Origin of the sequence: Achromobacter pestifer, assembly GCF_902859625.1 — a bacterium.
Taxonomy (GTDB): domain Bacteria; phylum Pseudomonadota; class Gammaproteobacteria; order Burkholderiales; family Burkholderiaceae_B; genus Achromobacter; species Achromobacter pestifer.
This window is the reverse complement of sequence record NZ_CADIJX010000002.1, coordinates 115,344-173,014: the sequence shown is the minus strand read 5'-3', so window position 1 is coordinate 173,014 and position 57,671 is coordinate 115,344. Positions and strand designations below refer to the sequence as shown.

Here is a 57,671-nt window from a genome sequence, read left to right as displayed (position 1 = left end):
AAGGGCGGCAGCGTGTTGACGAAAGCCTGTGGCAGCACGACGTAGCGCAAGCGCTGCTGATAGTTCATGCCGCAAGCCTTGGCGCCTTCGATCTGGCCGCGCGGCACGGATTCAATGCCCACGCGGATGATCTCGCTCATGTAGGCGGCGTGGTGCAGGGTCATGGCAAGAATGCCCAGCACCATCTCGCTCCAGCCTTTGGCGCCCGGAATCAGCATGGGCACCGCGTAATAGACCAGATAGATCTGCACCAGCAACGGTGTGGAGCGGATGAATTGCACGTAGCCGGCCACGGGACGCCAGACGGCGGCGCGGCGCGACATGTGCAGCAAGGCCAGCGGCACGCCGGCCAGCACGGACAGCACCAGGCTTGCGCCCGCCGCGATCAGCGTGTTGGCCAGGCCGGTGGCGAATTGGCCCGTGTACTGGCTGACGATGCGCCAGTTGTAGTAATCGATCAGCCAGTCCATGGGCGGTCCCGTCTTCGCTTAGTGGTCTTTCTTCCAATCGGTGGAATACCAGTACTTCACCTGTTCGGGCAGCGTGTTGTCGGCCGTCTTCAGGGTCTGCCAGTTATCCAGCCAGAACTTCAGGCGGAAGGCGTTGGGGCCGACGGCAAACGCCAGCGGCTCGCGCACCATCACACCGTCCAACACGCGCAGGTTGCCGAAGTCCACCAGGAACTGGTTGGCGGTGGACATGGACATGATGCCGGCGTCCAGACGGCCGCTGGACAGCGCCTGCCCAACCGGGGCGCTACCGCCCGAGAACTCTTTCATCGTGGCCTTGGGCAACATCTTCTTGCCCACTTCCGCGTAGGTGCTGGCGCCAAGCACGCCGACGTTGACACCTGCCTTGTCCAGTTCTTCGTACGACTTGTACGGCGAATCCTTGGGCACGACCGCCACGGTTTCGGCGTAGAACATCGGGGCCGAGAACAGGACCTGCGCCGCGCGTTGCGGCGTGGGTGTCATGTCGGCGGCCACCATGTCCGCCTTGCCCGACAGCAGCGCCGGCAGCAAACCCTTCCATTCATAGTCCTGCAAGACCAGCTTCACGCCCAGGTCGTCGGCCATGCGTTTGGCCACTTCCACGGCCAGGCCGGTGCGATTGCCGGTCTTGTCCATGAAGCTCATCAGCGGGCCGGAAGTCTGCACCGCCACGCGCAATTCCCCGCGCTTGATGATGTCGCCCAATTCGTCGGCTTGCGCGGGCAACGCCACGGTGGCGGCCGCCAGGGCAACGCCCGCCACGCCTAGCCATTGTTTGATTTTCAGCATTTCAATATCCCCTAGAGGTGGATGAAACCTTTTCATTCCGGGCATCGTGTTGCGTCATGGCCGGCAGCGCCCGGATTAGCGGGACCGGCCTCCTTACCGCCTGGCGCCGCGCACGCGCGAACGCCCTTCCTGTTGCTGCGTGGTGGTGCATGGTGCTGCGTGGTGCTTCTGATACCTACTACTGCTTGGACTACAGAATCTTGTCCAGGAACGCGCGGGTGCGCGCTTCCTTGGGGTGCACGAATACCTCGTCGGGCGTGCCCATTTCGACGATGCGGCCCGCATCCATGAACAAGGCCCGATCGCCGACATCGCGCGCGAAACCCATTTCGTGGGTGACGACCGCCATGGTCATGCCGTCGCGGGCCAGCCCGCGCATCAGTTCCAGGATGCCGCCGACGGTTTCCGGATCCAGCGCGGACGTGGCTTCGTCGAACAGCATCAATTTGGGGTCCATCGCCAGCGCGCGGGCGATGGCCACGCGCTGCTGCTGGCCGCCGGATAATTGACTGGGATAGCGTTGGCCGAAATCCGCCATGCCCACGCGGCCCAGCAGGTCGCGGGCATAGCGTTCGGCATCGGCGCGGCTGCGGCCACGGACCACACGTTGGGGTAGCGCGACGTTGTCCAGCGCAGTACGGTGTTGGAACAGGTTGAAGTGCTGGAACACCATGCCGATTTCGGTGCGCCAGCGGTTGACGTCGGTGGCGGGGTCCGTGAGTGACACGCCGTCCACGCGGATCGTGCCGCTGTCGATGCTTTCCAGGCCGTTCAGCGTGCGCAGCAAGGTGCTCTTGCCCGAACCAGACGGCCCGACCACCACCATGACTTCACCCCGGTTCAACTGGCAGTCGACACCATCCAGCGCCCGATGCGGCGGCTGCCCGTCGCGCTGGTAGGTCTTGGTGACTGCCTGGACATCCAGTAAAGCGTCTGCCACTGATGCACCCCGAAAGAGGTTTTCCGTGCCGGCCAGGGGCGCTTCGGGAAAGGAAGCGGAGCTTAAGCCGGTTTAGAAAAAAAGTTTCGCAATTCACGCTGGAGTTTCGTATAGTAAATTTTTTTCCAGAATCGCCACTTAGGCATAACCCTTAAGCGAAGACACGGCTTCGCTGGCAATCCAAGGAACCGGCATGGACACCCCCCAAGACATCCTGCGCGCGCTCGGCCTGAACCCCGACACGCTTACCGGCGGCACGTTGACCGCACGCAGCCCGATCGACGGCGCTGAACTGGCCCAGGTGCATGAACACACGGTGGCGCAGGCCCATTCGGCCATCACCCGCGCCCGCCAGGCCAGCCTGGCCTGGCGCGATGTGCCGGCCCCGCGCCGGGGGGAGCTGATCCGTCTGCTGGGCGAGACGCTGCGCGAGAACAAGACCGCGCTCGGCCGTCTGGTCAGCCTTGAAGCCGGCAAGATCGTGGCGGAAGGCGAAGGCGAAGTGCAGGAAATGATCGACATCTGCGACTTCGCCGTCGGCCTGTCGCGCCAGTTGTACGGTCTGACCATCGCTTCCGAACGCCCCGGCCACCGCATGATGGAAACCTGGCACCCGCTGGGCGTCATCGGCATCATCAGCGCCTTCAACTTCCCCGTGGCCGTGTGGTCGTGGAATGCGGCGCTGGCGATCGTCTGCGGCAACGCCGTGGTGTGGAAGCCGTCCGAGAAAACCCCGTTGACGGCGTTGGCCTGCCAAGCCCTGTTCGCTCAGGCCGTGCAACGTTTCGGCGACGCGCCTGCCGGCCTGTCCGAAGTGCTGATCGGCGGCCGTGAAGTCGGCGAAGCATTGGTGGATTCGCATGCAGTGGCGCTGGTGTCGGCCACGGGTTCGACCCGCATGGGCCGCCAGGTCGGCCCGCGCGTGGCGCAACGCTTTGGTCGCGTGCTGCTGGAACTGGGCGGCAACAACGCCATCATCGTCGGCCCCACCGCCGACCTGGACATGGCCGCGCGCGGCATCGTGTTCGGCGCCATCGGCACGGCCGGCCAGCGCTGCACCACCACGCGCCGCCTGATCGTGCACGAAAGCGTGGCGGACGCGCTGGTCCAGCGCCTGCACAAGGCCTACGCCAGCGCGCCGATCGGCAACCCGCTGGACAGCGGCAACCTCGTCGGCCCGCTGATTGACCGCGTGTCCTTCGACGCCATGCAAGAGGCCCTGAAAGCCGCGCGCGAACAAGGCGGCAAGGTCACGGGCGGCGAACGGGTCCTGGCCGATGACTACCCCAACGCCTGGTACGTGCGCCCGGCGATTGCCGAAATGCCCGGCCAGACCGACGTGGTCTGCCATGAAACCTTCGCGCCCATCCTGTACGTGATGCGCTACAAGGAGTTCGGCGACGCACTTGCCCTGCAAAATGGCGTGCCGCAAGGCCTGTCATCAGCCATCTTCACCAATGATCTGCGTGAAGCCGAGACCTTCCTGTCGGCCTCGGGTTCGGACTGCGGCATCGCCAACGTCAACATCGGCACCTCGGGCGCGGAAATCGGCGGCGCCTTCGGTGGCGAAAAGGAAACCGGCGGCGGCCGCGAGTCGGGTTCGGACGCCTGGCGCAATTACATGCGCCGCGCGACCAACACCATCAATTACTCGCGCAACCTGCCGCTGGCGCAAGGCATCAAGTTCGGCGAGTAAGCACCTAAGCCCGTACCCAAGCCCGCGCCAGCCCGGTCGGGCACGCAGGCCTCCAAGGCCCCGCGCATTGTCGACAATGCGCGGGGCCTTGTCGCAAGAACGCTGCGCAACAGGCAACGCCGCGCCGTTCCGACATCCTGAGTAACACCTATTTATTACACGTCCTACATCCGATAAGCCTGCCTTACAAACAGTTTCGGCGCGCGATGCTACATTGCCTCGTCACAAAAAAACATCGCGCGCCATGCCCCTACACCGTCACACACCGTCCCTTTTCGCCATGCGCGCCCTTGTGGCCGTGATTGCCCTGGGTGCAGCCGGCTCCGCCGCCGCAGGCGTGTCGTATCGCCTGGACCGCCCGTCCGCCGCCCCCGGCGAAACGGTCACGATCGAAGCGGTGTATTTCAACGAAGACAGCGCGCGCGCCAACTGGCAAGCGCCGCCCGAACTGGTGCTGCAATGGCGCAGCCAGGACGGCCAGATCGTGCGTAGCCTGGCCAAGCTGGTCGGCGACCGGGCCAGCTACAGCGTGCCCGTCAACAACTTCGCGCGCATGGCGTGGACTGCCGTCGTGCCCAGCACGGCGCGCGGCCTGCAAGCCGTATCCATCGAAGGGCAACCTTCGATGATGGCGCTGGACGCCACCGGCCGTGACAGCGGCACGCTGGCCAGCACGCCCGCCCAAGGCCCCGTGGTGGACGCACGCAGCGGCGAACCCGTGCCCGTGGCCGCCGTCACCGCCGTCGGCGCATCGCCCGAAGGCGGCCCCTCGCCCGATTCGGCCGTCGTGCCCACGGTGGCCCAGCAAACGGCGTTCGACCGCTTCCGCAGTTCGATCTCGGAGTACAAGCCCGTGTACTTCGACATTGGCACTCGCGGCCAAACCACCGCCCGCTTCCAGATCAGCGCCAAGTACCGGCTCTTCAGCCCCAGCGGCGGCCGCCCGGCAACCTGGGGCGAGAACTTCTACCTGGCCTACACCCAAACTTCGTTGTGGGACTTGCAGGGCGACTCCATGCCCTTCATCGACACCACCTTCAACCCCAGCGCCTTCTGGCTATCGGACAGTATCTGGCAGTCCGCCAACCAGAACTGGCGCTTTGGCATGAACACGGGCGTCGAACACAATTCCAACGGCAAGGACGGCGAAGATTCCCGGTCGGTGAACGACGGCTACATCGAGCCGCGCTTTCACTACCGTCTGGACAGCGGCAGCACGTTGACCTTCGCCCCCAAGGTCAAGGCCTACTTCGGCGTCGCTGACGAAAACCGCGACTACGCCGACTACGCTGGCCACGTCGACTGGCAATTGCGCTGGGCCCAGGACAACGGCGCGGTCGTCTCGGCCATGTACCGCCAGGGCGACCAAAAGCGCCGCACGACTCAGCTGGACTTCGCGTGGCCCTTGCAGCGCACGTGGCTGAACATGAACGGGTATTTGCACTTGCAGTACTTCAATGGGTATGGGGAAACGCTGCTGGGATATAACCAGCGCAATGAATCACAGTTCCGCGTGGGGTTGTCGCTGGTGCCGTAGGGGGCGCGTGGGTGACTTGGCGGCATGATGGGTTGCGCGCGCTTGGTTATGGATTGCTTGGGACGATAGTGCCGCGCTTCACCCATCCTACGTGCTGTCCCCGCAACGATATCGCCAACGAGGAGTGAATTCCATCATGATGTCCCGCGCTGAAGTCACCGAACTGATCGTTACCCGCAAGTTGGAAAAGAAACTGACCTGGACCGCCATCGCGGAAGCGGTTGGCCAAAGCAAGGAATGGACCACGGCCGCGCTGCTGGGCCAGATGACGCTGACTGAAGCGCAGGCACAGGCCGCCGCGCGCGTGCTGGATCTGCCCGACGACGCCGTTGTGCAGCTGCAAGTCGTGCCCTACAAAGGGTCCCTGCCCACCTCCGTGCCCACCGATCCGCTGATCTACCGCTTCTATGAATTGATCAATGTCTACGGCACCACGTTCAAAGCGCTGATCAACGAAGAGTTCGGTGACGGCATCATGAGCGCCATCGACTTCAAGATGGATTTGTCGCGCGAAGCGGACCCCAAGGGCGACCGCGTGCAGATCGTGATGAGCGGAAAGTTCCTGCCGTACAAGACGTACTGATCGGGCATGCCATGGGCGGGCCTGGCAGCCCGATCAGTGCCCCGCCTAGTCTTCCACCGCCAGTTCTTCCCAGGCCAGTTCGCGCGTGCGCTCCAGGGTCGCCGTCACTTGGGCGGCGGCCTCGCGCACGGCTTCAGGCAGGTCTTGCCCCGTCAGCAGCCGGGCCGTCACGCTGGCCATGAACACGTCGCCGGTGCCATGCACCGAGGGTGGGATGGCGATCTCGGGGTGGGTCACCACGCTGGCCTTGTCACCCGTCACCACGACCAGTTGCAAGGTGCCGGGCGCGGCGGCCATCGGCGCGGCGCTGGTCACGACGATCCAATCCGGCCCCTGTGCGATCAGCTCGCGTGCCGCCGCCACCACGTCATCAATGGACGTCAACGGGCGGCCCACCAGCAGTTCCAGTTCAAAGTGGTTCGGCGTCATGCCGTCGGCCAGCGGCACCAGCAGATCGCGGTATTGAGCCACCAGGCCAGCGTCCACGTACAGACCGTCGTTGCGATCGCCCATCACCGGATCAATGTGCACGCGCAAGTCCGGACGGGCGGCGCGCAACGCCGGCAGCCAGCGCGCCAGCAGATCCGCCTGGCCAGGCTGGCCCAGGTAGCCGCAGACGACGGCCCGCGCCACCTTGGTCACCCCGCGTTCATCCAACCCGCGTAGCAGGCCTTCAAACCAATCCAGCGGCACGGCACCGCCATGCAGCGTCGGGTAGTGCGGCGTATTGCTCAGAATGACGGTGGGTACCGCGATGGCGCGCAAACCCGCGCGACGGAAAATCGGCATGGCGGCGTTGTTGCCCACATAGCCATAGACGACTTGGGACTGAATGGAAACGATGTCCACCTGCACGGTGTAGGCGGGCAACGCTGCGCCCGGCACGGGGGCAGCGGAGATGGCAGTCATACGGCGGGCTCCTGACAGGAACTAGGGTTGCACTCCGGCGCAGCGCCGGATGGGCATCATTCTAGTCCCGCGCGCCCTCGCCTCCCGCGGCGACCAGCCACCCCGCGCCGTCCAGCACCGCATCGGAGATCCCCGCCAGGTGCGGCGCGTAGGGATAGGCCACGGACGACACGATCTGGCATTGCGACAATTGCGGGTGAGCGGCGTTCAGCAGGTACTGAAAACCGCCCGCGGCCGACGGCACCCGCAGCAACAGCGTGTCGCCGCGAGCCAGCCAGGCATTGCCGATCCCCCGGGTGGCGGGCAGATCGGTTTCCCAATGCAAGGGCGGGTCGGCGTCGCTGACGGTGTGATCCGGCGCCATCACCTCCAGCAGGAAGTAATGGCTAGGCAAGGCCCGCGGATGCGCCACTTCCGACAAGGCCAGCCGCGCGAACACGGCCGCAGTCGGATTCGCGTCCAGCACCACCACCGGCGCACCCGCGCCATGCCAGCGGCCCGCGGGCCGGGCGCGCGGTTGCAGATCCTGGCTGTTGCTCAAGCGCCAGAGCGCAATCATGGACCATTTCCTTCATCGATGTTGACCAGCCATTGTTCGATCATCGCGGCATATCGTCCGTGCTGGCACAGCAGCAAAGGCACCCGTCCATGCAGCCGCCGCTTGGGGCTGCGCAGCCATTGATGCGCCTGTTCGCGGTCGCCGAACACCTGTTCGGCCAACCACGTCACCCGCAGCGCCCGGTACAGCACGCGCAAGTCGGACAAGTCCAACCCCAGGTCGCGCGACGGATCCCTGGCGCGGGCCGGCGCCTGTTCGGGCACCAGCGGAAACCAGCGCCCCAACTCGTCGGGATAGGTCTGGCGCAGGGCTTGCAGCAATGCCGCCGTGCATTGCAGGCTGGCGGGCGGCTGGGCATTGCCCAACGCCCCCTTCAGGCGCGCATCCAGCGCCCGGTTGATGGCACTTGCCGCCTGCGGCGCCGTAGTGTCACGGTGCGCGGGCGACGGCCGGCTTGGCCGCTTGGTTGGCTGCGCTTTGTTCAAACGCGGCATTGAGGGCCGCGCCATCGATGCTGACGGTACCGGCATTCAATAAGCCCTCCAGATAGGCCCGCGCGGCCAATTCCTGACGTTGGGAGCGTAGCGCGGCGCGCAGCTCTTCCTTCACCTGATCAAACGGCGTGACGCTGGCCGGATGAAAGCCGGACAGCTTCAGAATGTGGAATCCCGCCGCCGACTGCACCGGGGCCGATACGTCACCTTCCTTCATCTGCTCGATCACCGGGCGCATTTCCGGCATCAGCTGCGCCAGCGGCACAAAGCCGATGTCGCCGCCTTGTGCGCGCGTGGTGTCATCGCGCGAGAAATTCTGCGCCAGTGCGGCGAAATCAGCTTTGGGCGCTTGCGCCCGCTTGACCAGATCTTGCGCCTGCTTGCGGGCCGCCGCCACGGCATCGGCATCCCCCAATGCGGCCGGCAGATAGATCTGGCTGACCCGGTACTGCGCGGCAACCGCCAACTGCGGCTTGGCGCGTTCATAGGCGGCTTGCAGATCGGCCTGCGCCGGATAGTCATCGGGCGCCCGGCTGACGGATTCCAGATAGCTTTGCAGCACGATCCTTTCCTGCGCCGCCTGGAACGCGCGTTTGAGCTCCGGCTTGTCCTGCCAACCCTGCGCGCGCGCCTGCTCGATCAGCGCCTTCTCGGCCAATCTGGCACGCAGCCATTGGTCGATTCCCGCCCGGTTGTCCTTCAACTGTTCACGCGCCTGCGGCGGCATTGCCTGCAACTGGCGCAGCAGTTCATCGCGGTCGACTTGCACGGCGCCCAGCGTGGCAATGGCGGGAGGCCGGCTGGCCGGCGCCGTGGCGGGCGTACCTGCGGTCGTCGTGACGCCCGTGCTGGCGGGAGCCGCGGAAGCCACCGTTTTGGCGGTGGTGGTTTCACTGCTTTGGGCATCTTTGCCGCGCATCAGCGCGACGGCGCCAGCCAGTACGGCAATCAGCAGAACCGCCGCGGTCAGGCGCAGCCGGTTGGAGGAGGTCAGGGTCTTGGTCATGGTGGAACCTCTGCATGGCATCAGGGCGCCGCCGCACGCGCAAGCATCCGGCGGCACCCTGCGGGGCACGTTACGCGGTAGCCGTCGTCTCGGCGGTTTCAGTGATTTCAGTGTCGGCGTCCTGCGCGTCCTGCGCGTCCGGGGCGGCCTCGGCGGCGTCCTGGGCCGACGCATTGGCGCGCAGGAACAGCAGGAATTCCTGCAACAGGCGGTCCCACAACTCGGTGGTGGCGCGCAGATAGTTCTCCGACACGCCGCCAGCCACGATCACGTCCAGCTCCAGCACCAGGAACACGCCTTGCACCGACAGGCGGGCGAAACGCTTTTCCACGTTCCAGCGATCCGCCAGGCCGGCCGGCAGTTCGCCTTGCACGCGCAGCGCGCAACTCAATGTGTAGTCCAGATAGTGGCCTTCCTGCTGAGCCGGATTGCCCATGCGCGCGGCAAAGCCCACGCCCTGGCTGGCGCTCAACAGCTGGACCATGCCGTTCTGTTCGGACAGGGTCACGCGGTAGCCCACGGATTGCAGCAGCGTTTGCAGGCGCTCGGCGTTCACGTCAAGAATCAGGCTGGTTTCGGTCATTTCGGTATTTCCTGGATAAAGAAAAGGGGCAATCAGGGACAGATTACGGATTGGACGTTGCAGCAGCTTGACTCCGGGGCACCTGGGCGTCGTACAGCTTGTCGCCATACGCTTGCGCCTGTTCCTCGAACTTCACGCGCGCCTTGCCCGCGAAAGGCTGCTTCAACGCCAGAACGTCACCCGTGCTGATGCGTTCATAGGCGTTGAGAATTTCCTTGCCGGCCTCGTACATGTCACGGTTCTTGGCCACGCACACTTTGACTTCCTCATCGCGCTGGGCCAGGTTGCGGGCCAGCGTCTGGCGTTCCGCCTCCTTGGCGCGCGACAGGGTCAAGAGCTCGTCATAGGCGCCCTTGAACTTGCCCAGTTGCGCATGGGTGGCGGCGACCTGCGCCTGGGCGCTTTCCATCACCGCGCCCTGCTGCTCGGCCAATTTCTCGGCCTGCCCACGGCTCTTGGCCAGTTGTGCGCGCAGCGACTCCAGCTCTTTCTGCGCGGCATCGCGTTGCGCTTCGGCCGCCGCCTTGGCGGCGTTGACCTGCGCCTGCTCGCTTTGCAATTGCTGCAACTGCTGCGTGGTGCTGCGCAACTGGGCGCGCAGGCGCTCTTCCATGCTTTCGGCCTGCGCGCCGCCGGTCAGGCTCAGCCCGGCCGCGCACAAGGCCACGGCGGCGGCGAACCGCCGGCCGCGTCCCATGGCGGGCGAGTGGCGGGATTCATCCCATACGATGTGCATGTCCATGACCTCAGAACCTGGCGTTGATTTCAAACTGCATCGTGTCGATGGCCAAGGGAGGGCCGTAGATCTCCTTGGTGCTCATCCACCGGAAGACGCCGTAGACGTTCTTCTCGAAGGCGTAGCTGGCGCCGATGTAGTAGCCGCGCGCATTGGTGCCGCCCTGGTGGAACGACGAATCATTGAACGCATCGGGCAGCGCATCCGGCTGGATGTACTTGTAGCCAACGAAGGCCAGCCAGTCGCCCTTTTCCTTCAGGTCGAAAGAACGGCCCAGCGTGGCTTGCAACATCCAGGCGTTGGGGCCGCTTTCGATGTCGCCATTGCCGTCAAAGTTGTTGACGATGTAGCCCTGCGAACGGCTTGCCATCTTGCTCTTGCTGTAAGCCAGGTTGCGGATGTAGTTACCGTTCAGGCGCAGGCCCAGGCCGTCGAACACGCGGGTGTCCCAGCGCAGGTTCAGGTCCAGCAGATCGAACTTGGACGCCAGGCCTACATACTGCGGCTGCGGCGTGTCCGCCGGATTGAGCGGATTGGGCGCGATGTTGCGCAACAGGAACAGCGTGTTGCCCTTCTGCATGAAGGCCGGACGCGACCAGTCGGTGTCGCAGTTTTCGTCGCCCGCCCACGGCGAGCAGGAGCTGGAGCGCTTGCCCGCGATGTTGTCGAAGTGGTAGTAGGCCAGCGCGCCGCGCAGGCTGTTCTGGTTGTTGACCTTCCAGTCGGCGCCAATCTGCGCGCCCAGCAGCCATTTGTTCTCGCTGCCGCCTTCGCTCATCGACGACGAGTTCCAACCGTTGTTCGCGTACTCGGTCGCGAATGCGCCCAGCGTGCCGAACAAGGTAACGTCGCGGCCTTCCAAGGGCTGCTTGAAGATCGCGGCGATACCGTCGAAGTTCAGATCGTTGGAGAACAGCGTATCGGTGGACTCGAACGGATTGCCAATACGGCCGCCGGTGACGGTGGCCCATTTGGCGGGGCGGTAGGTCAGGTAGGCCTGGTCCAGCCAGATGTCCTTCTTGCCCATGCCGCCGCCCAGGGTCTGAGACGTGGACACCGGGCTGTCGTCGCTGCCCGTTGCCAGGCGAATGCCGGCCGACCAGGCTTCCGAAATCTCGGCACGCACACCCAGACGGGCACGGATGCGCAACTGGTTGCGACGGTCTTCGCGCGTGTTCAGCATCGGCGGGAAGCCGCCGTTGGTGTTCGTGTTGACGTCGTAAGGACCCTTGGCGTTGAGCTTGGCGAAATCCGTGATTTCGTTGCTGTTGCCGCCGTTGTAGAAGCGCGATTCGTCGCGCACGCGGACGTCGCCTTCCACCGTGATGCGCGACACCCACTCGGGAAAGGTGTTGGGCTGCGCCCAGTTCTCTTCCTTGGCCTGCACCATGACTTCGGCCTTGACCTCGTCACGAATCTGATCGCGCACGGTCTGCGGGATGTAGGGCACGCGCACGTCGCCCGTCTGCGCCACGACAGCGCCGCGATCAGGCGTTGCCTGACGGGCGGACTTGGCTTCGGCTTCGGCCTGGGCGACCAGCGCCTCGGCTTGTTCGGGCTTGAGCACGCCTTGCTGCACCAGCAGGCGGATCAGGTTGATGGTGGCGTTCTCGGACGGGGCGGGCGCGCTATGGGCCGGCAACGCGACGGCGCCCGCCGCGGCCAGCGCCAGCGATGCCGCCAACCGGTTTAGTTCGAACTTCATTCTGTAGTCACTCCGGGATCAGGTCTGTTCGGAAATTCAAGAAGGCCGGCGGCCAGTCAGCGACGCGCGGATGGGCATGTTGGCCGAGGCCGGCGGGCGTTCATCCAGGCCCGGTACGGCGCGCAAGGCAGCGACCACGCGAGCATCGACATCGGCGTCGCCGCTGCCTCGAGTCAGCTCCACCCGCGTGATCTGGCCGGCCGCCGTCAGCCAGATGTTGGCTTGCAGGCGGAAAGTCAGATTGCGGGTGCGCTCGTCTTCGCGCAGGATCTTTTGCAGCGCATAGGCCAGGTACTGGCTATAGGTCGCGTTGCCCGCACGACCGCCACCACCGCCCGCCATGCCCTTGCCCTGCCCCGCGCCGATGTTGAATGCGTCGCTGCCAGCCTGCGCATCGCCATCGATCTGCATCGGGTTGGCCAAGTCGTCGGCCGGACGCGGAGGCGCTTCGTCCTGCGGCTTGGGCGGTTCGGGCGTGGGTTGCGGCTCGGGTTCAGGCGTGGCCACGGGTTCTTCCTTGGGCTGCTCGGGCTCCGGCGGCTTCTCGGGTTCAGGCGGGGGCGGCGGAGGCGGCGGCAGCGGGATGATGGCCGTGACCTTGGGCGCATCGCGCCGGACCCCGGACATATCGTTGGCCCAGCGCCAGAGCGCGTAGGCGGCCACGGCCACCGCCACCGCCACGGCCGCCAGCTTCAGCCAGCGGCGTGCCGAATGCGGGACGCGCGAGGAATCGGATGCGTGTTGCGGCATGACGTTGGTCCCGGCCCCTATTGCGGCTTACCAGTCACCAGACCGACCTGGGCAAGTTCCAGGCGGCGCAGCAGATCCAGCACTTCCACGACCTTCTGGTACTGCACGGCGGCATCGCCGCGCACAATCACCGGGAAGTCGGGGTTCAGCGCTTTCTCCGTGCGCAGCCGGTCTTCCAGCTCGGGCAAGGTGACCGGATAGGCGTCCAGGAAAACCTGGCCGGCGTCGTTGACGGAGATCGCCTTGGTCTTCGGCTGCGACAAGGACATGGTGGAACTGGCCTTGGGCAGATTGACCTTGATGCCGGCGATCTGCGCGGTGGCGGTCAGAATGAACATGACCAGCACGACCATCAGCACGTCGACCAGCGGCGTGATGTTGATGCCGTCCACGGGTGCGTCGTCGTCATCGTCCTGGGATGCGGATACGGAAGCCATGGATGCTCCTTATGCCTCGGCGGGTTGCGGGGCAAGCACGGCCGGGCGGCTGGCCGCGGGCGCACGCATTGCGGGGTGGTGGGCGGCTTCCTGCGCCTGCGTCTCGCCGTGCACTTCGGCCAGGCGCGTGACGAATTCGTCAACGAACACGCGCATGTCGGCGCTGACTTCCTTATTGCGCGACACCAGGCGGTTGTAGCCAAACAGGGCCGGAATCGCGACGAACAGGCCCATGGCGGTTGCCAGCAAGGCGGCGGCCATGCCCGGGGCGATGGCATTGATGTTCACGTCGCCGGCCATGGCCGTGCCCAGGAACACCACCATGATGCCCAGCACCGTGCCTAGCAGGCCGATGTAAGGGCCACCGGCAATGGCGTTGGACAGCGAGCCCAACTTGGAACCCAGTACCTGGTTTTCCTTGGTGCGAACGGCATCCATGGACGCGCGGATCGCTTCAATGGTGGCTGCCGAAATCGAGGTCGTGTCGGCGCCTTGAGCGCGGCGCGTGCGGATTTCGTTGATGGCCACGCGGTACAGGCGCCACAGCGAGGCGTGTTCCAGCCTGGCGGCAAGCGCCTTGTCGTCGGCCAGCAATTCCAGACGTTGGCCAACGGTGGCGAACGACTCGCGGAAGATCTCGTTGGCGCGCGCCAGGCGGGCCACATTGCGGCTCTTCTTGATCATGATGATCCAGGACTGCACCATCATCAGCACCAGCACGCCGATGATGACCCAGGCGTCGATCGGCACGGCTTTCAGCAGAAAGCCCAAGCCGCCGAAGCCGAAGCCCGACTGCTCTTCGTCGGCGCCGTAGGCCACCAGGCGGGACTCCGCGCCCTGCGACGACGCATCGGCGTAGATCAGGGCGGCGGGACGCGCCACCTTGGACAAACGGACTTCATCGATGGCGCCCACGAACGGCGCGTAGACCGGGTGCGGCGCAGGCGCCGCTTCAACCGGGACTGAACCATCGGCGGCAGGCGTGACGGCAGGCGCCGGCGGCGCAACCGGCGCGGGCACGTCGCCCCCCAGGGCAGCGGTGGTGGCAAGCGGCGGCAGGCTGGCGGCCAGCGACGCGGTGGCGCGGCCATTCACGTACAGATGAACTTGGCTGCCATCCGCCGTCACGGCCACGTGTTGCCAGGCGGCCGGCGTCAGCGGCTGGCCGGGCTGGCTGCGCTGGCCGTTCACTTCCACGAACGGAACGCCCTGGTTGATACCAATCAACAAGGCATTGCCGGCGTCGCGGCGGGCGTAGATCAGTTGTTCGCCGGCCGGTTGGTCGGCACGGACCCAGGCGCTGAACGTGAAGGCGCCCGCGGCGGGAATGGCCAGCGAGGGGCTGGCAGGCAGCATCAGGGGCGCTGCGCCCGCGAACTGCGCGGCACGGCCGATGACGCCATCCACTGCGGCGCCCGTCGGGGTCTGGCCGTGGTTGCTGTAGGCGGTGGTGTCACGCGGCGGCGCACCTGCGGCGCCGTCAAAGTGATAGACCAAGGTGTAGTTCGGATCGAAAGTCAGCTGGCCATTGGCCGACGCGGGGGCTTTCTGATTGCCGTAGTACATCCAGATGTCCTGACGCTGGCCATCGGCCACCTCGGGCACATCCACCCACACCAGCGCCATGCCCAGCAAGGGGTCGAAGGCTTCCAACTGATGGTTCAGCACGGTCTGGTCGTCGGCCGCCACAAAGCGGATGTCGGCGCCCTTCTCGTTGATGCCGTCGAAGGTGAAGTTACCGGTGTGCAGGCGCACCAGCAGCGGCGTGCGGCCGGCCGAGCCGCCCAGCGGCATGCCCTGCGCGGTGCTGTCGACGGTGATTTGCTTGCGGTACTGCCAGTCGGGCTGCCACCAGGCGTTGGCGGCGGACGGCAGTACGCCGGCCAGCACGGTCAGTAGGAGCATCAATAAGCGTTGCATGGTTAGGACTCCGGGGGAAATGCGGTTATCGCGTGAGCTCAGTTCGGTTTTCGCGTGCGCTCAGAAGCTGGCGCGTACGCTGAAGTTCAGACGGGGATCGTGTTTGCGGGTGTTGGGGCCGTCCTTGAGCGGATAGCCCCAGTCCATCGAGCCCGACAGCCAGTCCAGCACCTGTAGGCGGGTGCCCAGGCCGACGCTGGCGAGCGAGTAGCTGGAATGCTGTTCGGGTAGCGGGTCGCGCAGGCGCAGCGTGGCGGCGTCTGCGAAGGCGTAGAAGCGCCATTCGTTGACGTTGCTTCCCAGCCAGCGCGCCAGCGACGGCGTGCGCCATTCCACCGAGCCCAGGACGCCGTCGTCGCCTGTGCGTTCGGCAGCCAGATAGCCGCGCACGCTGGTCGCGCCACCGGCCGAGAACTGTTCGTTGGAGACCAACGCACCCGAGGCCAATTGGAATGACCCGCGCAGGCCCAGTTGCCAGTCGCCAAACAGGTTTTGCGTGTGCGTGCCGTCACCGCGCAGCAAGGCGAAGCTGGGGCTGGCGCGGTAGCGCTTGTCGTCGAATTCCTTCCAGCCGCTGCCCTGGTTGAAGAACGAGCCGCTGGCGCCCACGACGGACAGGCCCAGGCTGCTTTGCGACGACTCCGAATAGCGGTAGCCGTTGTAGGCCAGCGTGAACGGCAGATACTTGATCGGGATCTCATCTACGTTGTTGCCGAAGCGGGTAGCCTCGTCGAACTTCTTGTAGTCCAGGCCGACGGACAGCGAATTGCTCCAGTCGCCTTGCGGGTCCATCGTGTAGATGGCGGACAGGCCAAAGGAGTAGCCCTTGCCCAACACGTTGGTGCCGCCGATGGTGGCCACGTTGCTATCGCTCTTGTAGCCCGAGAACTGCAAGCCCCAGCGGCTGGACAGCGGCATGGAGTACGACCCGGACCAGACCTTGGCGTTGTCGGTTTCCTGTGGCGCGGTGAAGAAGGTCAGGTTGAAGGAATGGCCCAACTGCCACAAGTTGTCGTAACCCAGTGACGCGGTGCTGCGCAGACGCGAGGTGTCGGCGCTGTAGTCGTTGTTCAGGCCCACGCTGGCGTGCCAGGGGCTCTTGTCCTCGACCTTCAGGTCCACGTCCATCGTGCCCGGCATGCGGCCTTCCTTCACCAGCGGCACGACCTGGCGGCTGGCGCCCTTGTTCAGGTTGGTCAGCTCGGCCTGCGCGCGGTTGAAGTTGGGAACCTGGCCTTCTTGCAGCGCCGGCACTTCATCGCGGATCGCCAGCGGGGAATAGTGCTGCGCGCCCACCACCCGCACGCGCCCCACCTTGGTCTCGGACACTTGCAGGAATACGATGCCGTCGGCCACCTGCTGCTCGGGCAGGTCGACATAGACGGACTGGTAGCCGCGTTCCTGATAGATGGTCTGCAAGGCCTCGCGGGCGGATTCGATATCGGCCAGCGTCCGGTCGGGTCCCAGATAGGGATACACGGCGCGCTCGATGTCGCGCGCTTCCAGCACGGTGTTGCCGCGCACGATGTATTCATTGATATTGACGCGGCGGTCGTTGGCGCCGGCCGCCGCGGCATTGGCCGGCGCGGCCCCGGGTGCGGGCGCCTCCTGCGCCCACGCTGCATTGATGGCTGCGGTCAGAACCAACGCTTGCGGCGCGCGGCGCAATATGGCGCGCAATGCGCTGCCCCTACTTTCGAAATCATGCATAGCGATGCACTCAGTTCCTTGTGTGAAAGCCGGTCTGGAACCGGCAGCTTCCGTGCAGTGCGCTTCGCGACAATCCCGTTACGGTTTCAGCCCGCAACCCCGCGTCTACAGCTTCTGCTTGTTACTAGACGTACTGGGAAGCCGAAGACCGCGCGTTGTAAGAAAAACTTCATGAAAAAGAATCGGCCCAAGGGCGATGGGGAGCTGCACGGGAATTCCATACCGGGATTCTGGCCAACGGACATGACGGCGCTAGCGTTTCGCGGCGCAAGAAAAAGGCCGGCGAAAGCCGGCCTGAGTGATGGGCGTTGAACACAGTTACGTATATCGGTGTTTCCGCGTGACGACGGCGTTACAACGGACGGCCGTCGCCGTCCGTTGTCATCGTCATCGAACGGTCATGGCCGTTCACATGGTCAGCTTGCGCTTCTCTTGCGGACTCAGCTTGCGCATCTCGGCCTCGTCCAGCGCTCCCGCGCCCAACACCTGCACGGCGCTGGCGGCGTCGTACTTCGGCGCGGTGGCTGACGGACTGTCTTGCGGCGCCGCCGCGGCGCCCGCCATGGGCTCTTCGCCAAACCCCAGGATCTGCACACTGATCACCGACGGCTGGTTCTGCCGCGCCTGGCTCTGCGCACGCTGCGCCGAGTCCTGCGCCGCATTGACCGCGGAAGTCGCTGCCGCGCTGGCCGAAGACAGCGCCCCGGTATTGACCGATGCCGTCACCGGCACGCCCTTGCTGTCGCCCTGCGCCTGGATATTGGCCGCGTTCACGACCTGCAAGGCCGCGATGTTCACGTTGCCCGACACCCGGATGCCGGCCTCGCCCGCGTCGATGGTGCCCAACGGCGCGTACAGATCCACATCGCCCGCCGGCACTTCCGGCAACGGCGCCAGCGTCGCGATGCCCGCGCCAGTGCTGGGCGCATTGGGTGACAAGGTCACGTTGCCAACCGCGTCGTAGACACGCTTGGGCGGCGTGTACAGCACCGTGGTCTTGGATCCCCGGCCCGCGTTGATGTCGCCTTCGGCCGACCAGGCGGTAATGCCGCCGCCAAAGGTCGTCATGACGCGGCTTTGGCCCAGCAGGATGCTGCCCAGCGCATACAACTGGATGTTGCCCTCGCCCTGCGTGATGATGCCGGCGGTGGCGGGCGGTGCAACCCCTTCCACGCCAAACACCTGCTTGCCGCCCGGCGTCATCAGCTGGATATCACCGCCAAAGGTGCTGCGGATGCCCGCCGCGCCGTACAGCGTAATGTCGCCTTGATAAGCGTCCGGCGCGGTATCCGGGAACAACGCCGCGATGGCTTGACGGCCCCGCAGGTAACTGCCGTTGCGCGGATGCGTCTTGTCGTTGTATTCGCGACCGCCCGACCGAAGCTCGGCAAAATACACCTGGCGCGCGAAGATGCGCTGCTGCTCGGCGGGCAATGCGGCGAAATACGCACGCGCGTCCTCGGTGTTGCCGGCGAAACCGTAGCGCTGCGTCAGCCACAGCAACAGCTCCGACTCGTAGGTCTTGAACGCCAGCCCTTGGTCCACCAGCGGACGGCTGGGGTCGGCCGCCTTGGCCCGGTCCAGGTAGCGTGCCAGGAAGCCTGCGTAGTCCGGCCCGTCGGCACCCACCCCCGCCTGCACGGCAATCGACGCGCCCAAGCGGCGGTCACCCGGCAACACCGCGCCCAAGCTCGTGATCGATGCCCGGTCGGCCATCAGCACATGGCGGCCTGCCGACACTTCCAACGTGCCCGGACCCGCTACCTGGAACGAGCTGTACAGAATGTCGCGGCCCGCCGACACCCGGGACACATCCCGTTCGTCGTGGTGCAGGAACAGATTGCCGGTGGACGTTGCCGATTCGCCGCTCCCGCCTCCAAAGCCATAGCCATTGGTGCTGGGAACCGCGGTCTGCGTACCCGTTGGCGTGCCCGAGGCCACGATGTCACGGCCAGCGATCATCCAGACCGGTCCCGACGCTTCGTACCACGTCTGCCCGGTGTTCTCACCCTTGACGATGGCCATCGTCTCGCCAGTGCGCAGGCCCACGATATCGCCATCGCGAGCGTAGAAGCGCGTCACCAGATTGGAACCCGCCGCACTTGCCGTTGGGGCATTGAAATAGAACAAGGGGAAGTGGGTATTGCGGGCCTCGGGCAGGCCGTTGACCCCTTGATTGCTCAAGGCAGCCACGGAACTTTCCGCCATGACGTATCCCGCGAAGGCCGGCGCCAGCACGTTGGCGACGCTGGCCGGATCGGCTCCAGACCGGTTGATGGCGTAGCCGCCCGCGTAGATTGAATTACCCGCCAGCAATTCAAGTTGGCCGCGCGCGCCGGGCGCGAGCGACAGCGAATACCCCAGCCCCGAGGACTCGTTGTTCAAGTACCCCGCCGACAAACCGGCATAAATACTGCCGTCGTATGCGGTTGCGCGCAGGATCGACGGATAGAGATACCGCGCGTCCGACGCTGAAGTATTGCGCCCGGTTTGCACCGCCAAGCCTTGCGCGCTGTGCGAGGTCTGCCGGCTGGGCGTCAGATTGCCGCCCGCGCTGGACAGTTCAATGGCGGTATTCTCCGCCCACATCGAGAACCAGCTGTAGCCGCCTCCATTCTGCAACGTGCCATCGCGCAGCCGGAACGGCGTGCTGTTCTGCAACGCGACGCGGCCCGGATCGCTGGCCCCGCTTACGACCAGATCGCCCCGCGTATCCAGGCGGATGACCGAGTCGCCAGGAATCAGCACCAGTCCGCCCGTGGCGCTGGACATCGTGGACACATAGGGGTCGTAGCCGCGGCTGTCCTGGCCGTCCTGCTGATTGGCCTGGTTGCCGTAACGCAGGTTCAGCCCGCCAACCGCGCCGCCCGTCAACTGCACATGGCCACGCAGATTGATCAGCGCGCCCTGCAAGTCCAGAGCGGGTTCGCCGTAGTACGGCGTCGGCCCGGTGGTCGAGGACACCAGTCCGCGCGCGCTCTGCGTGGGATTCACGCCGCCGCCCACCCGAATGTCAATATCGCCGCCGCCCGTCAGCGCCATGCTGCCGTCGGCCGCGATGCGGCCCGTGCTGCCCACGGCCACGATCAGGCCCTGGCTGCGCGGATTACTGATTGATCCCCGGGATTCGATGTTTCCGGCATCTCCGTCCACGCGCATGCTGACATTGCCGCCGCCCAACGCGCCAAAGCCCGTGAAGCCCACCAGCAAAGGCGTGTCGTCCTTGAAGGCGGAAGGCGCGCGCGTATAGCTGCCAAAGTTGATCCACCACGCCGTGGGCGTATCGCCGCCGTTGGCGCTGCCCGTGCCTTGACGCCACAACCAGTTGCCCACGCCCACGCTGGGGTCCAGCACGCGGCCGTCGAAATTGACGCCCGAGGTCTTGCCCCACACGTCGCCGCGCAACGCGCCGCCGGCATACAAGCTGAAGTTGCCGCCTGCTTCGGGATACCACGCCTGATAACCCGAACCTGGCGTGACGAAAGGTTCATACGTCGTCGAATGCGCGTCGCCCAGAACCGTGGCGCCAAAACGGCCACGAGGCAGTTGGTAAGCACTACCGACGCCTGCCGACTGCGTGCCTGCGGTGTACACGCCGTAGGCCGACATCAGACTGATATCGCCGCCCGCGGCCAGATCCAGATCTCCCGTGCCCGTGCGCAGCACGCTGAAATTCTGCGTATGCGTCACGACGGAGGTCGACAAGCGATTCTCGACGCACTGGCCCTCGAAGCCGGTACAGATATCCAGCTCGGCGTCGGATACCGGCGTCCCTGCGGGGTAGCCCCACCAATTGTCCTCGGCCCAGACCCATCGGGGCGGTGACACGCACAGCCCTTCTATCACCCCGCATAGCCATGCCAGATCATCCGGCACCGGCGTTCCCGGTTCAAAGCCGGAAGGCTCCGCGTCGGGGCCCCAAACCAGACTGGCGCCTTTCACCAGGCTGGCGTTGTAGTGGCTGTCGGCCAGCGTCAGCTTGCCCGCGGCCGGCCCCGGCAGAACCCGGCGCGGATCGGCCGCATCCAGGTCGGCGCCCGCCACCAACTGCACGGACCACGACTGGCTGCCGGCAGGCAGCATCTGCGCCAGCGCCCAGTTCAGCCGTTGATCCGTGGCCGTGCCAGGACGCAGTTCCACATAGTCGGTGCCTTCCGGGAACACCAGCTTGGTTTGCGACGGAATGAACGCGCCTTGCTTGAGCGTGATGTCGCTGCCCGTCAGCAGTACGTTGGGCTCATAGCCTTGCGTGGTGTGTAGATTGGGCAAAGCGACGTTTGCCGGCCACGTGAACGCCATCATGGACGTGCCGCTGGTCAACACCGTGCCGGCGCCCAAACGGGTGCCGGCGGGCAAGTCCACCGCTTGCTTGAGGACGCTGCCTGCGGCATACAGCAGCTGGCCTGATGTATCGCGCACGTCGCCCGACAGCACCGTGCCCGCGGCCAACGACAGCACCTGGTCCAGCGCGGCCTCCACCGGCAAGCGCGTGCCTGCCGCCAGCTTCGTCGCCTGCAAGGGCAAGGGATAGTTCAGCGTCTTGCCACCCGGAAACTCCGTGCCCGCAGCCAGCACCACGCCGCCACGCGGCAACACCACATCACCCCCAAAGGGTTGTGCGCCGGGCGTCAGGATCCAGCCGTTCTCGTCGTCCGGCGTCGGCTGCGGCGGCGCGAAGCCGTCGTTGATGCTGCCGTAGATGTCCAGGTTTCCCTTGGCGCGCAACGTCAATGCGCCGGCTTCGCCCGAGCCGTAGGCAGACGTCATCGGCGTGCGCGGATTCACGCTCGCATAGCGATAGCGCGACAGATCCAGATCGCCCTGCACCACCAGGTCGCCATCGGCGGTCTTGCTGACGATTTCCACGCCCGGCCGCAGGTGGAACACCTCGCGATACGTTGCGTTGTTCAGGCCCGCCAACTTGCCGTCCATCAGATTGCCGTTGGCAAGCGCCTGGCGCATGAACGTGGTGCTGTCGCGGTGCTTCGCGTCCAGGTAGGCCTGATCGATGATCTGGTAGTCGCGGCCGCTGGTCCGGTCTGCCGGGTCGCCCGGTCGGGCATCGTCGTACCGCTGCGTGGCAACAAGTGCGATGGACTTGGCGCCGTCGATCACGATCGGCCCGCGCGCGTCAATCGCGATATCACCGTAGGTAGCGGCGGAGCCGGCAACGTCCCCCCCATTGATCCCGGCATTGCCCGTTGCGTCGATACGCGGCGCCAACAGATCCAGCGTGCCACGTGCCGCGCCATCATGCTGTCCTGCCGCAGTGCCCGGCGTGGCCGACGTGCCGTGGCGCAGGTCGATGCGCGAACCGCTGGCCAAGGTCAGCGTGCCCCGGCCGGAATTCAGTTCCACCACGGCGCGGTTGGGCGCGTCGATGATCTTTCCATAGCTGTCCACGCGCAGCACGGTGCCGTGCGCATCGAGCACGGCGGTTGACGCCAGGGTCAGCCCATCGCGCGCCGCCAGCCGGATGCGGCCCACACGCTCACCGCTGGCGTCCACCACGCCGGCCACGGTCAGGCTGCCGCCGTCGATCGACAGATTGATGTCGTTGGCACGCAGCGCGTTGCCCACCGTCAGACTGCCCTGCTTGATCTGGAAGCTGCGTGCGCCCAGCAGTCCGCCATCGTTCAAGCGCTGGTTCAACGCATCAAAATCCGCATTCAGCGCCCCGGGCGCTCCCAGGTGCTGGGCACGGATATCCACGCTGCCCGCCCGGTAGGGCACGGCGGTGCCGCCAGCGTCGTAGTGGCCCGAGCTAGTGCCCACGATGCGGCCTTGCAAGTCCACCACGCCAGCGCCAGCTGACAGCGCCGTTGCCCGCAGGCTGCCCGCATCGTTCTGCTGCGCCGACAGATCAATCAGCGCGCCGGCTTCTTGACGAATGCTGCCCTGGCTGCTTTCCAGCGTCAGGTCGCCGCCCCAGCTGTAGCGCAGCACGTCGTTGAACGCAATCGCGCGGCCAGACAGATCCACGTGCGACGCGCCCGACAACAGCACGCTGTCACGCCCCTGTAGCGTCAGCTTGCCACTGGGCAGCGCCACCAAGCCGTCGACCCGAACGTTCGCGCCGGACAGGCTCAGTTCCGCGCCCAGGTCCTGTACCGAGGCCGCCGGCACGCCAGATGCGCCTGGCATGGCCATGACACGGACATCACCGCCCGCCGTGATGCGGTTGACGGAACCCGCCTGGCCCGTCAGCAATGGCGTGCTCAGATTGAGATTGCCACCGCTGTACGCATAGCCCGTGCCGCTATCGAAAGCGCCTTGCGATTCATAGACGGCAAGGCTGCCGCGATGGTTGGCCGTGATGCGGTCGCTGGCGTTCAGGTTCACCGTAGAAAAGCCCAGCGTCAGCCTGGCGTTGTCATCCAGGCCGCTAGGCTGGGCGCCCTGCCCATAGCCAAACTCGATCCGTTCGGCATCGATGCGCAACACGCCCTTGCCCGTGCCCGCGCCGCCCGTGGCCACCGAGCCCGGCGCCTGCGTCGCGCCATTCCAGATCAGGTTCTGCGTACGGATGCTGGCCTCGTCGGCCGCATCCCCATATCCATAAATAGCCGGCGTGCCCAACGCCAGCGTGGCCAGGCTGTACTTGCCCGTGATGGGATCGCGCGTGTCCAGCGCCACGGTGCCATAGAAATTCATGGCCTCGCGCGCGGTCAACGTCAACACTTCCAGCGCGGGGGCGCCAGCGCTGGTATCGCCGCGCAACAGACGGCTCAGGATGTCCTGATTCAGCGCCAACCCATTGGGCAGAACACCGCGCGCGGCGGCTTGCTCCAAGGCAGCGCTTGTCCCCACGTTCACCGCCCCGACCGCCAGCGCCAGATTGCGGGTGCCGTACTGCACCTGTTCGCCCAAGTCGAAGGTGCCATTGGTCGCGGCGGCGATCGTGCCTTCGGAGTACAGGCGCGTCACGCCCTGGCACGGCTGCGCGGCACACGTGCCGATGCGGATTTCACCCGTGGCCTGCGCGTCGGGCGCCAGCACGTCCAGGCGGCCATTGGATACGGCCAGCAATCCCGCGCTACCCGGTTGGAAGGCATAGCCGTTGGTCGAATCCACTGACGGCGCACCACGGCCCAACGTCGATATGCCGGCGCCCGCTTCGATCTCGATCGCCTGAGACGAGATCAACACCTCCGGCGCCGTCAATTGCGCACCCGCACGCAGCACTACCCGATTGACGCTGCCCTGGAAGGTGTAGAAGCGCCCGCCCTGCCCATAGATCACCACCGGCAGCGCGCCGATCACCAGGCGGCTGGCGCCCAGCGCGGCTAACGCATCCGCGTGCATCGACACGCCCGAAAAACCTGCCGTGGGCGCCTGGCCCGGCGCCAGCACCTCGACCGTGTTGCTGCCGCCACTCACCGCCGCCGTGCCGCCAAAGCCGCCCTGAGCCGCCTTGAAGTCCGCCAAGCCCTCGAAGCTAAGCGATTGCCCATCCTGGGAGCCCGGATGAATCGCCAGGCGCAAGGTGCGGGCGTCGGCGGGCAACATGGCGCGAGGCACGCCGCGCGTCACGGCGTCCGCCCGCACAAAGCTGGCGTAGCTCATCTCGTTGTATTGCGAGTAGGTGCGCAGCACATCCGCCGACGTCAGAATCACCGAGCTGGCCAGGCTATTCACCACGCCCGTGCCTGCGGTGGACAGTGTGCCGCTGGCCGCCCATGACTGGTTGCGCATCCGCATCGGCGTCGTGCCCGCCCCCGCCGTCGCACCACCATTGATTTCAACGCGGAACGCGCCGGGCAGTAGTGCATAGGTCGACGGCATCAACGTGTAAGTCCCCGCCGGCAGCCCGGGCACGCCCGCGCCGAGCGTGATTTGCTGCCCCACGCCCGGTGCCGACGCGCCCGCCTCGCCACCCACCGGTGCGTATGCCGCCTGCGCCCCCGGTACGATGGCGTAAACCGGATTTCCGGCCAGGCCCGGCAAGGTGAATCCGCCGGTGGGATTCATCCGCACCAACGGGGAATAGCGCGCGTCAGTCGAGCCGCCACGACCAGACACAAAGCCCGCCCCCGTCAATTCACCGCCGCCGGACAAGTCCAGCAGCGATCCCGGCAAGGCGTCCACGTCACGGAACCCCAGCGTGATGCCCGTGCGCAACGACGCGCCTTGGCCATCCCCCCGCCCGCCGCCCACGCCCATCAACGACACCTCTGCGCCGTTGAACTTGTACGACACGCCATCGGTCGTGCCGCCATATGGCATGAACAGACCGGCGCCACTGACGGACGTCACGCTTCCCGGCAACAACGCCAGGCGCTCCGTGCCCATCAATGCGCCCATATCACCCAGCACGATCACGCCCAGCGGCGCGCGCAACACACCGCCCTGCTCCACGTTGGCGGCCGCCAGACGCAGCGTGCCGAACGCCGAATAAGGCATGGCGGGCATCGATGCGGATGCGCCGTCGTGGCGGGCGATTCGCAGCTTGCGCGCCGGATCGTAGAAATAAATGCCAGACGCGGGATTGTGCGTGTAACCCGCCAGCAGTTCCGCCTCTGCACCCGTGGTCGGATACAGCTGCGCGGCGATCAGATCCAGATCCCCCCGCGTCCACAATCGCGTGCGCGGCTCGTTATCGTTCTGCGCCAGAAAACGCATATCGCCGCCGCTGTCCAGCGTCACCTGGTCAAAGCCGGTTCGGGCGACGGCCAGCGCGCCGCCCACGCTGCGGTTGATGGTGCCTTGCGTGCCGAAGGACAGGCTGTTGCCGACCTCCAGCAGATTGCCGGCACGCACCGTGAACGCGCCTTCGCCGACATCGGGCGCATCGCCGAACAACACGCGCGGCCGCAGCACGCCATTGGTGGCGTAGTACTTGCCCGGCCCCGACAGGCGCACATACGACGCCGCCAGGTTCACGCGCGTCAGAACGTCCGCCCCTGGCGCCAGCGAGAATGCGCCCGCGTACAGACGCAGGCTTTGCGCCACGGCAATGTCCACGTCGCCGTCGAAAGACATCAGGCCATTGGACAGCAGCCCTAGATGGTCGAAGCCGCCACCGGCCAGCAAGCGCGTGGCATCCAGGCGGGTCTGTCCGTAACGCAGGCCGTCGGCCGCGTCGCCGGGCTTCAGGTCGGCGCCCAGGGCATTGCCCGCGCCTGCCGCCAACACCAGTTCACGCGGCACCTGCACGTCCACGCCTGCGACGCCTTCGCCCCAGGTTCGGTACAGCGGCGTTTCCAGCGCGATATCCAGGGTGCCGCCAGACGCATTCGCGCCCCCTGCGCGCGCCAGGAACGTGCCATCCAGATGCAGTCCGTTATACGAGCTGAGCGAAATGCGGCCGCCATCGCGGCTCAGTTGCACCGGGCCCACCCCGTTCACATCCACGGTGGCTCCCGCGCCCGATGCGTCCAGCACGGCGCCCGGGCGCACGATCACATAGGCGTCGGCGGAGGTCGCCGTCGCGCGGTCGTGATTGATCTCACCGCCAACCACGATGACGCCGCCCGCATCCGCCACGCCGTAGCGGCGGCCCTGCGTATCCATCCCCGTTTCCGCCTGGCCGGCCACGTTCAGCACGGCCTGCTCTCCGATCCAGATCGACCGGTTGTGCACCATGCCTTCGGCGATCTCCCCGGACTCGGCCATATCCATCTCGCCCAGACGCAGCTGACGGATATCGATCTTGCCACCCGGCGCGGTCAACGCACCCAGCACCGTGATCTGTCCTTCGCCACGCAACTGGATCGCTTGCCCCGGGTCCACGCTGACGTGCGCGTCCTGACCAATCATCAATACCGCATTGGCCTCACGGCCAGCAGCCGAGATGGCGCGGCCGCCTTGCAACGACAGGCTGGCGCCCTTGCGGCGCGTCACGGTCCCTGCAACGGGATCATGTTGATAGACCGGCGGCAGCCAGACTTCCATGGCGGCCGACGGATCCGTGCCAGACGGCCGCCCGGCAGCGCCCGACACTGGCCGATAGACCGGCATCAACACCTCAATGCGCGCCCCCTCCGCCACGGTCAAGCCATCGCGTCCAGTCACTTCGTAGCGTGAAAAACCTTGCTGGAAGAACGGCGCCGCAAGCGTCAGCACCTCCTGGCCATCGTCGGCCTGGCGGTCTCCCAGCACGACCTTGCCTGCCGCCACCGACAGGGTGCCGCCGCCCTCCACGCCATAACCGCGCAGCTCGGCGCCCAGGGCCAGCCGGCCCCCGGCCTCGGTCCCCGCGGCAACGGTCTCCACCGTCACGCTGCCGCCCTTGCCGCCCGTCACCTTGCCTTTGCCGCGCAGCGCCGCGCCGGACCCGACGTCGATCACGCTGCCGGCATCCAGCAGGACATCACCGCTGCCGCGCAGCGACACCGTGCCGCCATTCAGATATGCCATGCCGTTGATCTGCTCGGGCGACATGGCCAGATTCGACCACAGCCCCGTTGCATCCAGCCGGGTGCGCGCACTCAGCGTCAGCGTCGCCGCTTCGCCGGGAACACCGATACTGGCATCGATCATGCCCGACGGCGAGATCTGATTCAGCACGTTGCCCAAGCGAATGCTGCCGGCGCGCGCCGTCAGGTTCGCATCCACCGCCACCTTGTTCGCGAACAGCGTGATGTCCCCCCCAGGCGTCACGGCCAGGTCGGACTGCACGGCAATCTCATTCGCGGCGATCTTGACGGCGCCCAGCCCGAAGCCGTTCAACCGCGCCGTGTCCAATTGCAGGATGCCCGCGCGGTCTTCGGGCAGCGCCGTACCCAAGTCCAGGCCGGCCGCGATGGCCGCCACGCGATCAGACAGCAATACCTGCTGGATCGTGTCTTCCGACCGCCCCAGCGCATATTGCAGCGCGCCCGTGGCCTTGGCGTAATAAGGCGTATACGTGCCCACGACCAGCTGCGCGCCACGCGCCACCGCCCGTTGCGACTGCTGATAGCCATCCAGGCCGGCTTGCGCGGCGGCGTTCTGGCGGTCTCCCTGATAGGTCAGGCCGACCAGTTCGCCCTCCAGCACCGCGCTCTTGGTGCCAATGACCAAGCGGCCCGCGTCGCGGCCGACCGTGTAGCCGGTCTCGAAACGTTCACGCGGCGCGATCAGCGGGTTATAGAAATAACGGGTCTGGCCCCAGCGTTCGCTTTGCGCCTCGTACCCTTTGTACAGCCCGGTATAAGCCAGGTCGCCGGGCGCGCGCGACACGTCGTACAGCCTGCCGTCCACGCCACGCAGCCACGTCTGCTGGATCTTGCCGTCCTGCACATCCAGCGTGCCGCCCGACACGTTGATCAACGAACCGGCGCGCGTCACGACATCGCCGCCTGCGAACTCCACGTTGCCGCCCTGTGCCATCCATTCATTGATGGCGTGCCCTTGCGTGCCCAGATAACCGCTGACTTCCAGCAAGCCGCCCGCCGTGTACCAGCGGTCGGTCGCATAGCCGTTGGTGCCTGCGGGCACCAGGACGAGATCCCGCGCGTCCACCCAGACGTCGTTGCTGTTGAGCTTGCCGCTGTCCCGGTTGATCGGCGCGTCGCGCTGCTCATTGCCCTGGACGTTGATCTTGACGTTGTTGTTTTCCATGGCAACGGGCACGCCCACCGCGCCCGCCACGTCCAGCACCGCCCCGTCGCGCACCAGACTGCGCTGGGTTGCCCGCACGGCAATCTGCCCGCCCGTCGCCAGCGTGATTGACCCCGACGCAAAATCCACCGTGCCGGAACTACCAATTTCCACCCGCGACAGCTCGCGCCGGTCGGCGCCGGCAGCCACCAGGGCCGAGTCCGTTTGTGCCGTGACGGGCACGCGCAAGCCGTCCCGCTGACTGTCCAGCGCCAGCGCGCCACTGCGGTCCAGCAGGATGGCCGTCGTGCTGTTCTCGGCCAGCGTGATCCTGCCGCCCTCGCCCGATGCGTTCAGGTGCACCGTTCCGCGCGTATCCACCGACGTGCTGGACAACACCACCCCGCCCTGCACCACATCACCGCCCGCCAGCGTCACGTCGCCCAGGGCGGCCTGCATCAGTCCGGTATTCTCAACCCGGCCCGGCGTACCCAAAGGCGTGACCTCGTTGCCCTTGGTCGTGGAGACGAGATTGCCCGACGTTCCCAGGCCGCGCTTGATGACGAAACTATCTCCGGCCGCCAGCAGCGCCTGGCCGCCCGGCGTGTCGATCGTGCCCGCGTTGGCCGTTTCCTTGCCCAACAGCAGCACATAGCCGCCGCCCGTGGTGGACGTAGCCGGCGTCGCCGTCCGGATCTGGGCGCCCGCCTGCACCTCGACGCGGCCCAGCGCATCCTGGAACGTCGGTTGCGCGCCATTGTCGGCGTACAGCCCCTTGTCGCGGAATTGCGCGTCCGTGACCGTGCCGGCCGCCGCCACCAGATTGCGCACATTCACCTGGCTGGTGCCAGTGAAGATCACGCCGTTCTGGTTCACCACCATCACCGTGCCGTCGGCCTTGATCGCCCCCTGGATCTGGCTGGGCTTGGCCGATGCGCCCACCACGCGGTTCAGCACCGCGTCGTCCGCACCTTGCTTGAATTGCACGGTCGTGTTGCGGCCCACGTTGAACGTGTCCCAATTCAGGATCGCACGCGACTGCGTCTGCTCGATGGTCACGACCTGGCGGCCATTCTCGACGCTGGGCGTGGCCGCCTTGGCGCCTTCCCATTTCGCCAAACCGCCCTCGGCAGCCCACAAGCCGCCTTCCACCAAGCCGTCGGGCACGCTCCCGCCGTTGGCTGCCGCGGCCGCGCGCGCTGCCGCCTGCGCCGCCTGCTGCGCGGCCACCGCCGCCGCCGTGCGGTTCAGGTTGTCCAGCGAACGCTGCAACTGTTGACGCGATTGCGCCTGCTGACGCGCCGCGCTGCCGATGCCGGCCATGCTGCCATCCGGCATCCGTCCCGTGCGTTGCGCGGTGGACTGCACGGCATTCTTGTCGGAAAACCAGCCAGGGCTGAAAGCGCGCGACTGCGCTTGCGCGGCGCCGGTCGCGCTACCGGCGATCAACAACGCCGTCACCGCCTGCGACAGCGGCGTCGGACGCCAGTTTGGGCGCCCGCGCCTTGGCGTGCGCACCGTGTTTCTCTTACCGCCCATTTCCGACATCCCTGCCTGCATGATCGCCATCCCTTGTTCCAATCGCGCGTGTTCGTCACCTAGAACAAGACAGACGGATGGAAAAATGCCGACCAGAACCCTGTCACAAATAATTCATCAAGACGCCAGGGCGGAACGCTTCTATGACAGCAGGACGACACCCGCGGGAAGATGTGTCACACGGGCGCCATAAGCGTCGCGGATCAGGCGTTCGGCATCAGCCACCTGCGCCAATGAAAAGCGCGCCTGCACCAGCCGCCTGCCCAGTTGTTCGTTCATCAACACCAGGCGTCCGCGCCGGTAGCGGTTCAGCTCGTCCACCACCTGCGCCAACGGCTGTTGCTCGAACACCAGCCAACCCTGGCGCCATGCGGTCACAACCGCCGGGTCGACCCGAACCGGCGGCATCACTCGCGCATCGTCGTAGCGCAACTCGCGGTTGGCCACCACGTCGAACACCCCTTGCGCGTGCACCAGACGCAGCGCGCCAGACAGGCAGCACAGCCGGGTCTCGCCGCCGATATAGCGCAGGTTGAACGTGGCATCCCGGGCCGTAATGCGGCCCTTGCCCGCCACCACCACGGCGGCCGTGGCTCCGCTGCGGATTTCGGCTTCCCCTTCGGCCAGCTCGATGACCGAGCCGTCGTTGCCGGCGCTGACGTTGATGCGCGTCAGCGTATTCATTTCGACCTCCACCGCGTTGGCCAGCGACACGCGCCGCTGTTCGCCCGCCGCCGTGTAGTAATCCGCGCCCAGCGTATCCAGACTGGGCCACAGACCCAGCGGAGGCTTGAACGCCAGATAGGCCGCCGACGCCGCCAACGCACCGCCCAGGAACGCCCGTCGCCCGGTCAGGACAGACTGGCGCGCGCGCTTGCGTGCGCTTTCCGCCGCCACCTCCAACACAGCAGGCCCCAGGTCGTGCCACAACTGCTTTTGCTGGTCAAAGGCAGTCTGATGCCGTGGATCACCGCGCAGCCAATCGCGAAACGCCTGGGCATCGGCCTCGGTGGCGCGGCCCGACGTCAGCGTCAGTAGCCAGGTCCGCGCTTCGCGCGCGGCGCCGTCTTGGTTCTTGTTATTTCCGGGCATGATCATCGTCAGCGCCATGGTTCTTCGTCCTGGCCCGAGGTCTGGCCGGGCTCGGCTGCATTGCCCGCCCAGTTACCCGCCACGTGCAGTTCCCGCGCACAGTGTTCCAGCGCGCGCTTGAGTTCTTTGGAGACGATGCGTTCCGACACCCCATAGCGCCGCGCAATCTCGGCGTGAGGCAATTCGTGCACGCGCGCGGCCAGCAGCATCTGCTGCGTGCGTTCGGGTAATTTACGCAGCGCGCGCTGAAAAGCACCGACCTGACTGCGGCCCTGCGCAATGCGCGCGGGGTCCGCTGCCTCGTCCGTGAGGTGGATCAATTCGCTGATCTCCACGCCCGTCAACAAGCGGGAGTCCCTGCGCCGCTGGTCTTCGGCGATGTTCAGGGCGACACGGAACAGATAGGCCGCGGGCTGCTGGATCGACGAACTGGCAGGTAGATCATTGACCTTCAAAAAGGCTTCCTGCATGGCGTCGTGCGCCAGGTCGTCCGACCCCAGCCGCCGCTTGAGCTGAGTCCGGAAGTCGTTGTAACGTTCCAGGAACAGGGACCGCAACGACGATTCCGGTTTGCTATCCTGCACGGCCCGCTCCCGAATCGGCAGCACATTCGGCCGCACTACGAGGCTCAAGCAGCACCGTCAACGGCTGCGGCATGCCCGCCGGCAAGGGGCCGATCACCACGCCACGCAACGCCGCCTCCAAGTTGCCGTCCAAACCCGCGGATCCGGTCGTTGCCACCCAACCGACCCGGCTGACCCGCCAGGTCTTGTCGAACCACAACTGCACCAGCGCGCGATAACTACCCGGCTGCGTACCCGTCGCCTTGCACAATGCACGTTTCAGCGCACCCTGCACCACGGCGGCGTATGGCGTATCGCGCAACCGCTTGCCGGATGTCGCCCCCCCCGCCGCCGCATCATCCAGCGTGGAGACCAGCGTGAACGATTGGGAACTGGCATAGCGGATTGCCAGCGGCGACCCTGCCAGCAGTTTGCGCAGGGCATCGCCTGGCGTGTAGTTGCCCACCACCGCGGGAGCTTGCCTGCCTGCGGTCAGCGCGCTGTCCACCAACACGGTCAACCCGCTGACCAGGCTGTACTCGACCAGCGCCTGTGCCAAGGGCTGCGCCGCGATGGCGAAGGCAACGGGTTTGGGCGGCGGTTCCGCGCGGGCCGGCGTCAGCGTAAACAGGCCCAAGGCCAGACAGGCGCGCAGCGCCACGCCGCGTCCCGTGAAGGCGCCGCTCATGAACGTGATCGCAAGGGGGAAGTACCAGACATGGCGGCCGCACCGGGCACCTCGGCGCCCGCCCTAACAAAAGCCGCCATGCTAGAGCCGCTGAATGACGCATTCGTGACACGCTTGCCGACATCGGCGCGCAATCGCCACGCAACGGTCACCTGCGCAGCGCTGGCCATCTCTATACTTTGGCAATGCTACCGGCCGCGACAGGCCGGCTTTGTTCAAGGAGCGCGCATGCGCAGAGTTCCTCTGGCCGCTGGCCGCATCGTCCTGTTGTTGCTGTCCGCCGCGCTGGCGGGTGCACCGCTATGGGCCGCCGAAACCCAAGTGCCCGCTCCTCCTGCCGCGCCCGCCGCGGTCGAGCCGAAGCCCGCCGCCCCCGGCGGGGCGTGCATCGAAACGGAAGTCAACGGATATCGGGCACTGTCTTATGACTGCCTGAACCAGAGGATGGCGCCCGACGCCACGCACCGGCCGGCGCCGGGGCTGGAATCCGAAGCGATCACGCAGCGTCCGCCCAATCAATTGGGCCTGCCCACACCAGCCACCATCGGCAACCGCATGGGAAATACCTTCGGTACGTCGGCCTACCCGCAACGGCCGCAGCCGTGATGGCCGGGCGTCAGCCCAGGCGCGTGATGAAGTAGATCTTCTTGACGAACTGATCCACTTCCCAGCGCCCCGTATACCCTTCCGGCATGACGAAAGCTTCGCCCACCGTCAGTTCGTGCACGGTGCCGTCCGGGTCCACCAGGCGTGCCGAACCTTCGACGATATAGCCGAATTCGATATAGCCAGTGGTGTTCGATTGGAATACGCCTGCGGTGCTTTCCCACACGCCGGCTTCGGCCTTGCCCGCATTGCCTTCAAATGCCGTCACGGTAAGAAAGGCCGCGTCGCCCGAAATCGGACGGCGGGGTTTGCCGGGCACGGGATCCTTCAGCGGGCCGGCATCGATGCGGACCAGCCGCGATTGGTCATGTTTCATGGCGTACCTTTGAATGTTGTTATGCGATAGCCGACGGACGATGCTTAATGCGCCGCCACCACCAGCACCTCGGCCATGGCTCGGCTGACGGTGCGCATGCGGTGCGGCAGTTCGGAATCAAAATAGACGGAATCCCCGGTTTCCAGGCGGAACTCGCGTTCGCCAACCTGGACTTCGATGGCGCCCTTGAGCACCAGCAGGAATTCCTCGCCCGGATGCGGAAACACCGCGGTGGCGTCCGGAAATTCGCGGGGCGGATGCACCACGAATGGCTCCATCGCCTTGACCTTGCGCCGACCGGCCAAGGATTCGTAATGATATTCGCTACCCAGCCCCCGGCGTTGCAGGGCCTCGCGATCCGCCACGCGGACCACGCTGACCACTTCGTCCTGGGCGGTGTCATCCGTCCCCACCAACTGCGAAACGCCGACGCCATAGGCTTCAGCCAACCGCAGCACGGTGGATATCGAGGGTTCGCTCAGGCCGCGCTCAAGCTTCGATAAATAGCTTTTGGTCAGGCCCGTGCGTTGCGCCAGCTGCTCCAGGGACAGGGATTGCTGGCGGCGCAGGGTGCGTAGGCGATGGGGCAGGTCGATCATGGGCAAAGGGTCGAAAATCCAACCAGTAAGCATGCCCGAAACCGGCCTCGCCGTCGAGCCGCCTCGTGCCGCCTGCCCCCGGCCTCCCTAGGCCAGTACGTCCGCATGCGTGCGCAGCGCGCGGCGGGCGTAATAGGAAAAGCCCACTTGGGAACGCTTGGGCGTCAGAATCCAATCATGCGCCTCGCGGCCCAGCGCCGGCGGAATGGGCTGGATCTTGCCGGCCGACATGGCCAGCAGCTGCATGCGCGCGGCCCGTTCAAACTGCAAGGCCAACACGCAAGCTTCTTCCACGGAACCCGCGGCGATCAACATGCCATGGTGCGACAGCAGAATGGCGCGCTTGTCCCCCAGCGCCGCCGAAATGATCTCGCCTTCCTCGTTGCCCACCGGCACGCCCGGCCAATCCTTCAAGAACGCCACATCGCCATACAACGGGCAGTTGTCCATATGCGAGATTTCCAGCGGCACTTCCAGCATCGACAACGACGCCACATGCAGCGGGTGCGTATGAATAATGCAATTCACGTCCGGACGCGCGCGGTAGATCCAGGAATGGAAGCGATTCGCCGGATTCGGCATGCCGCCGCCTTCCAGCACGCGCAAATCCTCGTCCACCACCAGCAGGTTACTGGCCGATATCTCATCAAAACCCAAGCCCAGCCGCTGCGTGTAATAGCGGCCCGGCTCCGCCGTCCGCGCAGTGATCTGCCCGGCCAGCCCTGAATCATGTCCGCCGTCGAACAGAATGCGGCAGGTCAATGCCAGACGTTCGCGCAAGCTCCATTGCGGCGTGTCGAACTGGCGCTGCATCTCGGCTTTCGCGCGCGCGATCAGTTCGTCTTTCCCAAGGTGCATCGTGTCGCTCATCATGTCTCCGTCATGCCGTTTCCATCAACGGCGTAAATCCCGGCAACGCGCGCATGCGCGCAAGCCAGGCATCAAGTGAGGGGAAGGCGGACAGATCGTAGCCGCCCTGGTCCGCCATGCTGGTATAGGGATACAGCGCAACGTCCGCGATGGTTGGCGCGGTGCCCACGAAATAGGTCCGATCCGCCAGATGCGCATCCATCAACGTGGCCGCCTTCATGCCGATGGCGCGCCATGCCACCATCGCCGGATCGTCCACGGCCGCCGTCTGGCGCAGATGAATCAGCAACCGAGGCTGCGCAAACGCATGCATATGCTGTGTCTGCTCGAAGCTGAGCCAACTGCTGACCTGCGCCTGCGCCAGCCGGTCTTCGGGCAACCAGGGCGTGCCTTGCGCCAAATACCACAGGATCGCCTGCGATTCCGCCAGCCATTCGCCTTCAGGCGTCAGCAACGCCGGCACCTGCCGCCAGGGATTGATGCGCGCAAACGCATCCGTCTCAAGGTCGCCCTGAACGATGTCGAAAGTGCGACGCGCAAGCGGCAAGCCCATGAAACCGCAAGCCAGCCGGATCTTCCACGCATTGCCCGAACGCAGCGTGTCAGCCAGTACCAGCGGCTTGCCCGCCAAGGGATGCAAGGTCTGCGTCATGAGGTCACTCCATCTTGATGTTGGCGCGCTTCACGATCTGAGCCCACTTGGTCTTCTCGCCCGCGATAAAGCGCTGATATTCGTCGGGCGTCCCGGTATACAGCTGCGTACCCTGGGCCACCAGCCGCTCTTTCAGTTCCGGCGAGGCCAGCGTCTTCTGCAAGGCAGCATTCAATGCCGCCAACACCTCGGGCGGTGTACCGGCCGGCGCGAAGAATGCATTCCACGAACTGATCTGCAACGCCGCATCGCCCACTTCACTACTGGAGGGCACCGCGGGCGCCGACGGCAAACGCTTGTCCGCCGCTACCGCCAGCGCACGCAACTTGCCGGACGTCACATGCGGCATGATGACCGGGCTGGCATCCATCACCACATCAACCTGCTCGCCGATAGCGGCATTGACCGCTTCACTACCGCTCTTGAACGGCACGTGAACAATGTCCAGGCCCGCCGTCAACTTCAGCAGCTCCAGCCCCAGATGGGGCGAACTGGCATTGCCCGCGGAGCCAAAATTCAACCGTGCCGGATTGGCCTTGGCATAGGCCACGAATTCACTGAACGACGCCGCCGGCAACCCCGCCCGCACCGCCAGCAGATAGGGAGACCCCGACACCATGCCCACTGGCGCGAACTTGTCCGGGTCATAGCTGAGCTTTGCATAGATCAGCGGATTGACGACCTGCGTGCCCACCGTCCCCATGAAAATCGTATAGCCATCAGCCGGCGCCGTGGCAGCCACCTGCGCGGCAATCACGCCACCCGCGCCGGGGCGGTTTTCAATCACGATGCCCTGCCCCAGCACATCGCCCATCCCCTTGCCGACCTGCCGCGCCACGATATCCGTGATCCCGCCCGCGCCAAACGGCACCACCAACCGGATCGTCCGTTCAGGAAACGCAGCTTGCGCACCGCCCGCCATTCCCGCCGTTAGCGCCAACGCCAGCGCGGCCATCTTGCCCAGAATCTTCATACCATTCCCCGTGATTGCGCCGTGTCGGCTCTAATGACACAAAGTGTCCTATAGAGCATTGATTTTCCGCAAGAGGAATGTGATTAGGGGATTCCCTGGGTGGCGGGAATAGCGTTTTTCTTTTTCGTTGGGGTCCGCCTTTGGGCTTTGGCGGCCAAGACCAGCCACTGAGCGGACATCTTCTTCTTCCGCGCAGATGGACGGCCCGCAGGTTGAAGAAAGGCGAACTTCGCGATAAGCGAGATTGAATTGGCGCGACGGTTCTAGCCCGTGGATTTGGGCCCACTCGTACGGGCAGTGTGAAAGAGGCGCTGACGCCGCGGGGCACTCGGCTGTCAGCTCCGAATTTTCAGAGTAAGAAGCGTCGTGCTTTGTATTGATGGCGCGGAGGCGCTGGTGGCCAGTGGCCCCCAGCCAAAAGCCTTTGTGCAATCAGAAGTCGCCATGTGGGCCGACGTCGTGCACCAGAGCGGCGTGCAGATCGACTGGGCCGGGTGTTGCCCGGCAAGCCGATGGCAAGACTCCCGCTGGCGTCCGCCGCGCCGGCCAGGCATCAATCGATGACGATGTTCTCGCGCTTGACGACATGAGAAAGCTGTTCGACCTCATACCCGATGCGCGTGGACAATTCCTTCGGATTGCGCATGACGACGATACCCTGCGCACTGAGTGAGGTATTGGCAGCGGGCTGCTCCATCGCGCGCTTGGACTGCTCGTACAAGGTGTCGATAATCTGGGCAGGCGTGCCTGCCGGAGCGAACAGGCCCAGCCAGAAAGTGACATCGATGTTCGGATAGCCTGCCTCGGTCATCGTGGGGATATCCGGCATCTGGGAAATCCGTTGCTTCTGCGTGACTGCCAGGGCTTTCAACTTGCCGGCCGCCACTTGCGGTGCGCTGGCCAGCGTATCGAAAGACGTGTTCACCTCGCCCGCCATGACCGCCATGCTTGCTTGCGAGGCCGACTTGTAAGGGACATGGGTTGCCTTGAACTGGGCGTCATTGCTCAGTTGCGCAAACGCCAGATGGGCCAGGTTGCCCTGGCCTCCCGACCCATAGGTGAGGTCGCCCGGATTCTTCCTGGCGTACTCAACCAGGTCCTTGACCGACTCGATGGCGTGCTTCTTGGCCCATTCGGGGTTGACGTTCAGAATGAACGGCGCGTCCAGAACCAGGGCGATGGGAGCGAAATCCTTGGCCTTGTACTGGGAGTTCTTGTAGATCAAGGGATTGACGGTGATGCTGCTGCTGTTGGTGGCCAGCAGCGTGTAGCCGTCCGGCGCCGAACGGGCGACCTCGGCCGCCCCGATCGATCCATTGGCACCGCCCTTGTTCTCCACGATGACGGGCTGCTTGAGCGTCTTGGACAAAGAATCCGACAGCAGGCGAGCCATCGTGTCCGTGATCGAACCGGCCGGGAACGGCACGATGATCTTGATGGCTTTAGTGGGCCATGCTTTGTCCTGCGCGAACGCGGCAGTAGACCCCAGCCCCAATGCCGAAGCCACGGCGAGGTGCGCGGAAGTGATGAGGAAGTTACGGCGGGAATCGGATGTAGTCATTGTTTGTCTCCACGAAAATTTAGATCTTGTGCATTGCGTCGTGCTTGCGGGGCTTGTCAGGCCACCTTCCTGGTTGCGGTGTTTCCTATGATTCCGTCTCGCTCCAGCGTCTGTTGCTGATCCACGCTCATGCCCAGCACGCGGGAAAACACATCGCCATTGTGCTGCCCGAGCGTAGGCGCCGGACGCACCGCCGCGACCCTGGCGGCCGGCTCCCGGAACCAGGGCGTGGTCGCCAGAAACTCGCCGATATAAGGGCGGGAAGTCGCCTTGAAAAACTCACGGGCCCTGAGATGCGGGTCATCGAGCACCGTCCAGATCGGCTTGACCTCTCCTGCGCTGATGCCGGCCTGCTGCAATTCGGCCATTGCGCTTTGAGCGGAACGCGCGCGGGTCCATGCGTTGATCCGGCGGTCTATCTCTTCCTGCCGGGTCCGTCGGCCTGCCGCCTTCTCCAGAACAGGGTCCAGGGCAAGATCAGCTGCCTGCATGACCGCCAGCAATGCCTGCCATTGCGCATCGCTCGTGATGCTCACCACCACCCAGGCGTCATCGCCCGCGCATTGGTAGATCCCCTGCGGGGCATGTAGAGGATGCGCATTGCCGCTGCGGGGCGCGGTAGTGCCGTGCACAGACTGCTCAATGACGAACGGCGCTGTCATGGGCAGCATGCATTCCACCTGAGACAGGTTGACGTGGCGCCCCTTGCCCGAGCGTTGCTGCACGAACAGCGCCAACAACGCCGCCGCCCCCCCGTTGAAGCCACCCACCGGATCCCCATAAGCGTACGAGGTCAGCGCCGGTGGGTTCTGCGCGAAACCGGTGTGATGCGGCAGGCCGCTAGCCTGCTCCAGCGTGCCGCCATAGGCCCTGATCGTGCTCCATTCATTGCCCGACCCGAATGCCGGCATGGATACCATGACCAACCGCGGGTTGACCTGGGACAGCACGGCATAGTCCAGCCCGAGTTTGGGCAACACCTCGGTCGAGTAATTCTCGATAACGATATCGGCCTTGGCCACCAGATCGAACAGGACCGCTCGTCCTTGAGCATGGGTCAGATCGAGCGTGATGCCCAACTTGTTGCGGTTCATCAGCGCAAAGTTCGAGTTCTTTTCATACAGCTTTTCCTGATAGAACTCATCGGTGTAATGCGTGCCTCGCCACCAGTCCGGATAGCGCGTGCTTTCAACCTTGATGACTTCCGCGCCAAAGTCCGCCAGCGTCCTTGCCGCCAATGGCCCGGCCCACCCCATCGTCAGATCCACCACCCGGATTTTGCGTAAGGGCAGCGCGTCCGGCGCAGCCCTGGTCAAGCCGGCGGCCGGCGTCAGACTCGCCGCTTCACGGTAGCTGGGGCCATCAGCGTCCAGGAGCGCTGCCTTGCCGCCCGGCAAGGGCCCCGCATCGCCCATGGGCAGCGGAACGACCGGCCCCTCGAATTCGGCCGTCCCCGCCTTGACGGGAACAAACGCGCCGCGTTCGCGATGCACGCCTTGTTGAAGCAGTTCTGCCATGGTCGGCACGATGACCGCGGGGAATTTCTCCTTGCGCAACACATCGAACCATTCCTCGGCTGTCCTGGCGCGCAGACTGGGGATCAGGAACGCATCGATTTCGTCCGCATGGACGATACGGGTCGGCCCGCTCGCAAAGCGCGGATCCGCAGCCTGGTCCGGGTAGCCGATGGCGGCGCACAGCGCTGCCCACTGCGGGCCGGTATGGGCGAACAGCCCAACCCAGCCCTCCTTTGTCTCGTAGATGCCGGCAGGATGCGTCGTGCAGAACCGGTTGACACCCAGCCGAGCCAAGGGATGCCGGCCATCCTGCACCATGCCGGCTTCCATCTCCACCAGCGAAAACGCAATCTCATGGATGCTCAGCACATAACGCCGGCTGCCGTCGGATCGTCCCAGCAACGCGGCGGTCGCGCTCGAGAATGCTGCGACACCGGCGGCAATGGCGGTCTGGATGTCGTGCGGCAGATGGGGGGGGCCCTGCTCCGCGCCGCTGCAATACACCGCGCCGGCCAGGGCGCGGCACACGGCCTCGGTTCCCACGAAACCACTGTAGGGCCCGGACTCGCCGAACCAGGTCAGACATACTTCGATCGGCGCATTGCCCTGGCTGTCATTCCCTTCGCCAGCGTATACGGGGTGCTTCAGAACCTCCAAGCCTTCGTCCAGAGCCCGAGCATCGAGAATCACATCGCATGTCCGCGCGATCCCTGACAGCCACGCGGTATCCGCGCCGGTCTTTCTACGATAGGCCACGCTGCGCTTGTTGGTATTGAGCCAGGCATGCAAGGCGCTTGCGGGCTCCCCATTGGCCTCCTTCAAAAGGGGAGGCAGGCGGCGCAACGTGTCGCCGTCGGCGTCCTCCAGCTTGATGACCTCAGCGCCAAAATCCGCAAAGAGCTTCCCGGCGTAAGCCACTGCCGCTCCGCAGCCGATTTCCAGCACGCGCAACCCGGAGAAGGCGAGCCGGCTTTCAGATGTTTCCATAGTCGCAACCTGTTCCAACGGAGTTCGCCTCGATTACCAGGTATCGACAAAGGCGCGGCGGGCCCGGCTGGCGCGCAAAGATGCCGACGCGATGCCTTGGCGTATCCACGTGCGGGTCTGCGCGGGATCGATGACGGCGTCGATCTCCGTCGTGGACGCGACATTGATAGCGTGCCCGCGCTCGTAGGCGCGAGCCACCAACTGGTCATAAAGCGCCTGGCGCTGCGGCCCCTCGGGGACGTTCTCGAGCTCCTTCTTGAAGCCCAGCCGGATGGATCCTTCCAGGCCCATGGGGCCGAATTCGCCCGTTGGCCACGAAACCGCGCAACTGGCCGAGCGAAAGCCGCCGCCGGCCATGGCCATGGCTCCCAGACCGTAGCCCTTGCGCAAGGCAATTGCCAAGATGGCGACTCGCAGCTTGGCCGCGACCACGAACATGCGCGACACATGCCGGACTTGCGCCTTGGCCTCTTCCTCCGGCCCGACCATGAATCCCGGCGTATCGATCAACGAAATGATGGGCAGACCGTGGATATCGCAAAGATTCATGAAGCGTGCCGCCTTGTCGGCCGCGTCGGCATCGATGGCGCCTCCCAGGTGGTGCGGATTGTTGGCGATGATCCCTACAGGCTGCCCTTCCACACGAGCCAGGGCGGTGTGCATTCCCAGGCCGAACCCCGAGCGCAGCATCAATACACTGCCTACGTCGGCAATGCCTTCGATGACCTTACGGCTGTCGTAGACACGCAAGCGATTCTCCGGCACCACATGACGGAGGTGGCGCGGGTCGGGAGCCACCCAGTCCTTGGTGCGGCCCCGGAACATGGACAGATAGTGCTTCGCCGCCGCGACGGCCTGCGCCTCGTTGTCGACCAGGATGTCGATGACGCCATTGGCGAACTGCACCGGCGCGGGGCCGACGTCCTCTGGCCGGAAGATGCCCAGTCCTCCGCCTTCGATCATCGCCGGGCCGGCCATGCCGATGTTGGCGCTCTTGTCCGCGATGATGACATCGCAGACCCCCAGAAAGGCGGCGTTGCCCGCGAAACAGCGTCCGGAAACAATGCCGAGCAAAGGCACTTCGCCACTGAGTTCGGCCAGCGCGGCGAACGACGGCTGATACAGCCCGGATACGAAGGGAAAATCGACATCGCCCGGCCGACCGCCGCCGCCTTCGGCGAACAACACCATCGGCATCTCGTCGCGGCGGGCACGTTCCACCAGCCTGTCGGTCTTGATGTGGTTGCGTTTGCCCTGCGTGCCCGCCAGCACCGTCGCGTCATAGGCCATCACGGCGGTCAGCGACCCGTCGTAGCCGAATGCGTCGCCGTTGACGTTGCCAATGCCGGTGACAATGCCGTCCGCTGGCGTGTTGGCGATCAGGTCTTCCTTGCTGCGGCGGCTTGCCTGCGCGGCAATGACCAATGCGCCAAACTCCACGAACGAGCCTTCATCGCACAGATCGTCCACGTTCTCCCGTGCGGTGCGCTGCCCTCGCGAACGGCGCTTTGCCACGGCCTGTGGGCGCGCGTCATCATAAAGCGACGCATGGCGATCGAGTACGGCTTGCAGGTCAGGGCGCACGGCATCCAGATCGATCGCGTCTGTCACGACCTCGGTGTCGACACCACTCGATTCCTGTTCCAGCAAGACCAGGATCTCGCCTTCCTGCACATTGCCGCCACTGACGGCCGGCACCTCGACAACCTTGCCATTGAAATCGGCGACGACGGTGTACTCCATTTTCATCGCTTCGATCACGGCGATGGGTTGGCCCTTGAGCACGAGAGCGCCAGCGCTGACGGACACCTCGACCAGACGCCCACTCAAAGGCGCGCGCGATGCCGAGAGCCCTTCCGGCACCGCGGCCTGCGCGGCCTGCGGCAGGTTGGCCGCCGAAGCACTGCGCCCCCCCGAATCCCCGATCAGGCTGTCCTTGGCCTGCTGCTCTTGCGCGTACTGCTCGGCCGCTGCAAGCAGTTCCCCGAGGATGGCCTCGATGTAGCGCGTATGGTTGCGCTGCGTCAGGAAGTCCTCCCGGGCCACGAGCGCCTGCAAAAGATGGATATTCGTCGCTACACCGGCAATCCGGAACTCGGCCAGGCAGCGGCGCAAACGCCGCACCACGCCCGAGAAATCGTCACTGCCGCTGAACACGATCAGCTTGGCCAGCAGCGTGTCGAACGCCGGGGCGGGCGAGTACCCGCTGTAGGCATGGGTGTCGACGCGCACCTCGGGGCCGGCGGGCGGCTCGAAACGCTCCAGCCTGCCGTGTGCCGGGCGTGCCATGCCCGTGGCATCAATCGATTCTGCATTGATGCGGAGCTGAATGGCATAACCGTTCAGGCCCGGTGGGTTGGTCGGGTCCACTCCCAGTTCGGCCAGGCGCTTTCCCTGCGCGACCCCAATCTGCAAGGCCACCAGATCCACGCCCGTAACCTGCTCGGTGATCGTATGCTCGACTTGCAGCCGGGGATTGGCTTCGATGAATACAAAGTCCGTCTGCACCCCCTGCTCGTTTTCTTCGACCAGGAATTCAAAGGTTCCCAGGCTGCGGTACTCCACCTTAGCCGCCATTTTCTTTGCTGCGGCCAGAATGGCGGTGCGCAGAGTGGCGCTCAGCACCGGGCTGGGCGCGATCTCGACCACTTTCTGAAAGCGGCGTTGCAGCGTGCAATCCCGATCGCCGAGCGCGACCACCGACGCACCGTCGCCGGCGATCTGCACTTCGATATGACGCGCGCGATTGACCAGACGCTCCGCGTACAGCGCGTCCACACCGAAGGCCGACATTGCTTCCGACCGGCAGCGCGCATAGAGCTCGGCGATATCGGCTTTGGACTTGACGACGCGCATCCCGCGTCCGCCGCCTCCGCCGACCGCCTTGATGACGATACCGACTCCGCCCTGCTCGTCGAAGAACTGCTCGACGTCCGCAAGTGTTGCACCGCCCGCCGTGGCAGGCATGACAGGCACGCCGCATTCGCGGGCCAGTTGCAAAGCGCGGCCTTTGTCTCCGAACAGAGCGAGGTGATCGGCGTTCGGGCCGATGAACGTGATATCCGCCGCATCGCAAGCCAGGGCGAAATCCGCCCTTTCACTCAAGAAGCCATACCCTGGATGGATGGCATCGCAATGCTCCGCCCTGGCTGCGGCAATGATGGCGTCGATATCGATATAAGCCGCTGGACCGGAGCCGGTCAGCGCAACCGAGGTATCCGCGAGAATTCGATGTCTTGAGTTTGAATCGTCCTGGGAATACACGGCGACGCTTTCCAACCCGAGGTCGCGCACGGCGCGAATGGCTCGCACGGCGATTTCGCCACGATTGGCAACCAACACTCTCTTCATGGTGATCCTATGTCTCTGCTCTAACTCTTATGCTCAAGTCCCTAAGCTGCTGCCCATAGCCTTTGCATGTTCCTGCCAGACGAGACGCGCCTGCGGGCAGGCGCCGAAAAGCATTAACATGGAAATGGATACGCGCAATCGCAGCCCAGCTTGATCCGGCGGTTGTCGTTAACTTGGCGAGGATGGTAGGTGTCGTGCAACAGCCACACAATTCACATTTTTCTCTGACCCCTATAGCCGTTCGGCATGTGTCTCGATAAAAGCGGGCGGAAATGGAACTCAGGCAGTTAAGAACGGTTTTGGCGATCGCGGAAACCGGCAGCCTCACCAAGGCGGCGGAACTGCTGCATGTCGTGCAGCCCGCCCTGTCCCGACAGCTGAAACAGCTGGAAGACGAACTGGGCACTCCGCTTTTCGAGCGCAACCGGCTCGGGATGGTACTGACCGTGCCAGGGCGCCGGTTTGTCGATCAGGTGCGGGTTTCCCTTAAGGGGCTCAATGAAGCCCGGGCCGGCATCGGCGCCGCAAAATCGGATCTTCTTGGCACCGTGTCCATCGGCATGCTGCCCGGCCTGGCAGCCGCGCTTGCCGGCCCACTCGTCATTGCGCTGCAGCAGCAGTATCCCAATCTCCGCGTGCGCATCGCCACCGGCTTCTCGGATTTCCTGCAAGAAGGCCTGGAGGGCGGCAAGCTTGATATCTGCCTCATGGGCGACTATCTGCAATCCGAACTTCTGCAAACCTCGCCCGTTTATTCCGAGCCCATATACGTCCTCGGCCTGCCGGGATCCGGATTGTCCGAGGACGCCCCGATGACGCTCGAGGCAGTCTCCAGAATGCCCATGGTGGTTCCGGAAGCGCGCAGCTTGCGCAACGTGATAGACCGGGCCTGCACCATCCTTGGCGTCAACCTGAATCTGGTTGCCGAGTCGGACAGCACTGCGGTCATTCTCGAACTGGTGTTACGCGGCGTCGGCTACACCATCCTGCCAGTCATCCCCATCATGACGATGCTGGCCGAAAAGCGCATCGAAGGCGCTCCCATCATCAGCCCCACGCTGCAACGCACCGTGATCGTCGGCACCGCCGTCCTGAACCGCAATCCCCGCATCGTCAATGCCCTGCATGCCGAGCTCATCCGCGTGCTCGAGCCCTACATCAAACAGTTCGACCACGTCGGCGTACGCTGGCTGGCTGACTGAATACCCCCTCTGCGCGCGAACCCGGCACGCACCGGGCCACGGCCGAGCTATGCTCAATCGCTATGCCCCTCGTCAAAATTAGTTAATTGTCCCGAGACGGCTCGCCCCCCTAACATCCTTCGAGCGTCGTGGCGTCGCCAGCAGACAAGCCATGCACCCAACGGGTGTATGTGCCGTCCGCCTGCCGGCCGGCCGCGGCCACAGAATCTTGGGAGGCGAATGTGCAGAATTCCTCTAACAGCACACACACAGCGGGCGACGAGGCAGTCGGCCCGGAGCAGTACTTCCAGCGCATGCTCGAACAAGGGCAGTTCATGATTCAGCGCTGCGAAACAACCGGCCGCGCCGTTTTCTATCCTCGAGCCATATCCCCATATGGCGGCGGACGCTTGCGCTGGGAAACCGCCGATGGCGGCGGCACCATCTATTCGACCACCGTCGTGCGCCAACGCCCCGAACGGGGTGGGAACTATTGCGTCGTCCTGGTGGACCTTGACGAAGGACCGCGCCTGATGAGCACCGTTGTCGATATGGAGCCCCTGGCGGTGACGATCGGCATGCGAGTGCGTGCGCAAGTGCGCCGCCAGTCCTCTGGCGTGCCGCGTGTGGTGTTTGTGCGCGCGGACTGACCGCGCGGCCCATGATAATTGGAATGATTTGATGGCTACTAGTACAAGAGGGGCCTCGGCGATTGTCGGGATCGGCGCCACGCCTGGCTGGAACAGCCCCGGGTTCTCGGCTTTGGACCAACTCGGCATCGCCGTTCAGGCGGCGGCGGCCGATGCGGGCATCGGCGTGGACCAGATCGACGGCTTGTTCACGTCCACACTGACGCATTTCATGCCCGCCCTGTCCGTGGCGGAGTATCTCGGCATCCATCCGACCTATATGGATGGCACCAACATCGGCGGATCCTCATTTCTGGCCCACCTGTTGTCGGCCACGCTTGCCCTGCAAGCCGGGCTGTGCAAAGTGGCCTGCATTTGCTATGGGTCGAACCAACTGTCGGCGGGCGGCAAGCTGACCACCCTGACCGAACCCGCGCCCTGGGAGGCGATGTATTCGCCGCGCAACCCCATCAGTGGCTACGCCTTGGCTACCGCGCGCCACATGCACCAGTACGGAACCACGCGCGAGCAGTTGGCCAGCGTCGCGGTCGCTGCGCGCCAATGGGCGCAGCTCAATCCTGCCGCTCACGAGCGCGGCCCCATGAGCATCGCCGATGTTCTGGATTCCCGGCCCATATCCGATCCTCTCACGCTGCGGGACTGCTGCCTGGTGACCGACGGCGGCGGAGCGATGATTCTCGTCGCCGCGGAGCGCGTGCCGGAATTTACCAACACGCCGGCCTATGTTCTGGGTGTCGGTGAGGCAACCACGCATCGCCAGATTTCGAGCATGGAAGACCTCACAGTCACCGGTGCCGTGCAATCCGGCCGACGCGCTTTCGAGATGGCGCGCGTCGCGCCACAAGAGATCGACGTCCTGCAGCTCTATGACGCATTCACCATCAACCCGATTCTGTTTCTTGAAGACCTGGGTTACTGCGCCAAGGGCGAAGGTGGCGCGTTCGTGGCGTCAGGCGTGACCGCGCCCGGTGGTGCACTGCCGGTCAACACCAACGGCGGCGGCCTGTCCTGCAATCACCCGGGCATGTATGGCATCTTCGCGGCCATCGAAGCCGTGCACCAGATCCGCCGCTCCGCAGGCGCCAGACAGGTTGACGGCGTCGATCTGGCCCTGGCCCACGGCAATGGCGGCCAGTTGGCCAGCCAGGTCACGGCGATTCTCGGATCGCGCGCCACCCTGTAAACGCTGAAACCGCGGACACAATCATGAGCAGCACAACCAGCACGCAAGTCGTCACCTACCATCTTCAGGCCGACGTGGCCTGCATTTCAATCGACAACCCGCCTGTCAATGCGCTCTCTCAGGCAGTGCGGGCGGGCCTGGAATCCGCCATCGCCGCCGCGCAGGCCGACGCGAGCGTCAAAGCCGTGGTGTTGCTGTGCAAGGGAAAGACTTTCTTTGCCGGTGCCGACATCAAAGAGTTCGCCCTCCCGCCCCAGGAGCCTAAGCTGGCCGATGTCATACAGTGCCTGGAACAATCGCAAAAACCCGTGATCGCGGCCATGCACGGAACCGCGCTGGGCGGCGGGCTTGAGGTCGCGCTTGGCTGCCACTACCGCATCGCCACACCGGACGCCCGCTTCGGCCTGCCCGAAGTCAAGCTCGGCCTGTTGCCCGGCGCGGGTGGAACCCAACGCCTGCCCCGCCTGATCGGTGCTGCCGAGGCATTGGAGATGATCGTCGACGGAAAACCGATCTCGGCCCAACACGCGCTGCGCATCGGCTTGGTCGATGAGCTTGCCGATGCGGATCTGGCAAGCGCGGCATTGGCCCTGGCAAGACGGGTTCAGCACGAAGACCTGGCGCAGCGAAGAGTGAGCGCCTTGGCTGCCCCCGAGGCAGATTCAGAGCTCTTCACTGCTGCCGAACAACGCCTGCGGCAACGACACCGCGGCTTTGAAGCGCCGATAAGTTGCGTGAAAGCGGTGCGCGCGGCGGTGGAGCAACCCTTTGACAAAGGGTTGCAGATCGAGCGGGCCTTGTTCGATGAACTGAAAGCATCGCCACAGTCACGCGCACTGCGCCATGCCTTCTTTGCCGAGCGTCAATTGCACAAGCTGCCGTTTGCGGCCAAGGCCAGGCCCGTCAGCCGGGCGGCGGTGATAGGCGCCGGCACGATGGGCGGCGGCATTGCGATGTGCTTCGCCAACGCCGGCATACCCGTGGTGCTGCTGGAGAAAGACGCCGAGCGTCTCAGTCAAGGCCTGGCGCGCATCGAAGAAAACTACGCCAACTCCGCTCGGCGCGGCCGGCTCAGCGCAGGCGACGTCGCGCAGCGTCTCGCATGCATACAGGGCAGCACACGCTTCGAGGATCTGGCCGACGTGGATCTGGTCATTGAAGCGGTGTTCGAGGAAATCGGGCTCAAACACGAGATATTCAAGACGCTCGATCTGGTCTGCAAACCCGGCGCCATCCTGGCCTCCAACACTTCCTACCTGGACATCGACAATATTGCGAGCGCCACGGGGCGGCCCCAGGACGTGGTCGGGATGCACTTTTTCAGTCCCGCCAACGTCATGCAGTTGCTGGAGAACGTGCGCGGCTCCGCCACCTCTGACGACGTGTGCGCCACCGTCATGGAAGTGGGCCGCCGCCTGGGCAAGGTCGCCGTGCTGGTGCGCTCCTGCGACGGATTCGTCGGCAACCGCATGTTGAGCAAGCGCACGCGCGAAAGCTATTTCCTGCTCCAGGAAGGCGCTTCGCCCTTTCAGATCGACCGAGTCCTGCGCGACTTCGGCCTCCCGATGGGACCGTTCGCCATGGCGGACCTGGCAGGCCTGGACGTGGGCTGGCGCAATCGCCAGAGCCGCCTGCGGAACCTGACGCCGCGCGAGCGCGAGTGCGACATGCTGGACCGCATGGTCGCCGCGGGCCGACTGGGCCAGAAGACCCAGGGTGGCTTCTACGACTATGACAGCGACCGCAAGGCCACCCCGTCACCTGCTGCCGAAACACTGGTCGCCGCACACCGCGCAGCCTCCGGCCGACAGGCGCGACAGATCTCCGACCAGGAAATCCTGGAGCGCTGCCTGTACTCCATGATCAACGAAGCCGCCTACATCCTGGAGGAGAACATCGTCGAACGCGCCTCCGACATCGACGTCGTCTGGCTCAAGGGTTACGGCTTTCCCGCCTATCGGGGCGGCCCGCTGTGCTACGCGGACCAGATCGGCCTGCCTGCCATCCTGGCTGGGCTGCGCAAGTACGAAGCCGAGCACGGATCCCAATACTGGAAGCCAGCCAATCTCATCGTCAAGCTCGCTCAGGAGGGGCGACGTTTTCACGATGGCCCTGCCTGAAGCCGTGCACACGCAATAAGAGAGAGCTCGTCAACGGTGTCCTCAAGGGATGCAGGCACGGTCGATACCTGACCTGCGTGGGCAGCGGACCAGGCATATACAGAGGTTTTGATAAATACAACAACCCGGAGACAAGCGTGTCTGACAAGCAACTGCATCGCATCCCTTTGAGCCGCAACCTGGCCGCCATCATCATCTGCGGCAGCAGCGCCCTGCTCGCGCCTGAAGTCGCGGCTGCCGCCGATTGGCCCGACGGCAAACCCATCACCATCGTCGTCCCGTTTTCGCCTGGCGGCTTCACGGATCTGGTTGCGCGCCGCTTCGCTCAGGACCTGGGCAATGAGTTGAAGACGACCATCGTGGTTCAGAACAAGCCCGGCGCCAGCGGCCAGATCGGTACTGCGCTCGTCGCGCGCGAGAAGCCGGACGGCTACAACCTGCTCATCACGGCCACGCAGCACGTGATCTATCCCGGCCTGCAACCCAACCTGCCCTACGACCCGAAGAAAAGCTTCTCCAACGTGGCCATTCTGGCTTACGCGCCTAACGTCCTGCTGGTTCCCGCCAAATCTCCCATCTCCAACGCCAAGGAATTCACGGCCTACGCCAACAAACAACCTGGCGGTCTGGCTTTCGGCTCCAGCAGCGTGGGCGGCTCGGCGCACATGTCCGGCGAACTCTACAAAATGGTCGCCGGCGCCAATCTGCGCCATATCCCCTACAAGGGCGCCGCGCCTGCCGTCACCGACCTGATAGGCGCGCAGATCCCGGCGGCATTTCTGGACGCAACATCGGCAGCCGCCTTCATCCGCTCGGGCGACGTCAAAGCCCTGGCCGTCACCTCAAAAGACCGTCTGCCCAGCTTGCCCGATGTCCCCACCGTCGCCGAATCCGGCTATCCGAGCTATGAATCACAGGCCTGGATAGGCCTCTTCGGCCCCGCCGGCATGCCGACACCCATCGTGCAGAAACTGAACCAGATCGCCATCGACAGCGCCCACACCGAAGCCAACATCAAATGGCTCAACGACAACAATGCCACGCCGGCCAAGCTCTCGCCGGCACAGGTCACGGGCTTCGTCGACGCCGAGCTCGACAAATGGAAAGCCGTCATCGACCAGGCGCACGTCACGGTCCAATAGCACGGTGAGGCGCTCGCAAGCGGGCGCCGTAACCCCAAAGCGGCCCGGGCCGGCCGCAAAGGCCGGCCCTTCGGGTCGATTGGGCGCAGGAGTGCCCGCCGCCGTTGATCCCGCTGCGCGACCGCCCGAGGCGTCTTAGCAACAGAGCAATTCACGGCAAGGCGTTGACGATCGACAACAATGGTTGAGATGGGCCGGCCAATACTGACTTCGTCCTCGAAGACGCCGTGCCGAACACCTGTCCACAGAAGAGCGCGAGTCGATCTCTCGAGGGCTCGCCAGTGGCGCGAGTTATCGAGCTATCGGCCGCGAGTGGGGCCGCTCAGCGTCGTCGGCGACCGAAACCTTACCTCCTAGCCACTGCGCCGGAGCTGCGCAAGGTCGTGATATTTGTGTTGGAGGCTGACTGGTCCCAGAGCAGATTTCGGGATGGCTGAAACGTCGATCGCCTGACGGAAAGACCATGTGTATTTCGCACGAGGCAATCTATCGATCATTGTTTGTTCAAGCCTGCGGGGTACGACGAGAAGAGCCGTACCTAGTTGAAGGAATGTACGGTACGTTGCATCCGCAGGCACTGTCGTACTGGCTTGGAGTAGCTGCGATCGGCCAAGTGACTCAGGCTTACGCACGGACGCACTTGTGGTTAGTGGCCGCTTTCGGCCATTAACGGTCCCACACAATGCGGGGTAGTTCCCACCCGTCAAGGCAGATTTCGGACGTTCATACCGGCCCGAGGTTGGACAAAGCCCACGTCTTGCCGAATAACGCCATCTCGGGCCTATAGGTATAAAAACCCGCCTCAATGCCCCCCTTTTTTCCTCGTGCGCATAGCTGGGGCTCGACGAGCCCGGCCGTCGCCGAGTTCCCGAGAAGCAGTTGAGTTGGATATATGAAGGATTGGGGGGAGTGAGCCGATCTTGTCTCTCTGGTTCAAAGCCGAGCATGGCGACACGAATTCAAGCCGCCCCCCCAAAAGACTATGTCGAACGGAAATTGCGCTTGAGCTTTCGAATTGGCACCACCGGACTTAGCTCTCCCCTTGAGCCTCAACATCAGTGGCGCCTCCATCGCTATCGCACTCTCTTGACTTTCCCATCCTGGTAGACCTCAGAATTTCTCCCCTTGGACTGGGCTTGGGTGCCACGAATAGTAGGTTGCCAACCTGCCAATGATCGGAGTTCGCCCAAAGAAGATAGCCGCTCCATTTTTGCGATGAACTGGTAAAGCGACCACGATGAAACTTACCACCTCCAGGCAAGAACTCCTTCGCAACATCCGAGCCAGACATCGACGGTTTCGCGTGGAACTTGCCACCGTCCCCCCAAGTGTCCGGAGAGTTTTCCCCGAAAAAGCTCGCCGCGAGAACGCCGACGCGTCCATGGTGATGATCGACGTGATTCTTTGGAACACGATGATCCTGCAGATGGCGAACGACCCGACGCCGCCAGTCTTCTTTTATCAAGTGGATCCTATGCTGAGGAGGGCCGAGCACCTCTCGCCCGTATTCCAACGCCGTTTCGCTGGCACATGTCATCATGAATTGGCACAGCTAACAGCCAGCGGTCAGGAACGGCTGCTAGATTGCGTTGCCCGTCACTCGAATACCACCCTCTTTGACCCCTCGGTCCGGTCGTTCGAAACTCTCGGCCGCAGGATCCAGTGCTTCACCTCAATGGCCTACGCTGAAGCTTTTTCGCGGTTGCGCCATTGGAAACTAATCATGGAACTCGTGCGAGCCTCCAATAGTCGCTGCTCTGGTCGTCCCGCCGCAAGATAAATGGCGGCGGGCATCCAATGTCGCGCGCGGCATACCGACACATCCGGGCGGGCCGGCGGACGTCTATGCTCCAGTGCCCGATGGCCTCGTGTCCTCTCGCCAGCCCCCTCCCAGAGCCTTGTATAGCTCGATAAGATTACTCAGCCGTGCCAGCCGGGTTTGCACCAGAACCTGCTGCGTGCCATACAACGTGCGGTAGGCATCGAGCAGCGTGAGGTAGTCGTCTTCGCCTTCAGTAAACCGCTGATCGGCTAGCTCGTAGGCGCTGCGGCTGGCTGCCATCGATAGCTGCTCCGAGTGAATCTGCGCGTCGAGCGTGCGCTTGCCCGCCAGCCCATCGGCCACTTCGCGGAAGGCTGCCTGGACGGCCTTTTCATAGTTGGCGATCTCGATGCGTTTTTGTACATGCGCCACGTCAAGATTCGCCGCCAAGGCGCCGCCACGGAAGATGGGCACTGTGATCCGGGGCAAGAAGCTCCAGGCGCCCGAGCTGGCCCCGAAAAGTCCGTCTAATGAAGCGCTGGCCGTCCCCGCCGACCCCGTCAGGCTGATCGTCGGAAAGAACGCGGCACGCGCGGCGCCGATATTGGCATTGGCGCCCCGCAGCGTCTGCTCAGCCGCGCGAATGTCGGGCCGGCGTGCAAGCAGTTCCGATGGCAATCCGCTCGGCAAGTCAGTGGGCACGATGCCGTCGGGTAGCGTGGTGGCCTCGTCCAGTTGTCGCGAAAGCGCCGGCGTCAGCGGCTGACCCATCAACAGCACGAGAGCGTTGCGGTCCTTGGCCGCCTGCCGCGTGTAGGCCGCGTGATGGGCCTCGGCATTGCGCAGCGTAATCTCCGCCAGGCGCAGGTCGAGCTGCGTGGCGTTGCCGGCTTCCACAAGCCGGGCAGTCAGTTCGTATGAACGCTTCTGCGTGGTCAGGGTGTCGTCAGTCAGACGCAGCAGTTCCTGGTCGGCGCGTAGCGTGAGGTAGGCAATGGCCACTTCGGACAGCAGGCTCATCTGCGTGGCGGTGCGGGTTTCAGCCAGGGCCAGATATGAGGCCAGGGCCTGGTCGCTAAGGCTGCGGATGCGGCCCCAGAGGTCGAGCTCCCAGGCGGCCGTTACGCCTGCCAATTCGTAGCGCCGGGCGACACGGGCAGCGCCTGTGGCGTCAAGGTCGGCCGGCACGCGCTCGGCCGCGGCGCTGGCGGAAACGCCCAGGTTTGGCAGCATCTCGGCGCGTTGGATTCGGTACATCGCCTGCGCCGCTTCGACATTGAGCGCGGCTTTGCGCAGATCCCGATTGTTGCTCAACGAGACTTCGATCAATTGCTGCAACAACGGATCGCGGAAAAAATCCCGCCATCCGATGTCGGCGGCGACCGCCTCGCCGGGCTTGCTGAATGCGGAGAGATCATAGGCAGCTCCCGAAGGGTAGGTTGCGTCGATGGGAGCCGCCGGGCGCTCATGCGTCGGCGCCAGGGAGCAGCCGGCCAGCGCGGCAGCTAGGGCAACTGGCGCCAGGGGCCGGGCTTGGCGGCAGAGTGAAAAAAGTGTCTTCATGTCCAGTATTTTCCTAGCGGTCAGGCGCGCTGGTCGATTGAACCGGTGCGGGTTTCAGGGGCGACACGGCGCAAGGCCAGCTTGCGCACGACGACGTAGAACACAGGCGTCAGCAACAAGCCGAACAGCGTCACGCCCAGCATGCCGGCGAAGACCGCGATGCCCATGGCGTGGCGCATCTCGGCACCGGCGCCGGTGGCAAGCACTAGCGGCACCACGCCGGCGATGAAGGCGAAGGAGGTCATCAGGATGGGGCGCAGGCGCAACCGCGCCGCTTCCAGAACCGCGGCCAGCGGCTCAGCACCTTCGATTTCCTTGGCGCGGGCGAATTCGACGATCAAGATCGCATTCTTGGCCGCCAAGCCAACCAGCACCACGAAGCCGATCTGCGTGAAGATGTTGTTGTCGCCGCCCGAAACCCAGACCCCCGCGATCGCCGACAGCAGCGCCATCGGCGCAATTAGCAGCACCGAGAAAGGCAGCGACCAACTGTTGTATTGGGCCGCCAGGATCAGGAAGGCCAGCAGCACCGCCAGCGGGAAGATGTACAGCGCCGAATTGCCCGCCTGCTTTTCCTGGAAGACCAGGTCCGTCCACTCGTGAACCATTCCTTCGGGCAGCGTATCGCGAACGATCTTCTCGATCGCGTCCGTGGCCTGGCCCGATGAATAGCCAGGCGCCGGGCCTCCGCTGATGTCCGCGGAGGGGAAGCCGTTGTAGTGAACGATCCGATCCGGGCCTGATCCACGCGTGATGGTCACGAACGCGCTGAGCGGAATCATGTCACCGGCCGCGTTACGCACCTTGAGCAGGCCGATGTCCTCGGCCTGCATGCGAAACGGCGCGTCCGCTTGGGCCATGACCCGATAGGTGCGTCCGAAACGATTGAAGTCGTTGACGTAGAGCGACCCCAGGTTGATTTGCAGCGTCTCGAACACGTCGGTCAGCGACACGCCCAAGGACTTGGCCTTCACCCTGTCGACTTCCACCCCCAATTGCGGGGCGTTGGTCTGGAAACTGGCAAGCATGTTCGCCAGTTCGGGAACCTGCATGGCCTTGCCCATGATCTCGCTCTGCGCCTGCGCCAACGCTTCGAAGCCCAATCCTGCCCGATCTTCGATCTGCAGCTTGAAGCCCCCCATGGCGCCCAGTCCAGGCACCGGAGGCGGCGGGAAGATGCCGACAAAGCCATCCGGGATCTGGCTGAACTTGCCCATCAGTTTTCCTGCGATGGCGTTGGCCGTAAGCGAAGCGTCCTTGCGCTCGTCGAACGGTTTAAGCATGGCGAACATCAGCGCCGAATTCGGCACGTTCACCGGACCGTTGACCGAAAGGCCCGGGAAGGCCACCACGCTTTCCACGCCGGGCTCGGCTAGCGCGATCCGGGACATCTCTTTCACGACGGCCTCCGTGCGGTCGAGTGAAGCGCCGCTGGGCAACTGGGCGATGCCGACGAGGAAGTACTTGTCCTGGGCCGGCACGAATCCATTAGGCACCTGATTGAAACCCAGCCAGGTCAAGCCCACGAAGCCGGCGTAAAGCAGCAGCACGATAGCGCTACCGCGCACCGCCCGCCGGACGGCCGCGACGTAGGATTCCGAAGCTCTGTCGAAAAACCGATTGAAGCGTCGAAAGAACCCGCCGAACACGCTTCCGATGATCCGCGTGAGCCAATCGGACTTGGCCGTCTCGTGATGCGGCTTGAGCAAGATCGCGGCAAGCGCCGGGGACAGCGTGAGCGAATTGATGGCCGATAGAACGGTTGAGATGGCGATCGTCAAAGCGAATTGGCGATAGAACTCGCCCTGCAGACCTGAGAGGAATGCCGACGGGATGAACACCGCCGCCAGCACCGATGTAATGGCCAGAATCGGCCCGGTCACCTCGTCCATGGCTTTTCTGGCGGCCTCCTTGGGTGGCTCGCCCAGCGCCATATGGCGTTCCACGTTTTCGACCACCACGATGGCGTCGTCCACCACGATGCCTATCGATAGAACAAGGCCGAACAGGGACAGCGTGTTCAGCGAGAAGCCGAACATGTGCATCACGGCGAAGGTGCCCACCAGCGACACCGGCACCGCCACCAGTGGAATGATCGAGGCGCGCCAAGTCTGCAGGAACAGCACGACGACGATGACGACTAGGGCGATGGCCTCCAGCAGCGTGACGGCCACGGATTGCAGCGAGGCGCGCACGAAGACCGTGGGGTCATAGGCGATCCGGTACGCAATGTCCTCCGGAAAGCCCCGCTGAAGCTCCTGCATCTTGGCGCGGACAGCATTGGAAACGTCGATGGCGTTGGCGCCAGGGCTCTGGATGATCTGCAGGGCCGGGGCCGACTCGCCATCGATCAGGCTGCGCAGGGTATAGGCATCGGCGCCCAGGGACACGCGGGCGACGTCGCGAAGGCGGGTGATCTGGCCATCGGCGCCCGTCTTCACGACGATTTCGCCGAACTGTTCCACACTGGCCAGGCGTCCAAGCGTATTGACGGTCACCTGGAAAGCTGCCGACGTGTCCGGCTGCTGCCCCACGGATCCCGCGGCGACTTGCACGTTCTGTTCACGCAAGGCCGCCACCACGTCGCTGGCAGTCAACCCGCGCGTGGCGACCTTGGATGGGTCCAGCCAGACTCGCATGGAGTACTCTCCGGCGCCCCACACCAGGACATCGCCGACACCGGGCAGGCGCGCGAGTTCGTCGCGCACCTGCCGGATGGCGAAGTTCGACAGATAGAGCGGGTCGTACCGCTTTTCCGGCGAGACGATGTGCACGACCATCAACACGTCCGGAGACGTCTTCTGCGTGACGACGCCGATGCGCTGTACTTCCTCGGGCAGCCGCGGCAAAGCGCGCGAGACCCGGTTCTGTACCTGGATCTGCGCCATGTCGGGGTCCGTTCCCTGCTTGAACGCAACGGTGAGCACCATCCGGCCATCGGTGGCCATCTGGGAATTCATGTAGAGCATTCCCTCAACGCCATTGATCACTTGCTCAAGGGGGGCTGCTACCGTGTCGGCGATCACCTCGGGATTGGCGCCGGGGTAGCTAGCCGTAACCTGTACTGTGGGCGGCGTGACGGCGGGATATTCGCTCAGCGGGAGTTGCCAGAAGGCGATGGCCCCAGCCAGCAGCATGAGCAAGGACAGGACGATGGCGAAGATCGGCCGCGCGATGAAGAAGTGTGGGAATTTCATTGGCGCGCCTCCCTCGGACCGGTGTCGTCTGCCTTGGCGCTTGCCGAGGCGTGCGTCGGGGTCGCATCCGAGACGGCGGCCTGCTGCATGGGCACCGGGCGGGGCTGGACCGCCATGCCGGGGCGCACCAGCCCCTTGATGACAATCCTGTCGCCACTTTGCAAACCGGTATTGATGACGCGCAGCCCTTCCTTTATCGGGCCCAGCTCGACCGCGCGATACTGGGCCGTGTTGTCCTTGCCCACGACCAGCACATAGTTCTTCCCTTGGTCAGTGCCCACTGCCTGATCGTCCACCAGGATGGCCGGTCGCTTGTCGCCCGTCACAAGCCTGGCCCGGGCGAACAAACCCGGCGCCAGCTGACCATCGGGGTTCGGTATCACGGCGCGGGCGCGGATCGTGCCGGTACTGCGATCGATCTGGTTGGACACAAAGTCGAGCGTGCCTGTGTAGGGGAAGCCCTTGTCCGTGGTCAGCCCCACGGCGACAGGCAGCACCGGATTGGCGCTGACATCGGGCCGGGCGTGTCTCACAGCGTTGAGGTAGCTTGCCTCGTCAATGTCGAAGTACACGTGCACGGGATCGATCGACACGATCGTGGTCAGCAGCGTTGCAGTGCCCGCCGCACCGCCGCTGACCAGATTGCCTTCGGTCACCAGCACCCGGTCGACACGTCCGGAGATCGGCGCGGTAATGCGCGCGTAGGAGAGATCTAGCCGCGCAGCGGCAACGGCCGCCTTGGCCACCTGCACCTGGGCTTGGCTGGCGTTGCGCGCCGACAAGGCATCGTCGTAGCTTTTGCGCGAAACCGCGCCGGTAGATACGAGCCGATGGGCCCGGTCGAAGTCGGCCTGGGCTTGGCCGGCCAGCACCTCCGCCTGGCGCAATTGAGCCGTGGCGGTATCTAACGCGACTTGAAATGGACGCGGGTCGATCTGGAACAGCTGTTGTCCCTTACGTACCAGGCCACCTTCGGGAACGCTGACTACATCGACGGCTCCGCCCACGCGTGAGCGCAGCTCGACAGTCTTGGGAGCCCTCAGAAATCCTGTGAAATCAGTCGACGGCGCGATGGTGCGCACAATGACCTCCGCCACAGGCACCTGCGGCCCCATTGGCGCCGGCGCTTTG

The 57,671-nt window shown here is 64.8% G+C and carries 40 protein-coding genes (2 of these 40 cut by a window edge); 11 read left to right on the top strand and 29 right to left on the bottom strand.

From position 1 onward, the window contains the following. The 3 genes from HV753_RS07495 to HV753_RS07485 form a co-directional block, all read right to left on the bottom strand. Positions 1-470, bottom strand: partial view of an amino acid ABC transporter permease gene (locus tag HV753_RS07495; RefSeq protein ID WP_175173835.1) — the 5' portion only. The gene continues 223 nt to the left of window position 1, outside the view; the window shows 470 of its 693 coding nt (coding positions 1-470); the start codon lies at positions 468-470; its stop codon lies off the left edge, out of view. A gap of 18 nt (positions 471-488) precedes the next feature. Beyond that, positions 489-1,280 (bottom strand): ABC transporter substrate-binding protein, encoded by a 792-nt coding sequence (locus tag HV753_RS07490; RefSeq protein WP_175173834.1) that lies wholly within the window; start codon positions 1,278-1,280, stop codon positions 489-491. A 190-nt stretch (positions 1,281-1,470) separates the two neighbouring features. After that, the gene (locus HV753_RS07485; protein ID WP_175173833.1) at positions 1,471-2,220 is read right to left on the bottom strand and encodes an amino acid ABC transporter ATP-binding protein; all 750 of its coding nucleotides are present in this window, start codon (positions 2,218-2,220) and stop codon (positions 1,471-1,473) included. Between the two features lie 193 nt (positions 2,221-2,413). Between HV753_RS07485 and amaB the strand changes: the two genes are divergently transcribed. From amaB to cynS, 3 genes are all read left to right on the top strand, one after another. Continuing rightward, a complete protein-coding gene (amaB, locus tag HV753_RS07480) occupies positions 2,414-3,916 on the top strand; it encodes an L-piperidine-6-carboxylate dehydrogenase (RefSeq protein WP_175173832.1) in 1,503 nt (500 codons plus the stop codon). 244 nt (positions 3,917-4,160) lie between these two features. Further along, on the top strand, positions 4,161-5,453 hold the full coding sequence (locus tag HV753_RS07475; protein WP_175173831.1) for a phospholipase A: 1,293 nt from the start codon (positions 4,161-4,163) through the stop codon (positions 5,451-5,453). 139 nt (positions 5,454-5,592) lie between these two features. Continuing rightward, positions 5,593-6,036, top strand: a complete 444-nt coding sequence (cynS, locus tag HV753_RS07470; RefSeq protein ID WP_175174620.1) for a cyanase — start codon at positions 5,593-5,595, stop codon at positions 6,034-6,036. A 45-nt stretch (positions 6,037-6,081) separates the two neighbouring features. On the opposite strand, the gene pdxK is transcribed toward cynS, so the two are convergent. The 15 genes from pdxK to HV753_RS07395 form a co-directional block, all read right to left on the bottom strand. Continuing rightward, a complete protein-coding gene (pdxK, locus tag HV753_RS07465; protein WP_175173830.1) occupies positions 6,082-6,945 on the bottom strand; it encodes a pyridoxine/pyridoxal/pyridoxamine kinase in 864 nt (287 codons plus the stop codon). Between the two features lie 61 nt (positions 6,946-7,006). Continuing rightward, positions 7,007-7,504 carry an RES family NAD+ phosphorylase gene (locus HV753_RS07460; protein ID WP_175173829.1) on the bottom strand — a complete coding sequence of 166 codons (498 nt, stop codon included), beginning with the start codon at positions 7,502-7,504 and terminating at the stop codon, positions 7,007-7,009. Continuing rightward, positions 7,501-7,998, bottom strand: coding sequence for an MbcA/ParS/Xre antitoxin family protein (locus tag HV753_RS07455; RefSeq protein WP_175173828.1), 498 nt, complete (start codon positions 7,996-7,998; stop codon positions 7,501-7,503). Before HV753_RS07455 ends, HV753_RS07460 begins: the two co-directional genes overlap by 4 nt. Continuing rightward, entirely contained in the window at positions 7,934-9,004 is a 1,071-nt protein-coding gene (locus HV753_RS07450) for a peptidylprolyl isomerase (RefSeq protein ID WP_175173827.1), read from the bottom strand. Before HV753_RS07450 ends, HV753_RS07455 begins: the two co-directional genes overlap by 65 nt. Positions 9,005-9,074: 70 nt before the next feature. Beyond that, positions 9,075-9,587, bottom strand: a complete 513-nt coding sequence (locus HV753_RS07445) for a YbjN domain-containing protein (RefSeq protein ID WP_175173826.1) — start codon at positions 9,585-9,587, stop codon at positions 9,075-9,077. Positions 9,588-9,630: 43 nt separating this feature from the next. Then, positions 9,631-10,323 carry a DNA repair protein gene (locus HV753_RS07440; protein WP_246288189.1) on the bottom strand — a complete coding sequence of 231 codons (693 nt, stop codon included), beginning with the start codon at positions 10,321-10,323 and terminating at the stop codon, positions 9,631-9,633. Positions 10,324-10,333: 10 nt separating this feature from the next. After that, positions 10,334-12,028: a putative porin gene (locus tag HV753_RS07435; RefSeq protein WP_175173824.1), complete on the bottom strand. Its 1,695-nt coding sequence runs from the start codon at positions 12,026-12,028 to the stop codon at positions 10,334-10,336. A gap of 36 nt (positions 12,029-12,064) precedes the next feature. Beyond that, the gene (locus HV753_RS07430) at positions 12,065-12,778 is read right to left on the bottom strand and encodes a TonB C-terminal domain-containing protein (RefSeq protein WP_175173823.1); all 714 of its coding nucleotides are present in this window, start codon (positions 12,776-12,778) and stop codon (positions 12,065-12,067) included. Between the two features lie 17 nt (positions 12,779-12,795). Next, on the bottom strand, positions 12,796-13,215 hold the full coding sequence (locus HV753_RS07425) for an ExbD/TolR family protein (protein ID WP_175173822.1): 420 nt from the start codon (positions 13,213-13,215) through the stop codon (positions 12,796-12,798). A 9-nt stretch (positions 13,216-13,224) separates the two neighbouring features. Beyond that, positions 13,225-15,135: a DUF2341 domain-containing protein gene (locus HV753_RS07420; RefSeq protein WP_175173821.1), complete on the bottom strand. Its 1,911-nt coding sequence runs from the start codon at positions 15,133-15,135 to the stop codon at positions 13,225-13,227. Positions 15,136-15,195: 60 nt separating this feature from the next. Continuing rightward, positions 15,196-16,845 (bottom strand): ShlB/FhaC/HecB family hemolysin secretion/activation protein, encoded by a 1,650-nt coding sequence (locus HV753_RS07415; protein ID WP_175173820.1) that lies wholly within the window; start codon positions 16,843-16,845, stop codon positions 15,196-15,198. A 408-nt stretch (positions 16,846-17,253) separates the two neighbouring features. Continuing rightward, positions 17,254-29,886: a filamentous haemagglutinin family protein gene (locus tag HV753_RS07410; protein ID WP_246288187.1), complete on the bottom strand. Its 12,633-nt coding sequence runs from the start codon at positions 29,884-29,886 to the stop codon at positions 17,254-17,256. A 162-nt stretch (positions 29,887-30,048) separates the two neighbouring features. Then, complete coding sequence (locus HV753_RS07405; RefSeq protein ID WP_175173818.1) at positions 30,049-31,017, bottom strand: FecR family protein; 969 nt, start codon at positions 31,015-31,017, stop codon at positions 30,049-30,051. Continuing rightward, the gene (locus HV753_RS07400; RefSeq protein ID WP_175173817.1) at positions 31,008-31,583 is read right to left on the bottom strand and encodes an RNA polymerase sigma factor; all 576 of its coding nucleotides are present in this window, start codon (positions 31,581-31,583) and stop codon (positions 31,008-31,010) included. The genes HV753_RS07405 and HV753_RS07400 overlap by 10 nt, the downstream gene beginning before the upstream one ends. Continuing rightward, positions 31,573-32,250 (bottom strand): STN domain-containing protein, encoded by a 678-nt coding sequence (locus HV753_RS07395; RefSeq protein WP_175173816.1) that lies wholly within the window; start codon positions 32,248-32,250, stop codon positions 31,573-31,575. Before HV753_RS07395 ends, HV753_RS07400 begins: the two co-directional genes overlap by 11 nt. 228 nt (positions 32,251-32,478) lie before the next feature. Between HV753_RS07395 and HV753_RS07390 the strand changes: the two genes are divergently transcribed. After that, positions 32,479-32,856 (top strand): hypothetical protein, encoded by a 378-nt coding sequence (locus HV753_RS07390; protein WP_175173815.1) that lies wholly within the window; start codon positions 32,479-32,481, stop codon positions 32,854-32,856. Positions 32,857-32,866: 10 nt separating this feature from the next. Here HV753_RS07390 and HV753_RS07385 read toward each other — a convergent pair whose 3' ends face one another. From HV753_RS07385 to HV753_RS07350, 8 genes are all read right to left on the bottom strand, one after another. Continuing rightward, complete coding sequence (locus tag HV753_RS07385; protein ID WP_006222026.1) at positions 32,867-33,232, bottom strand: cupin domain-containing protein; 366 nt, start codon at positions 33,230-33,232, stop codon at positions 32,867-32,869. Between the two features lie 44 nt (positions 33,233-33,276). Next, a complete protein-coding gene (locus tag HV753_RS07380; protein WP_175174619.1) occupies positions 33,277-33,831 on the bottom strand; it encodes a helix-turn-helix domain-containing protein in 555 nt (184 codons plus the stop codon). An 87-nt stretch (positions 33,832-33,918) separates the two neighbouring features. Next, on the bottom strand, positions 33,919-34,701 hold the full coding sequence (locus HV753_RS07375; protein ID WP_175173814.1) for an aldolase: 783 nt from the start codon (positions 34,699-34,701) through the stop codon (positions 33,919-33,921). A gap of 10 nt (positions 34,702-34,711) precedes the next feature. After that, positions 34,712-35,353 (bottom strand): glutathione S-transferase family protein, encoded by a 642-nt coding sequence (locus HV753_RS07370; protein WP_175173813.1) that lies wholly within the window; start codon positions 35,351-35,353, stop codon positions 34,712-34,714. 4 nt (positions 35,354-35,357) lie between these two features. Beyond that, complete coding sequence (locus tag HV753_RS07365) at positions 35,358-36,326, bottom strand: Bug family tripartite tricarboxylate transporter substrate binding protein (RefSeq protein WP_175173812.1); 969 nt, start codon at positions 36,324-36,326, stop codon at positions 35,358-35,360. A 553-nt stretch (positions 36,327-36,879) separates the two neighbouring features. Beyond that, positions 36,880-37,887, bottom strand: coding sequence for a Bug family tripartite tricarboxylate transporter substrate binding protein (locus HV753_RS07360; protein WP_175173811.1), 1,008 nt, complete (start codon positions 37,885-37,887; stop codon positions 36,880-36,882). A gap of 56 nt (positions 37,888-37,943) precedes the next feature. Then, the gene (locus HV753_RS07355; protein ID WP_343056465.1) at positions 37,944-40,409 is read right to left on the bottom strand and encodes a CaiB/BaiF CoA-transferase family protein; all 2,466 of its coding nucleotides are present in this window, start codon (positions 40,407-40,409) and stop codon (positions 37,944-37,946) included. 15 nt (positions 40,410-40,424) lie between these two features. Next, positions 40,425-43,742 carry an acetyl-CoA carboxylase family protein gene (locus HV753_RS07350; RefSeq protein ID WP_175173810.1) on the bottom strand — a complete coding sequence of 1,106 codons (3,318 nt, stop codon included), beginning with the start codon at positions 43,740-43,742 and terminating at the stop codon, positions 40,425-40,427. Positions 43,743-44,014: 272 nt separating this feature from the next. Between HV753_RS07350 and HV753_RS07345 the strand changes: the two genes are divergently transcribed. The 7 genes from HV753_RS07345 (at position 44,015) to HV753_RS07315 (ending at position 51,798) form a co-directional block, all read left to right on the top strand. Further along, positions 44,015-44,944 (top strand): LysR family transcriptional regulator, encoded by a 930-nt coding sequence (locus HV753_RS07345; protein WP_175173809.1) that lies wholly within the window; start codon positions 44,015-44,017, stop codon positions 44,942-44,944. 221 nt (positions 44,945-45,165) lie between these two features. After that, positions 45,166-45,573, top strand: coding sequence for a Zn-ribbon domain-containing OB-fold protein (locus tag HV753_RS07340; protein WP_246288186.1), 408 nt, complete (start codon positions 45,166-45,168; stop codon positions 45,571-45,573). A gap of 31 nt (positions 45,574-45,604) precedes the next feature. Next, positions 45,605-46,756 carry an acetyl-CoA acetyltransferase gene (locus HV753_RS07335; RefSeq protein WP_175173808.1) on the top strand — a complete coding sequence of 384 codons (1,152 nt, stop codon included), beginning with the start codon at positions 45,605-45,607 and terminating at the stop codon, positions 46,754-46,756. A gap of 23 nt (positions 46,757-46,779) precedes the next feature. Next, positions 46,780-48,876, top strand: a complete 2,097-nt coding sequence (locus HV753_RS07330; protein WP_175173807.1) for a 3-hydroxyacyl-CoA dehydrogenase NAD-binding domain-containing protein — start codon at positions 46,780-46,782, stop codon at positions 48,874-48,876. A gap of 137 nt (positions 48,877-49,013) precedes the next feature. Beyond that, positions 49,014-50,018, top strand: coding sequence for a Bug family tripartite tricarboxylate transporter substrate binding protein (locus HV753_RS07325; protein WP_175173806.1), 1,005 nt, complete (start codon positions 49,014-49,016; stop codon positions 50,016-50,018). Positions 50,019-50,256: 238 nt separating this feature from the next. Continuing rightward, complete coding sequence (locus HV753_RS31375; RefSeq protein ID WP_175174616.1) at positions 50,257-50,424, top strand: helix-turn-helix domain-containing protein; 168 nt, start codon at positions 50,257-50,259, stop codon at positions 50,422-50,424. A gap of 831 nt (positions 50,425-51,255) precedes the next feature. Then, on the top strand, positions 51,256-51,798 hold the full coding sequence (locus tag HV753_RS07315; RefSeq protein ID WP_175173805.1) for a ClbS/DfsB family four-helix bundle protein: 543 nt from the start codon (positions 51,256-51,258) through the stop codon (positions 51,796-51,798). Positions 51,799-51,861: 63 nt separating this feature from the next. Here HV753_RS07315 and HV753_RS07310 read toward each other — a convergent pair whose 3' ends face one another. The 3 genes in view from HV753_RS07310 to HV753_RS07300 are tightly spaced (at most 20 nt apart) and all read right to left on the bottom strand, a layout consistent with a single transcriptional unit that may run on beyond the window. After that, a complete protein-coding gene (locus HV753_RS07310; RefSeq protein ID WP_175173804.1) occupies positions 51,862-53,343 on the bottom strand; it encodes an efflux transporter outer membrane subunit in 1,482 nt (493 codons plus the stop codon). A gap of 20 nt (positions 53,344-53,363) precedes the next feature. Further along, positions 53,364-56,540, bottom strand: a complete 3,177-nt coding sequence (locus HV753_RS07305) for an efflux RND transporter permease subunit (protein ID WP_175173803.1) — start codon at positions 56,538-56,540, stop codon at positions 53,364-53,366. Beyond that, on the bottom strand, positions 56,537-57,671 hold the 3' portion of the coding sequence (locus HV753_RS07300; RefSeq protein ID WP_281370972.1) for an efflux RND transporter periplasmic adaptor subunit. 191 nt of this gene lie beyond the right edge of the window; the window shows 1,135 of its 1,326 coding nt (coding positions 192-1,326); its start codon lies beyond the right edge, outside the window; the stop codon is at positions 56,537-56,539. The genes HV753_RS07305 and HV753_RS07300 overlap by 4 nt, the downstream gene beginning before the upstream one ends.

Bases quoted from the DNA above. Each gene is read 5' to 3' on its own strand.
- HV753_RS07490 (WP_175173834.1), bottom strand. From the start codon at position 1,280: ATGCTGAAAATCAAACAATGGCTAGGCGTGGCGGGCGTTGCCCTGGCG.
- amaB (WP_175173832.1), top strand. From the start codon at position 2,414: ATGGACACCCCCCAAGACATCCTGCGCGCGCTCGGCCTGAACCCCGAC.
- HV753_RS07475 (WP_175173831.1), top strand. From the start codon at position 4,161: ATGCCCCTACACCGTCACACACCGTCCCTTTTCGCCATGCGCGCCCTT.
- cynS (WP_175174620.1), top strand. From the start codon at position 5,593: ATGTCCCGCGCTGAAGTCACCGAACTGATCGTTACCCGCAAGTTGGAA.
- pdxK (WP_175173830.1), bottom strand. From the start codon at position 6,945: ATGACTGCCATCTCCGCTGCCCCCGTGCCGGGCGCAGCGTTGCCCGCC.
- HV753_RS07460 (WP_175173829.1), bottom strand. From the start codon at position 7,504: ATGATTGCGCTCTGGCGCTTGAGCAACAGCCAGGATCTGCAACCGCGC.
- HV753_RS07455 (WP_175173828.1), bottom strand. From the start codon at position 7,998: ATGCCGCGTTTGAACAAAGCGCAGCCAACCAAGCGGCCAAGCCGGCCG.
- HV753_RS07450 (WP_175173827.1), bottom strand. From the start codon at position 9,004: ATGACCAAGACCCTGACCTCCTCCAACCGGCTGCGCCTGACCGCGGCG.
- HV753_RS07445 (WP_175173826.1), bottom strand. From the start codon at position 9,587: ATGACCGAAACCAGCCTGATTCTTGACGTGAACGCCGAGCGCCTGCAA.
- HV753_RS07440 (WP_246288189.1), bottom strand. From the start codon at position 10,323: ATGCACATCGTATGGGATGAATCCCGCCACTCGCCCGCCATGGGACGC.
- HV753_RS07435 (WP_175173824.1), bottom strand. From the start codon at position 12,028: ATGAAGTTCGAACTAAACCGGTTGGCGGCATCGCTGGCGCTGGCCGCG.
- HV753_RS07430 (WP_175173823.1), bottom strand. From the start codon at position 12,778: ATGCCGCAACACGCATCCGATTCCTCGCGCGTCCCGCATTCGGCACGC.
- HV753_RS07425 (WP_175173822.1), bottom strand. From the start codon at position 13,215: ATGGCTTCCGTATCCGCATCCCAGGACGATGACGACGACGCACCCGTG.
- HV753_RS07420 (WP_175173821.1), bottom strand. From the start codon at position 15,135: ATGCAACGCTTATTGATGCTCCTACTGACCGTGCTGGCCGGCGTACTG.
- HV753_RS07415 (WP_175173820.1), bottom strand. From the start codon at position 16,845: ATGCATGATTTCGAAAGTAGGGGCAGCGCATTGCGCGCCATATTGCGC.
- HV753_RS07405 (WP_175173818.1), bottom strand. From the start codon at position 31,017: ATGGCGCTGACGATGATCATGCCCGGAAATAACAAGAACCAAGACGGC.
- HV753_RS07395 (WP_175173816.1), bottom strand. From the start codon at position 32,250: ATGAGCGGCGCCTTCACGGGACGCGGCGTGGCGCTGCGCGCCTGTCTG.
- HV753_RS07390 (WP_175173815.1), top strand. From the start codon at position 32,479: ATGCGCAGAGTTCCTCTGGCCGCTGGCCGCATCGTCCTGTTGTTGCTG.
- HV753_RS07385 (WP_006222026.1), bottom strand. From the start codon at position 33,232: ATGAAACATGACCAATCGCGGCTGGTCCGCATCGATGCCGGCCCGCTG.
- HV753_RS07380 (WP_175174619.1), bottom strand. From the start codon at position 33,831: ATGATCGACCTGCCCCATCGCCTACGCACCCTGCGCCGCCAGCAATCC.
- HV753_RS07375 (WP_175173814.1), bottom strand. From the start codon at position 34,701: ATGAGCGACACGATGCACCTTGGGAAAGACGAACTGATCGCGCGCGCG.
- HV753_RS07370 (WP_175173813.1), bottom strand. From the start codon at position 35,353: ATGACGCAGACCTTGCATCCCTTGGCGGGCAAGCCGCTGGTACTGGCT.
- HV753_RS07365 (WP_175173812.1), bottom strand. From the start codon at position 36,326: ATGAAGATTCTGGGCAAGATGGCCGCGCTGGCGTTGGCGCTAACGGCG.
- HV753_RS07360 (WP_175173811.1), bottom strand. From the start codon at position 37,887: ATGACTACATCCGATTCCCGCCGTAACTTCCTCATCACTTCCGCGCAC.
- HV753_RS07350 (WP_175173810.1), bottom strand. From the start codon at position 43,742: ATGAAGAGAGTGTTGGTTGCCAATCGTGGCGAAATCGCCGTGCGAGCC.
- HV753_RS07345 (WP_175173809.1), top strand. From the start codon at position 44,015: ATGGAACTCAGGCAGTTAAGAACGGTTTTGGCGATCGCGGAAACCGGC.
- HV753_RS07335 (WP_175173808.1), top strand. From the start codon at position 45,605: ATGGCTACTAGTACAAGAGGGGCCTCGGCGATTGTCGGGATCGGCGCC.
- HV753_RS07330 (WP_175173807.1), top strand. From the start codon at position 46,780: ATGAGCAGCACAACCAGCACGCAAGTCGTCACCTACCATCTTCAGGCC.
- HV753_RS07315 (WP_175173805.1), top strand. From the start codon at position 51,256: ATGAAACTTACCACCTCCAGGCAAGAACTCCTTCGCAACATCCGAGCC.
- HV753_RS07310 (WP_175173804.1), bottom strand. From the start codon at position 53,343: ATGAAGACACTTTTTTCACTCTGCCGCCAAGCCCGGCCCCTGGCGCCA.
- HV753_RS07305 (WP_175173803.1), bottom strand. From the start codon at position 56,540: ATGAAATTCCCACACTTCTTCATCGCGCGGCCGATCTTCGCCATCGTC.